This window comes from Collinsella sp. TF06-26, assembly GCF_002232035.1.
Taxonomy (GTDB): Bacteria; Actinomycetota; Coriobacteriia; order Coriobacteriales; family Coriobacteriaceae; genus Collinsella.
The window spans coordinates 1-57,339 of sequence record NZ_NKXR01000004.1 but is presented as its reverse complement, the minus strand read 5'-3'; the positions used below and the strand labels follow the sequence as shown (position 1 = coordinate 57,339).

General features: G+C 61.0%; 54 protein-coding genes and 2 pseudogenes (1 of these 56 only partly in view). 47 read left to right on the top strand and 9 right to left on the bottom strand.

All coding sequences use genetic code 11. The features are described 5' to 3' along the window. Together fusA and rpsJ are read left to right on the top strand one after the other, a co-directional pair. Positions 1-1,586 carry the 3' portion of an elongation factor G gene (gene fusA, locus CHY22_RS03730; protein WP_022094183.1) on the top strand. 514 nt of this gene lie to the left of the window's left edge, so only the last 1,586 of its 2,100 coding nucleotides appear in the window; its start codon lies beyond the left edge, outside the window; the stop codon is at positions 1,584-1,586. 60 nt (positions 1,587-1,646) lie between these two features. Continuing rightward, entirely contained in the window at positions 1,647-1,955 is a 309-nt protein-coding gene (gene rpsJ, locus CHY22_RS03725) for a 30S ribosomal protein S10 (protein ID WP_022094184.1), read from the top strand. A 116-nt stretch (positions 1,956-2,071) separates the two neighbouring features. Here the strand turns inward: rpsJ and CHY22_RS03720 are convergent, their stop codons facing one another. Further along, positions 2,072-2,848, bottom strand: a complete 777-nt coding sequence (locus CHY22_RS03720) for a biotin--[acetyl-CoA-carboxylase] ligase (RefSeq protein ID WP_158551149.1) — start codon at positions 2,846-2,848, stop codon at positions 2,072-2,074. Positions 2,849-3,024: 176 nt separating this feature from the next. Here CHY22_RS03720 and CHY22_RS03715 point away from each other — a divergent pair, with 176 nt between their 5' ends. The 25 genes and pseudogenes from CHY22_RS03715 (at position 3,025) to rplX (ending at position 21,665) form a co-directional block, all read left to right on the top strand. Then, positions 3,025-3,984: a beta-ketoacyl-ACP synthase III gene (locus tag CHY22_RS03715; RefSeq protein WP_089572493.1), complete on the top strand. Its 960-nt coding sequence runs from the start codon at positions 3,025-3,027 to the stop codon at positions 3,982-3,984. A 52-nt stretch (positions 3,985-4,036) separates the two neighbouring features. Continuing rightward, complete coding sequence (locus CHY22_RS03710) at positions 4,037-4,273, top strand: acyl carrier protein (RefSeq protein ID WP_006235019.1); 237 nt, start codon at positions 4,037-4,039, stop codon at positions 4,271-4,273. A 2-nt stretch (positions 4,274-4,275) separates the two neighbouring features. Continuing rightward, positions 4,276-5,220 carry an enoyl-[acyl-carrier-protein] reductase FabK gene (gene fabK / locus CHY22_RS03705; RefSeq protein WP_089572492.1) on the top strand — a complete coding sequence of 315 codons (945 nt, stop codon included), beginning with the start codon at positions 4,276-4,278 and terminating at the stop codon, positions 5,218-5,220. Continuing rightward, a complete protein-coding gene (locus tag CHY22_RS03700) occupies positions 5,208-6,134 on the top strand; it encodes an ACP S-malonyltransferase (protein ID WP_089572491.1) in 927 nt (308 codons plus the stop codon). The genes fabK and CHY22_RS03700 overlap by 13 nt, the downstream gene beginning before the upstream one ends. A gap of 30 nt (positions 6,135-6,164) precedes the next feature. Continuing rightward, positions 6,165-6,938 carry a 3-oxoacyl-[acyl-carrier-protein] reductase gene (gene fabG, locus CHY22_RS03695; protein ID WP_089572490.1) on the top strand — a complete coding sequence of 258 codons (774 nt, stop codon included), beginning with the start codon at positions 6,165-6,167 and terminating at the stop codon, positions 6,936-6,938. A 39-nt stretch (positions 6,939-6,977) separates the two neighbouring features. After that, the gene (gene fabF, locus CHY22_RS03690; protein WP_089572489.1) at positions 6,978-8,225 is read left to right on the top strand and encodes a beta-ketoacyl-ACP synthase II; all 1,248 of its coding nucleotides are present in this window, start codon (positions 6,978-6,980) and stop codon (positions 8,223-8,225) included. Between the two features lie 3 nt (positions 8,226-8,228). Further along, positions 8,229-8,702: an acetyl-CoA carboxylase biotin carboxyl carrier protein gene (accB, locus tag CHY22_RS03685; RefSeq protein ID WP_089572488.1), complete on the top strand. Its 474-nt coding sequence runs from the start codon at positions 8,229-8,231 to the stop codon at positions 8,700-8,702. Positions 8,703-8,711: 9 nt separating this feature from the next. Next, on the top strand, positions 8,712-9,134 hold the full coding sequence (fabZ, locus tag CHY22_RS03680) for a 3-hydroxyacyl-ACP dehydratase FabZ (RefSeq protein WP_089572487.1): 423 nt from the start codon (positions 8,712-8,714) through the stop codon (positions 9,132-9,134). Positions 9,135-9,144: 10 nt separating this feature from the next. Then, positions 9,145-10,488: an acetyl-CoA carboxylase biotin carboxylase subunit gene (locus tag CHY22_RS03675; RefSeq protein WP_089572486.1), complete on the top strand. Its 1,344-nt coding sequence runs from the start codon at positions 9,145-9,147 to the stop codon at positions 10,486-10,488. Beyond that, complete coding sequence (accD, locus tag CHY22_RS03670) at positions 10,475-12,199, top strand: acetyl-CoA carboxylase, carboxyltransferase subunit beta (protein WP_089572485.1); 1,725 nt, start codon at positions 10,475-10,477, stop codon at positions 12,197-12,199. The genes CHY22_RS03675 and accD overlap by 14 nt, the downstream gene beginning before the upstream one ends. A gap of 40 nt (positions 12,200-12,239) precedes the next feature. Then, entirely contained in the window at positions 12,240-13,454 is a 1,215-nt protein-coding gene (locus CHY22_RS03665; protein WP_143759208.1) for a PTS fructose transporter subunit IIB, read from the top strand. A 151-nt stretch (positions 13,455-13,605) separates the two neighbouring features. Next, positions 13,606-14,760, top strand: a complete 1,155-nt coding sequence (locus tag CHY22_RS03660; RefSeq protein WP_233502802.1) for a cation diffusion facilitator family transporter — start codon at positions 13,606-13,608, stop codon at positions 14,758-14,760. Positions 14,761-14,799: 39 nt separating this feature from the next. Beyond that, a complete protein-coding gene (locus CHY22_RS03655) occupies positions 14,800-15,426 on the top strand; it encodes a histidine phosphatase family protein (protein ID WP_089572482.1) in 627 nt (208 codons plus the stop codon). Between the two features lie 450 nt (positions 15,427-15,876). After that, positions 15,877-16,497, top strand: a complete 621-nt coding sequence (gene rplC / locus CHY22_RS03650) for a 50S ribosomal protein L3 (protein ID WP_089572481.1) — start codon at positions 15,877-15,879, stop codon at positions 16,495-16,497. 46 nt (positions 16,498-16,543) lie between these two features. Continuing rightward, complete coding sequence (rplD, locus tag CHY22_RS03645) at positions 16,544-17,170, top strand: 50S ribosomal protein L4 (protein ID WP_006235032.1); 627 nt, start codon at positions 16,544-16,546, stop codon at positions 17,168-17,170. Next, the gene (gene rplW, locus CHY22_RS03640) at positions 17,171-17,458 is read left to right on the top strand and encodes a 50S ribosomal protein L23 (protein WP_022094197.1); all 288 of its coding nucleotides are present in this window, start codon (positions 17,171-17,173) and stop codon (positions 17,456-17,458) included. Positions 17,459-17,637: 179 nt separating this feature from the next. After that, complete coding sequence (rplB, locus tag CHY22_RS03635) at positions 17,638-18,468, top strand: 50S ribosomal protein L2 (RefSeq protein ID WP_055250219.1); 831 nt, start codon at positions 17,638-17,640, stop codon at positions 18,466-18,468. Between the two features lie 32 nt (positions 18,469-18,500). Then, positions 18,501-18,761: a 30S ribosomal protein S19 gene (rpsS, locus tag CHY22_RS03630; protein WP_006235035.1), complete on the top strand. Its 261-nt coding sequence runs from the start codon at positions 18,501-18,503 to the stop codon at positions 18,759-18,761. A gap of 14 nt (positions 18,762-18,775) precedes the next feature. Continuing rightward, a complete protein-coding gene (gene rplV, locus CHY22_RS03625; protein ID WP_006235036.1) occupies positions 18,776-19,147 on the top strand; it encodes a 50S ribosomal protein L22 in 372 nt (123 codons plus the stop codon). A gap of 6 nt (positions 19,148-19,153) precedes the next feature. Continuing rightward, positions 19,154-19,864: a 30S ribosomal protein S3 gene (rpsC, locus tag CHY22_RS03620; protein ID WP_006235037.1), complete on the top strand. Its 711-nt coding sequence runs from the start codon at positions 19,154-19,156 to the stop codon at positions 19,862-19,864. Next, a pseudogene (rplP, locus tag CHY22_RS03615) lies at positions 19,864-20,259 on the top strand (50S ribosomal protein L16); the annotation flags it as partial. The gene rpsC and the pseudogene rplP, both read left to right, overlap by 1 nt. Positions 20,260-20,366: 107 nt before the next feature. After that, on the top strand, positions 20,367-20,582 hold the full coding sequence (gene rpmC, locus CHY22_RS03610; RefSeq protein ID WP_006235039.1) for a 50S ribosomal protein L29: 216 nt from the start codon (positions 20,367-20,369) through the stop codon (positions 20,580-20,582). Positions 20,583-20,598: 16 nt separating this feature from the next. Then, positions 20,599-20,859 carry a 30S ribosomal protein S17 gene (gene rpsQ, locus CHY22_RS03605; protein ID WP_006235040.1) on the top strand — a complete coding sequence of 87 codons (261 nt, stop codon included), beginning with the start codon at positions 20,599-20,601 and terminating at the stop codon, positions 20,857-20,859. Positions 20,860-20,977: 118 nt separating this feature from the next. After that, on the top strand, positions 20,978-21,346 hold the full coding sequence (gene rplN / locus CHY22_RS03600; RefSeq protein ID WP_006235041.1) for a 50S ribosomal protein L14: 369 nt from the start codon (positions 20,978-20,980) through the stop codon (positions 21,344-21,346). Between the two features lie 13 nt (positions 21,347-21,359). Next, entirely contained in the window at positions 21,360-21,665 is a 306-nt protein-coding gene (rplX, locus tag CHY22_RS03595) for a 50S ribosomal protein L24 (RefSeq protein ID WP_006235043.1), read from the top strand. A 767-nt stretch (positions 21,666-22,432) separates the two neighbouring features. Here rplX and CHY22_RS10185 read toward each other — a convergent pair. Together CHY22_RS10185 and CHY22_RS10180 are read right to left on the bottom strand one after the other, a co-directional pair. Then, on the bottom strand, positions 22,433-22,534 hold the full coding sequence (locus CHY22_RS10185) for an IS3 family transposase (protein WP_231501554.1): 102 nt from the start codon (positions 22,532-22,534) through the stop codon (positions 22,433-22,435). A 292-nt stretch (positions 22,535-22,826) separates the two neighbouring features. Next, a pseudogene (locus tag CHY22_RS10180) lies at positions 22,827-22,934 on the bottom strand (hypothetical protein); the annotation flags it as partial. Between CHY22_RS10180 and CHY22_RS03585 the strand changes: the two are divergent. The 8 genes from CHY22_RS03585 (at position 22,891) to CHY22_RS03550 (ending at position 30,897) form a co-directional block, all read left to right on the top strand. Beyond that, entirely contained in the window at positions 22,891-23,208 is a 318-nt protein-coding gene (locus tag CHY22_RS03585) for a hypothetical protein (protein ID WP_158548906.1), read from the top strand. The pseudogene CHY22_RS10180 and the gene CHY22_RS03585 overlap by 44 nt on opposite strands. A gap of 193 nt (positions 23,209-23,401) precedes the next feature. Further along, positions 23,402-26,143 carry a PRD domain-containing protein gene (locus CHY22_RS03580; RefSeq protein ID WP_089572479.1) on the top strand — a complete coding sequence of 914 codons (2,742 nt, stop codon included), beginning with the start codon at positions 23,402-23,404 and terminating at the stop codon, positions 26,141-26,143. Positions 26,144-26,266: 123 nt separating this feature from the next. After that, positions 26,267-26,740, top strand: a complete 474-nt coding sequence (locus tag CHY22_RS03575) for a PTS sugar transporter subunit IIB (RefSeq protein WP_089572478.1) — start codon at positions 26,267-26,269, stop codon at positions 26,738-26,740. A 9-nt stretch (positions 26,741-26,749) separates the two neighbouring features. Continuing rightward, on the top strand, positions 26,750-27,535 hold the full coding sequence (locus CHY22_RS03570; protein ID WP_089572477.1) for a PTS sugar transporter subunit IIC: 786 nt from the start codon (positions 26,750-26,752) through the stop codon (positions 27,533-27,535). A 2-nt stretch (positions 27,536-27,537) separates the two neighbouring features. Beyond that, complete coding sequence (locus CHY22_RS03565) at positions 27,538-28,371, top strand: PTS system mannose/fructose/sorbose family transporter subunit IID (RefSeq protein WP_089572476.1); 834 nt, start codon at positions 27,538-27,540, stop codon at positions 28,369-28,371. 26 nt (positions 28,372-28,397) lie between these two features. Next, positions 28,398-28,796 carry a PTS fructose transporter subunit IIA gene (locus CHY22_RS03560; RefSeq protein WP_089572475.1) on the top strand — a complete coding sequence of 133 codons (399 nt, stop codon included), beginning with the start codon at positions 28,398-28,400 and terminating at the stop codon, positions 28,794-28,796. Between the two features lie 12 nt (positions 28,797-28,808). Further along, a complete protein-coding gene (locus tag CHY22_RS03555; RefSeq protein WP_199408720.1) occupies positions 28,809-29,933 on the top strand; it encodes a glycoside hydrolase family 172 protein in 1,125 nt (374 codons plus the stop codon). Positions 29,934-30,012: 79 nt separating this feature from the next. Next, a complete protein-coding gene (locus CHY22_RS03550) occupies positions 30,013-30,897 on the top strand; it encodes an ROK family protein (RefSeq protein WP_199408721.1) in 885 nt (294 codons plus the stop codon). A 115-nt stretch (positions 30,898-31,012) separates the two neighbouring features. On the opposite strand, the gene CHY22_RS03545 is transcribed toward CHY22_RS03550, so the two are convergent. Further along, entirely contained in the window at positions 31,013-31,249 is a 237-nt protein-coding gene (locus tag CHY22_RS03545; RefSeq protein ID WP_089572473.1) for a hypothetical protein, read from the bottom strand. Between the two features lie 639 nt (positions 31,250-31,888). On the opposite strand from CHY22_RS03545, the gene CHY22_RS03540 reads away from it, so the two are divergent. Further along, positions 31,889-32,968 carry a Gfo/Idh/MocA family oxidoreductase gene (locus tag CHY22_RS03540; RefSeq protein WP_089572549.1) on the top strand — a complete coding sequence of 360 codons (1,080 nt, stop codon included), beginning with the start codon at positions 31,889-31,891 and terminating at the stop codon, positions 32,966-32,968. A gap of 3 nt (positions 32,969-32,971) precedes the next feature. Next, on the top strand, positions 32,972-33,718 hold the full coding sequence (locus CHY22_RS03535; protein ID WP_089572472.1) for a DeoR/GlpR family DNA-binding transcription regulator: 747 nt from the start codon (positions 32,972-32,974) through the stop codon (positions 33,716-33,718). A 407-nt stretch (positions 33,719-34,125) separates the two neighbouring features. Here CHY22_RS03535 and CHY22_RS03530 read toward each other — a convergent pair whose 3' ends face one another. Next, a complete protein-coding gene (locus tag CHY22_RS03530; protein ID WP_233502803.1) occupies positions 34,126-34,785 on the bottom strand; it encodes an RluA family pseudouridine synthase in 660 nt (219 codons plus the stop codon). A 15-nt stretch (positions 34,786-34,800) separates the two neighbouring features. Next, complete coding sequence (locus CHY22_RS03525; protein WP_089572470.1) at positions 34,801-37,296, bottom strand: U32 family peptidase; 2,496 nt, start codon at positions 37,294-37,296, stop codon at positions 34,801-34,803. A 286-nt stretch (positions 37,297-37,582) separates the two neighbouring features. Here CHY22_RS03525 and CHY22_RS03520 point away from each other — a divergent pair, with 286 nt between their 5' ends. Beyond that, positions 37,583-37,960, top strand: coding sequence for a RidA family protein (locus CHY22_RS03520; RefSeq protein WP_089572469.1), 378 nt, complete (start codon positions 37,583-37,585; stop codon positions 37,958-37,960). 122 nt (positions 37,961-38,082) lie between these two features. Here the strand turns inward: CHY22_RS03520 and CHY22_RS03515 are convergent, their stop codons facing one another. Next, a complete protein-coding gene (locus CHY22_RS03515; protein WP_022094300.1) occupies positions 38,083-38,739 on the bottom strand; it encodes a PAS domain-containing protein in 657 nt (218 codons plus the stop codon). A gap of 352 nt (positions 38,740-39,091) precedes the next feature. Between CHY22_RS03515 and CHY22_RS03510 the strand changes: the two genes are divergently transcribed. The 5 genes from CHY22_RS03510 to xdh all read left to right on the top strand — a co-directional run bounded on the left by CHY22_RS03510 (position 39,092) and on the right by xdh (position 48,468). After that, the gene (locus CHY22_RS03510) at positions 39,092-40,486 is read left to right on the top strand and encodes a solute carrier family 23 protein (RefSeq protein ID WP_089572468.1); all 1,395 of its coding nucleotides are present in this window, start codon (positions 39,092-39,094) and stop codon (positions 40,484-40,486) included. Between the two features lie 195 nt (positions 40,487-40,681). Next, complete coding sequence (gene ssnA, locus CHY22_RS03505) at positions 40,682-42,037, top strand: putative aminohydrolase SsnA (RefSeq protein WP_089572467.1); 1,356 nt, start codon at positions 40,682-40,684, stop codon at positions 42,035-42,037. Positions 42,038-42,187: 150 nt separating this feature from the next. Then, entirely contained in the window at positions 42,188-45,187 is a 3,000-nt protein-coding gene (gene ygfK / locus CHY22_RS03500; protein WP_089572466.1) for a putative selenate reductase subunit YgfK, read from the top strand. A gap of 11 nt (positions 45,188-45,198) precedes the next feature. Continuing rightward, entirely contained in the window at positions 45,199-45,678 is a 480-nt protein-coding gene (locus CHY22_RS03495; protein WP_089572465.1) for a 4Fe-4S binding protein, read from the top strand. Between the two features lie 12 nt (positions 45,679-45,690). Next, entirely contained in the window at positions 45,691-48,468 is a 2,778-nt protein-coding gene (xdh, locus tag CHY22_RS03490) for a selenium-dependent xanthine dehydrogenase (RefSeq protein ID WP_089572464.1), read from the top strand. 665 nt (positions 48,469-49,133) lie between these two features. On the opposite strand, the gene CHY22_RS09950 is transcribed toward xdh, so the two are convergent. Next, entirely contained in the window at positions 49,134-50,132 is a 999-nt protein-coding gene (locus tag CHY22_RS09950; protein WP_143759207.1) for a hypothetical protein, read from the bottom strand. An 892-nt stretch (positions 50,133-51,024) separates the two neighbouring features. On the opposite strand from CHY22_RS09950, the gene CHY22_RS03475 reads away from it, so the two are divergent. From CHY22_RS03475 to CHY22_RS03465, 3 genes are all read left to right on the top strand, one after another. Beyond that, positions 51,025-51,759 carry a 3'-5' exonuclease gene (locus tag CHY22_RS03475; protein WP_089572461.1) on the top strand — a complete coding sequence of 245 codons (735 nt, stop codon included), beginning with the start codon at positions 51,025-51,027 and terminating at the stop codon, positions 51,757-51,759. 360 nt (positions 51,760-52,119) lie between these two features. After that, complete coding sequence (locus tag CHY22_RS03470) at positions 52,120-55,317, top strand: HsdR family type I site-specific deoxyribonuclease (RefSeq protein ID WP_089572460.1); 3,198 nt, start codon at positions 52,120-52,122, stop codon at positions 55,315-55,317. A 57-nt stretch (positions 55,318-55,374) separates the two neighbouring features. Further along, complete coding sequence (locus CHY22_RS03465; protein ID WP_089572459.1) at positions 55,375-56,304, top strand: site-specific integrase; 930 nt, start codon at positions 55,375-55,377, stop codon at positions 56,302-56,304. Here the strand turns inward: CHY22_RS03465 and CHY22_RS03460 are convergent. Next, on the bottom strand, positions 56,244-56,822 hold the full coding sequence (locus CHY22_RS03460; RefSeq protein WP_246824567.1) for a restriction endonuclease subunit S: 579 nt from the start codon (positions 56,820-56,822) through the stop codon (positions 56,244-56,246). The two genes, CHY22_RS03465 and CHY22_RS03460, sit on opposite strands and share 61 nt — an antisense overlap. 24 nt (positions 56,823-56,846) lie before the next feature. Between CHY22_RS03460 and CHY22_RS03455 the strand changes: the two genes are divergently transcribed. Then, positions 56,847-57,339, top strand: a 493-nt coding sequence (locus CHY22_RS03455) for a restriction endonuclease subunit S (protein WP_210401396.1), incomplete at its 3' end; no start/stop codon positions are given.

The following is a 57,339-nucleotide window of genomic DNA, read 5'->3' as shown; positions in this document are numbered from 1 at the left end:
GCGCCGAGGACAACTTCTGGGGCGTCATCGACCTGGTCACCATGACCGCATGGGACTTCAAGGCCGACGAGAAGGGTATGACCTACCCCGAGCCGATGGACGAGATCCCGGCTGAGTTTGCCGACATCGCTGCCACCAAGCGCGAGGAGCTCCTTGACGCTGCTGCCAGCTTTGACGACGAGCTCATGGAGAAGATCCTCATGGAGGAGGACTTCACCGTCGAGGAGCTCAAGGCTGCTCTGCGCAAGGGCGTTCTGGCCAACGAGCTCAACCTCGTCTTCGTGGGTTCCGCCTACAAGAACAAGGGCGTTCAGGAGCTGCTCGACGCTGTCGTCGACTACCTGCCCAGCCCGCTTGACGTCGAGGCCGTCACCGGTACCGATCCGGACACCGGCGAGGAGATCCAGCGTCATCCTTCCTTCGACGAGCCCTTCTCCGGCCTGGTCTTCAAGATCATGACCGACCCGTTCGTCGGTAAGCTCACCTACGTCCGCGTTTACTCCGGCCGCGCCGAGTCTGGCTCCTACGTTGTCAACGCTTCCAACGGTCAGCGCGAGCGCCTCGGCCGCATCCTCGAGATGAACGCCGCCGAGCGTATCGACCGTGACGACGCTGCCGCCGGCGACATCGTCGCTTGCGTCGGCTTCAAGAACTCCACCACTGGTGACACCCTGTGCGCCGAGGGCAAGGAGATCGTCCTCGAGAAGATCGAGTTCGCTAAGCCCGTTATCGACGTTGCCATCGAGCCCAAGACCAAGGCCGAGCAGGACAAGATGTCCCTGGCTCTGACCAAGCTCGCCGAGGAGGACCCGACCTTCCAGGTGTCCACTAACCACGAGACCGGTCAGACCATCATCGCCGGCATGGGCGAGCTGCACCTCGAGATCATCGTCGACCGTCTGCTCCGCGAGTTCAAGGTTGACGCTAACGTCGGTAAGCCCCAGGTTGCCTACCGCGAGACCGCTGGTCACGACGTCGAGAAGGCTGAGGGCAAGTTCGTCCGTCAGTCCGGCGGTCGCGGTCAGTACGGCCACGCCGTCATCAAGCTCGAGAAGATGGAGGAGGGCTTCGGCTACGAGTTCGTCAACGCTATCGTCGGCGGCGTCGTGCCCAAGGAGTACATCCCGTCCATCGACAAGGGCATCCAGGAGGCCCTGAACACCGGTGTTATCGCCGGCTTCCCGGTCCTCGACGTTAAGGTCACCCTGTTCGACGGTTCTTACCACGAGGTCGACTCCTCCGAGGCCGCCTTCAAGATCGCCGGTTCCATGGCTATCAAGGACGCTCTCAAGAAGTCCGATCCGCAGCTGCTCGAGCCGATCATGGCTGTCGAGGTCGAGACCCCCGAGCAGTACATGGGCGACGTTATGGGCAACCTCTCCGGTCGCCGCGGCAAGATCGAGGGCATGGAGGATCGCAAGAACAGCAAGCTCATCCGTGCCAAGGTGCCGCTGGGCGAGATGTTCGGTTACGCTACCGACCTTCGCTCCCAGACCCAGGGCCGTGCATCCTACACGATGCAGTTCGACTCTTATGAGCCCGCGCCCAAGTCCATCGTGGACGAGGTCATGAGCAAGAACGCCTAAGTTCGAGCTCCCTGTTACGTAATCCGCGAGAACATCTCTCGCACTCTTTGGAGGTTTAAGTTGGCTACCCAGAAGATCCGCATTCGCCTCAAGGGCTATGATCACGAGGTCGTCGATCAGTCCGCGAAGCTCATCGTCGAGACCGCTCAGAAGACCGGTGCTCGCGTTTCCGGTCCTGTCCCCCTGCCCACCGAGCGCAACCTGTACACGGTTATCCGCTCGCCGCACGTGAACAAGGACTCCCGTGAGCAGTTCGAGATGCGCACCCACAAGCGCCTTATCGACATCCTCGACCCCACCTCGGGCACCGTTGATTCGCTCATGCGTCTCGACCTCCCCGCTGGCGTCGACATCGACATCAAGCTCTAAGCGATATTCCTCATAGCTTAAAGGGCCCCGCTGCCATTACGGTAGCGGGGCCCTTTTGTTTTGCATGATGGGTTTGGATCGCCGGGTAAGGCTGCCGAGCGGCTGGCTGTGGCGACCTACTCACTCAAGGGGCGCAATGACGCTTCCTCAAAATGGAAGGATCGCAAGCCGTCTTCTGTTTCGATGCACGCACGACCAAAGCCATCGACGGTTTTAAAGATGCCTCGCGCCAGCTCGTCACCGGCAGGGGAGCGGGCGATAACGTGCTTTCCAATCCAATTGAGGTGAGCGACATATTCGCCGTGGACGGGCGCGAGCGGTCCGGCGTTTTCTTCCATGGCGTTGAGCAGATCTGCCCACGCGTCTACAGCGTTTACGACGGTGTGATAGACCTCATCGAGGAGCATATCGACGGCGGGAACGTTCTCGTTGAGGTCCGAGAGACCGATTGCCGGCAGGCCACCATCGGGCACCTCCGCGGGCACATAGTTCACGTTGACGCCGATGCCACAGACCGCAAAGGGGTTGCCTTCGTTATCGCGTGCGGCTTCGACCAGAATGCCGCCGAGCTTGCGTCCTCGCGCGACCAGGTCGTTGGGCCATTTGAGGCCAATCTCGTTTGCAAGACCCTGCTTTTCGAGCGCCTCGAGTACCGCTAGGCCGCTGACGGCGGCAAGGCCAGAGTACTTGGCGGGATCAACACGAGGACGTAGGGCAATCGAGAGTAACAGATTGCCGGCGGTTGAATCCCACTTGTGGCCGCGTCGGCCGCGTCCTGCTGTCTGAGTCCGGGCGGCAAGTCCTGTGCCGTGCGGCGCTCCCTGTTTTCCTGCTTCGAGCAGGTCATCGTTGGTCGATCCGGTTACGTCGACTATCGTTAATTGGGCATCCATAGCGGCTGCTACCTCCCTAATGAATAAGTGAATGACGCAATGGTGTCGATAGATAGACACAATGTGAAGCCTTTGTCGCATTTGGACAATTTAATGTTAACACGTCAACAAGGTGAAGAATGCGCTATCCTCTCTTGGTCGATGTAAACACGTCAACAACTTAAAGGAGGTTAGTGATGGGTTTCACGATTCTTGGAACAGGCTCGGCGCTTCCCAAGCGCAGTGTTTCTAATGACGAGCTGTCCGAGTTCCTCGATACCTCGGATGAGTGGATTTTTACCCGCACAGGCATCAAGAGCCGTCATGTGTGCACCACCGAGTCGCTCGACGACCTTGCCGTGGCAGCGAGCGAGCAAGCGCTCCAGACGTCCGAAATCGATGCGAGCCAGCTGGATCTTATCGTCTGTTCGACGACGACGGGCGATCATCTCGTTCCTGCCGAAGCGTGCGCCATTGCTGAGCGCCTGGGTGCCACATGTCCTGCTTTCGACGTTTCGGCGGCCTGTGCCGGCTTCGTATTTGCGCTCGATGTCGCCGAGGGCTATATCACCCGCGGTCGTGCCGAGCGTGTGTTGGTCATTGCTGCCGAGCAGATGACGCGCGCGCTCGACTGGACCGACCGCGCCACCTGTGTGCTCTTTGGCGATGGGGCAGGCGCCGCGGTGATTGAGGCTGGGGGAGACAGCCCCCTTGCCGTTGAGCTTTCGACGGCGCCCGACGTCGAGACGCTGTGCGTTCCCGGTCTGGTCGGCACCTCGCCGTTTAAGGCCTCCGCAGATAGCGAGAGCGTGCTGTCCATGAATGGCCGCCGCGTGTTCAAGTTCGGCGTCAACGCCATCTGCGACACGGTCCATAAGCTTGCGAGCGATGCGGGCATTTCGGTCGAGGGCATCGACCATTTTGTATTCCATCAGGCTAACGAACGAATCCTGAGTCAGGCGGTCAAGCGCCTCGGCGTGCCAGGCGAGCGCGTGGTTCGAACGCTGCGCGAGACCGGCAACATTTCGAGCGCCTGCATTCCCTTTGCGCTTGACCGGCTGGCACGCACCGACGCACTGAATGCGGGCGATACCATCGCCCTCGTTGGATTTGGCGCCGGTCTGGATATAGGTGGCTATCTACTTCGTTGGAAGTAGTCGCACATAGGAAATAAAAACGCCCCTAGGGCACAAACAAAGGAGAACTACCATGGCAGATCAGAAGACCTTCGAGCGCGTTTGCGATGTTATCCGCGAGACCGCCGGTCTTGACGACGTCGAGATGAAGCCCGAGTCCACGCTCGAGGAGATTGGTCTCGACAGTCTGGGCACCGTCGAGATCCTCGTCGCCGTTGAGGACGAGTTTGGCATCCAGCTCGATACCGAGGAGAACCCCAAGACGGTCGGCGAGTTCGCCGATACGGTCGAGGCGGCATTGGAGAAGTAGAGATGCTCAAGACTCCTCTCTGCGATCTGCTCGGCATCGAAAAGCCCGTGTTCCAGGGCGGTATGGCCTGGATCGCCGACGCCTCGCTGGCGTCCGCAGTGTCCGAGGCGGGCGGCTTAGGGATTATCGCGGCCATGAACGCCGACGCCAACTGGCTGCGCGACCAGATTCATGAGCTGCGCGCCAGGACGGATAAGCCCTTTGGCGTCAACGTCATGCTCATGAGCCCGTTTGCCGACGAGGTCGCGCGGGTCGTGATTGACGAGCGGGTGCCGGTCGTCGTGACGGGTGCCGGCAATCCCACCAAGTACATGAAGGCGTGGAACGAGGCGGGCATCAAGGTCATCCCGGTCGTTGCCTCGGTGGCGCTGGCGCGCCTCGTGGCGCGTCGTGGAGCCACTGCCGTGGTTGCCGAGGGTACCGAATCAGGCGGCCATATTGGCGAGACCTCGACGATGGCACTGGTGCCGCAGGTTGTCGATGCGGTCGATATTCCCGTGGTTGCGGCTGGCGGTATCGCCGATGGCCGCGGCGTGGCGGCCGCCTTTATGCTGGGCGCCGCCGGCGTGCAGGTGGGTACGCGCTTTCTGATCGCAGATGAGTGCACCGTATCGGAGCAGTACAAGGAGATGGTCCTGAAGGCCAACGACACCTCGACGCGTGCGACCGGCCGCTCGACGGGACACCCGGTGCGTGCCCTCAAGAGCCCCTTCACCAACGCCTACGCCAAGAGCGAGGCGGCGGGCGTAAGCGTCGAGGAGCTCGGGGCCATGGGCACGGGCGCCCTTCGCAAGGCCGCCAAGGACGGCGATTACGAAGAGGGCTCGTTTTTGTGTGGACAGATTGCCGGCATGGTCAACGAGCGCCAAAGTGCACGTGAAATCGTTGACGACCTGGTCGATGGCGCCGAGCACGTCCTGAAGGGTGCGTGCGCATGGGTGGCGTAGCGTTTCTGTTTGCCGGCCAGGGCGCCCAGCACCCCGCGATGGGCGTCGACCTGATCGAGGCATCGCCGGCCGCCGCCGAGGTGCTCGCCATTGCCGACGAGGTGCGCCCGGGGACCAGTGAGCAGTGCCGAAGCGCCTCCAAGGAGGAACTCTCGCAGACCGAGAACACGCAGCCGTGCGTGTTCGTTCACGATCTGGCAGCGGCTGCCGCCCTGCGTGAGCGCGGCGTGGTACCTGCCGCCTGTGCGGGTTTTTCGCTTGGCGAGGTCGCCGCGCTCACCTTTGCGGGGGCGTTCGATACGCGAGCGGGCTTTGAGCTCGTGTGCGAGCGCGCGGCGCTGATGGCCGCGGCTGCCGAGCGCCATCCGGGCGGCATGCGCGCCGTCATCAAGCTCGATGCGGCGCAAGTCGAGAACCTGGCAAAACAGGCCGGCGAGGACTGCTGGCCGGTCAACTACAACAGTCCGCAGCAGACGGTTGTTGCCGGAGCGCCCGAGGCGCTGCAGGAGCTCGACGTCCTAGTAAAAGAGGCTGGCGGCCGCGCTATGAAAGTCGCGGTGTCGGGCGCATTTCATAGCCCCTATATGGCCGAGGCGACTGAGGGGCTGGCGACGTATATCCAAGCCGGCCACGCGCCGTCACCGCTGCTGATTCCGGTCATGGCAAACATGACGGCGGCGCCCTATCCGGCGGACCCGCGAGCGGCATCGGATGTCTTGGCCAATCAGGTGAGTCATGCCGTTCGCTGGGTCGACACGCTGCATGCTCTGCAGAATCAGGGCATCGACACGTTTATTGAGGTCGGCCCTGGCAAAACGCTGTCGGGCCTGGCCAAGCGTACGCTGAGCGACGTTCGCGTGTATTCGTGCGAAACGGCCGAGCAGGTCGCAGCTATTGCCGACGAGCTCGCATAGTCCACAGGGCTGTAACCCGAAAGGAATGACATGGGCAACTTGAACAACGGCGCGCTCGAGCGCAACGACTCACGTCGCGTGGCACTGGTCACGGGCGGCTCGCGGGGTATCGGCCGCGCCTGCGCTGTCGGTCTGGCGGAGGACGGCTTTGATATCGCCGTCGTCTATGCCGGCAGCGTCGATGCGGCGCGCAAGACGTGCGAAGCCTGTGAGGCGGTTGGCGCCACGGCACGCGCATATCAATGCGACGTGGCCGATCCCGCTGCTGTCAACGCGTGCGTGGAAGCGGTCCTCAACGACTTTGGTTCCATTTGGGCGCTCGTCAACAACGCCGGCATCACCCGCGATGGCCTGCTCATGCGCATGGGCGATGACGCATTCGATCGCGTGCTCGATGTCAATCTCAAGGGAACATTCAACATGACGCGCGCGCTCACCAAGACCTTTATGCGCCAGCGCGGCGGTTGCGTCGTCAACATGAGCTCGGTCGTGGGCCTGATGGGCAATGCCGGGCAAGCCAACTACGCTGCTTCCAAGGCGGGCGTGATAGGGCTTACCAAGGCGGTGGCGCGCGAGCTTGCGCCTCGTGGCGTACGAGCGAACGCGGTCGCCCCCGGGTTTGTCGAGACAGATATGACGGCAAAGCTCTCGGAGAAGGTGCGTACGGCAACCGAGGAACAGATTCCCCTTAAGCGCATGGCACGTCCCGAGGAAGTGGCCGGCGTGGTGCGCTTTTTAGCGAGCGATGCGGCTGCTTACATTACGGGCGAGGTCGTGCGCGTCGACGGCGGAATGGCGATGTAGAAACCAAGGCCGAAGAACGGCTTGGATGAGGAGACCATGATGGAACAGAGAGTTGCAATCACCGGCATCGGTGCCGTATCGCCGCTCGGCAACACCGCACTTGCCACCTGGGCGGCCATGTGCGCCGGGACCTGTGGCATCGGCCCGATCACGCACTTCGATACCGATGCGTTTACCGTCAAGGTGGCGGCCGAAGTCAAGGGCTTTGACGGCAACGAGTACTTTGGCAAGCGTGACGCCAAGCATCTCGACCCCTGCGTTCAGTTTGCGATGGCGGCTTCGGACGAGGCAATGCACGATGCGGGCTTTGATGTCGAAGGCGCCATCGATCGTGAGCGTCTGGGCGTCTACGTGGGCTCGGGCGTGGGCGGCATGACGACGCTCGTCGACAACGTCCACACGATCGCCGATCGTGGACCTCGCCGCGCATCGCCCTATATGATTGCGATGATGATCCCCAACATGGCTTCGGGCAATATCGCGATCCGCCACAAGGCAAAGGGACCGACCCTGCCAGTCGTGACTGCTTGCGCGACCTCGGCCCATGCGGTGGGCGAGGCGTTCCGCGCCATCAAGCACGGCTATGCCGACGCGATCCTCGCGGGCGGCGCCGAGGCGGCCATTATCCCCGATGCCGTTGCAGGCTTTACGTCCTGCCGCGCATTGACCACCAACCCCGATCCTGCGACGGCTTGCCGCCCGTTCGATGCAGACCGCGACGGCTTTGTGATGGGCGAGGGCGCTTGCGTGCTGGTACTCGAGAGCATGGAACATGCGCAGGCACGCGGTGCGCACATTTATGCCGAGGTCGTGGGCTACGGCAACACCGATGATGCTTATCACATCACGAGTCCCGATCCCGAGGCTGCCGGCATTGCCCGCGCGATATCGCTGGCGGTGGCCGAGGGCGACGTCAAGCCTTCCGAGGGCCTCTACATCAATGCCCACGGCACCTCGACCAAGCTTAATGATTCGTCCGAGACGGCGGGCATTAAGCGAGCGCTCGGCGAGGACGCGGCGCGCGCCGCACATGTCTCGTCGACCAAGTCGATGACCGGGCACATGATCGGTGCCACGGGGGCCATTGAGGTCATGGCCTGCGCCATGGCACTCGAGCAGGGCGTGGTGCCGCCGACCATTAACTACCACACGCCCGATCCCGCCTGCGATCTTGATTACACGCCCAATCGCGCGGTTCGCGCCGACCTTACCTGGGCGCTTTCGACCAACCTGGGCTTTGGCGGGCACAACGCCGCCATCGCGCTGCGTAGATATACGAGGAGCTAGAGCATGGATTCCAAAAGACTTGCCGAGATAGCCGATGTGATGGAGGACCGCGGCCTTACGCGCGTACGTGTTGAGGAGCCCGATGGCACCGCGGTCGAACTCGAGCGTGCGAGTGTGGCGCAGCCGGTTGCCGTGCCCATGCCTATGCCGAGCGCCATGGCCGCTCAAGTTGCAGCTCCCACAGTCGCGCCTGCCGCACCGGAACCCGCCACGCAGACACCTGCCGCCGCGCCGGAGCCCAAGGGCACCGAGGTGACTGCTCCCATGGTGGGCGTCTTCTATGCTGCCCCTGCGCCGGGCGACGAGCCGTTTGTGCGCGTGGGCTCCAAGGTCAAGGCCGGCGAGACCCTCTGCATCATCGAGGCCATGAAGGTTCTCAACGAGGTGACGGCCGAGGCAGACGGTGAGGTGCTCGAGATCTGCGTGGCCGACGGCGACCTCGTGGAGTTTGACAGCTGCCTCATGAGGATCGGATAGGTGATATCCATGAACAAAGAAGAGCTCAAGAAGCTGTTACCGCATCGCGAGCCGATGCTTTTGCTCGACGAAGCCGAGCTGGTGGGCGACGAGGCCCACGGCAAGATCACGATTACGGGCGACGAGTACTTTTTGCAGGGACATTTTCCGGGAAACCCGGTCGTTCCCGGCGTGATTCAGTGCGAGATGCTCGCCCAGAACTGCTGCGTGCTGCTGATGGGCGATGAGGAGGCGCGCGGCGCGACGCCGTTCTACACGAGTCTGGACGAGGTGCGCTTTAAGCGTCCGGTGCGCCCGGGCGACACGGTGGATCTAGTGTGCTCCATCACGCGTGCGCGCGGGCCGTTCCGCTTTGCGACGGGTACTGCGAGCGTCAACGGTGAGGTTTGCTGCCGCGCCGATATGTCTTTTGCACTCATGCACGAAAGTTAAGGAAGGCTCCATGTTCGACAAAGTGCTCATCGCCAACCGCGGCGAAGTCGCGGTCCGTGTTATCCGCGCGTGCCGCGATATGGGCATCAAGACCGTCGCCGTTTATTCCACGGCCGATGCGGACGCGCTACACGTGCAGCTTGCCGACGAGGCGTATTGCATCGGCGGCCCGCGTCTTGCCGAGAGCTACCTCAACGACGATGCCGTGCTCACCTGTGCCGTAAAGTCGGGAGCTAAGGCAATTCATCCCGGCTATGGCTTCTTTTCCGAGAAGGCGAGCTTCGTGCGCGACTGCGACAAGTTCGGTCTGGCGTTTGTCGGTCCTTCGGCCGAGGTGATCGACAGCATGGGCGACAAGGACGCCGCACGCCGAACGGCCGCCGCCGCGGGCGTGCCCATCGTGCCGGGCTGCGATTTGCTCAAAAGCCCCGAGGAGGCGACGGCCGAGGCCGAGCGCATCGGCTGTCCCGTGCTCATCAAGGCGCGTGCCGGCGGTGGCGGTCGCGGTATTCGCAAGGTCGAGCGCGTGGAAGACGCGGCAAAGGCGTTCATCGAGGCGCGTGCCGAGGGCGAGGCCGTTTTTGGCGACGGCGAGTGCTACATGGAGAAGTTCGTCGCGCCGGCGCATCACGTTGAGGTACAGATTATGGCCGATAAGCAGGGCCATGTGTTTTCGCTCGGTGAGCGCGAGTGCTCGGTGCAGCGCCGCAACCAAAAGCTGATCGAGGAGAGCCCCGCGCCGTGCCTCGACGGACGCGACGATATTCGTGCCCGTATGCACAAGGCGGCGCGCGACTTGGCTCGTGCCGTCGGTTATGAGGGCGCTGGCACCATCGAGTTTTTGTACTCAGATGACGGCAATTTCTACTTTATGGAAATGAACACGCGCTTGCAGGTGGAGCATCCGGTTACGGAGTTTGTGACCGATACCGACCTGGTTAAGTGGCAGCTGCGCGTGGCTGCCGGCCAGCCTCTGCCCTTTGAGCAGGAGGACCTACCGGTCCGCAACCACGCCATGGAGTGCCGCATCAATGCCGAAACGCCGGACTTTCTACCGTCATGTGGAACGGTCACCGCGTTGCGTGTGCCGGGTGGTCCGCGCGTGCGCTGGGATTCCGCCATGTTTACCGGAGCGAAAGTTCCGCCGTACTACGACTCCATGCTCGGCAAGCTCATCGTGTGCGCGCCCACGCGTGACGGTGCCATTCGCAAGATGCGCTCGGCCCTGGGCGAGCTCGTGATTGAGGGCGTGAGCGAAAATAGCGAGCTTCAGCTCGACGTGCTGGCAAACGACGAGTTTTTGTCGGGCATGTATCACACCGATCTGATGGGGCATCTCTATGCTGATGAATAGAAAAGCGAAGACGGTCAATGTCCTTGAGGGGCCGATAACCGAGTCGTGCGCCGAGTTCCCCGCGCGCCACGTGTTTGTCAAATGCCCGGAGTGCCGCCGTGTGATTGATGAGGCGCGCCTGCACGACAACCTCGAGGTCTGCCCTCGTTGCGGCAAACACTTTCGCGTGAGCGGTCGCGCGCGCATGCGCATGACGGTCGACGCGGGTACCTTTGAGGAATGGGATGCCAATCTGGCGTCGAAGGACTTCCTCTCGTTTCCCGGTTATGCCGACAAGCTTAAGAGCGTGAGCGAGCGTTCGGGCGAGCGCGATGCCGTTGTGTGCGGCAGGGGCAAAATCTGCGGCTGCGATACCGCGCTCTTCTTTATGGATGCCAACTTTATGATGGGCTCAATGGGCTCCGTGGTGGGCGAGAAGATCTGTCGTGTCTTTGAGCGCGCGGCCGAGTTGGGGCTGCCGGTCGTTGGCTTTACCGTATCGGGCGGCGCCCGCATGCAGGAGGGCGTGACCTCACTCATGCAGATGGCCAAGATTTCTGCGGCGGTTAGGCGCCACAGCGAGGCGGGCGGCCTGTATATCACGGTGCTCACCGATCCCACGACCGGAGGTGTAACCGCGAGCTTTGCCATGGAGGGCGACATTATCCTGGCCGAGCCCGATGCCCTGACGGCATTTGCCGGCCCGCGCGTGATCGAGCAGAACATGCACAAGCGTCTGCCCAAGGGATTCCAGCGTTCCGAGTTTTTGCTGGAGCACGGCTTTTGCGATGCCGTTGTTCCGCGTGGTGAGATTGCGCTCACGGTAGGCGAGCTGCTGGCGCTGCACGAAGGGCACGCGCCCGGCCTGGGGGCACCGCATGAGATCGTGCATACGGGTCGTCGCGACAAAAAGCTGGGACACTTGTTTAAGCGCTCGGCCGCACCAAAAAGCGCGCTCGAAATCGTCAAACAGACTCGCTCGGCGAACCGCGCCACGGCAGGCGAGATGATCTCGTTGGGTCTCGACGGATTCGTAGAGCTGCACGGCGACCGCTACTTTGGCGACGATGCTGCCGTGGTGGGCGGCATCGGCTGGAAAGACGGGCGACCCGTGACGGTTATCGCCATCGAGCGCGGTACCACGACCAAAGAGCGCATGCGTCGCAACTTTGGTATGGCACATCCCGAGGGCTACCGCAAGGCACGTCGCCTGATGCACCAAGCCGAGAAATTTGGTCGGCCGGTTCTGTGCCTGGTTGATACTTCGGGCGCGTTTTGCGGCATCGGTGCCGAGGAGCGCGGCCAGGGCGAGGCGATTGCCCAGAATCTCATGGAGATGAGCGGCCTTAAGACGCCGATTGTCTCGGTGGTGACAGGCGAGGGCGGCTCTGGTGGCGCGCTGGCGCTGTCCGTGGCCGACCGCATCCTGATGCTCTCGAGCTCGGCCTATTCGGTCGTGAGCCCCGAGGCCTGTGCGTCGATCCTGTGGAAGGATACCGAGCGCGCGAATGAGGCCGCTGAGGCGCTTAAGCTCACGGCCCCCGATCTGTTGGCGCTCGGCATCATCGACGGCATTGTTGACGATAGGGGCCTGTCGCATGAGGAGATTGCCGGTGTCGTCATGTCCTCGGCATTTGATGCCTTCGATACGCTTGGGCAGCTCGACGACGCGACCCTCACAAACCTCCGCTACGAAAAGTACCGCGCAATCGGTCAGTACCGCACGATGTGACAAAGGGACAGTCCGCATGTCACATTGGGAAAGGCGTTCCATGTCACAAGTTTCTAACACCTCGTTTACAACGACGGTTTCATCAAACGCCATGGCCGTGGTGGACTATCTGTCCAAAAGCATGATGTCGGCGTTGCCGTTTATTGTCTGCGCGGCGCTGTTCCGCACCGTTGCCGCCATTATGGGCGAAGGCATGCTTGGTCTATGGCCTGCCGATTCCGAAATCTATCGCCTGTTTTACAGCTGGCTGTATAACGCTGGCTATTACTTTTTGCCCATCTATCTTGGTTGGGCCGCTGCCCGCCAGCTCGGTTGCTCGGAGCAGCTGGGCATGATGCTGGGCGGCGTATTGATTGTGCCCGATCTGCTTAAGCTCGTTGATGCCGCATCGACGACGGGGGCATCGATGACTTTCGTGTATGGTCTACTTCCCGCGCCGGTCAACGATTACACGACGACTGTTATTCCGGTTCTCATCTCGGTGCCCGTGCTATGGCAGGTGGAGCGTTTCTTTAAGCGCACTATCCCTCAGGCTGTGGCGTTTTCTTTTGTACCGTTTGCAACCATGCTTGTCATGGTTCCGGTGTCGCTGTGTGTTACGGCGCCGGCAGGCAGCTATCTGGGCATGCTGTTGGGACAGCTTATGTTTATGCTTGGCAATTCCGGTGGCATCGTGTCGCTGCTCACGCTCATGGGGCTTGCCGCGGGCTGGGAGTTTCTTAAGATCGCGGGTGTCAGCAACGTTGTCCTATCGCTCGCCTATGCGCAGTTTATGAGTGTGGGAACGGATTCGTGCATCCTGATCGCCGCGACGATGGCAACGTTCGCCGTTTGGGGTATGCCCTTTGGCGCGTCGCTCCGCGTTGCGGATAAGGACGAGAAGGCGCTCATGCTGGGCTATTCAATCTCGGGTATTCTTGGCGGCGTAAGCGAGCCAGCGCTGTACGGATGCGGCTTTAAATATGGCAGGTGTCTGACGTGCATGGCCGTTGGCGGCGCCGTCGGAGGACTTGTTGCGGCCGTAGGCCACGTTACGGCTTATACCATCGGTATGACGAATGTTCTTATGGTCATTGGCTTTGCCACGGGCGGCATCTCGAATCTGCTGTGGTGCTGCGCTGCCGGCGGCGCAGCATTTGCGGTGTCTGCGGCGCTGAGCTGCTGTTTTGGCGTGGTGCCGACAAAGGTGCAGGCGGCAGAAGGCGAAGCTGATTCGCCCGAAACAGTGGCGAGCGCTGCTGAAGCAAGCGCATAAATCTGTGCGACAAAGGGACGGTCCCGCATGTCGCATTCCAAGGCTGCGGCCCGTGTGGGCTGCGGCCTTTTTGTATCTGGAGGACAAAGTGGCTACACTACAATCCGTTTGAGCAATAGATATATAGGTAGTACCGTGGGGACTGATGAGGATGGTCGAGTGGATTGTTCGTCGTGCGCAGGGCGACCGTGCGCGCGTGGGAACGTTGACGGGCATAGTGTGTATTCTCGCCAATGTTGCGCTTTGCGCTGCGAAGGGTGCAATTGGCGTGCTGTCGGGATCGGTTTCGATTGTGGCGGACGCCATGAACAACCTGTCCGATGCCAGCTCGAACATCGTGAGCGTGCTTGGCTTTAAGCTGGCGGGCAAGCCGGCCGACCCCGAGCATCCTTACGGACATGGCCGCTACGAGTATCTCTCGGGTCTGGTCGTGGCGGCGCTCGTGCTGCTGATTGGCGTTGAGCTGGTGAAGTCCTCGGTTGAGCGCATCATCCACCCCGAACCTGTCGAGTTCTCGCTTGCCCTGGTGGCAGTCTTGGTGCTTTCGATGATTGTTAAGCTCTGGATGGCGGCCCTCAACCAAAAGCTCGGCGATCGCATTGAGTCCGAGACGCTGCATGCGACCGCTCAGGACTCAAAGAACGATGTCCTAGCTACGGGTGCTGTGCTGGCGTGCGCAATTGTTTCGCAGGTGACGCACATCAATCTTGACGCATGGGTCGGCCTTGCCGTTGGCGCCTATATTGGCTGGAGCGGCTTTGAGCTCATCCAGGATACGGTGAGCCCGCTTTTGGGCCAGGCACCCGATCCAAAGCTGGTCAAGCACATTCGAGACAAGATCATGAGCTACCCCGGCGTTTTGGGCGTTCACGATTTGATGGTTCACGACTACGGCCCGGGCAGGAAGTTCGCAAGCGCTCACGCCGAGATGGCAGCCGAGGCCAGCCCGCTGGAAAGTCACGACACGCTCGACAACATTGAACAGGCATTTAGGAACGAAGACGGCATGATTGTCACGCTCCATTACGACCCCATCGTGACCGACGATCCAAAGGTGGCGAGCATGCGTCTGCGCATCAACGCTATGGCTCAAGAGATTGATAGCTGCCTCTCGATCCACGACCTACGCTGTGTTCCGGGCCCCACGCACACCAACGTGATCTTTGACTGCGTGCGTCCCTCGGATCTGCAGATGAGTGCCGAAGACTTAAAGCACGCGCTGGCACAACGGGTCGAATCGGAATATCCCAAGTCGATTGCCAAGATCACGATCGACGAAGACTACGTAGGGCATACCCACGAGTAAGGCTGTGCCGGCAAAGCAGGTTATGCAGAAGGGGAGAGCATGAAGAAGCTGTATCTACTCCGCCACGGTCAGACGGAGTTTAACGTCAAAAAGCTGGTCCAGGGCCGCTGCGATTCACCGCTGACCGACCTGGGTCGTCAGCAAGCCGGGATGGCAGCCGCGTGGCTCAAAGCCCACAACGTCGTTCCCGACAAAGTGGTCTCTTCGCCCTTAGGCCGAGCCATGGACACGGCAAGTCTCGTCGCAACCGAACTCCTCGGCCGGGATGCAGCAGTCGAGCCCTGCGAAGGCATCATCGAGCGCAGCTACGGCACCTTCGAAGAAGGCCCCCACGACGCCCTACCCACCGACGTCTGGGACCCCGGCGAGGACCTGATCCCATTTGGCGGAGAAGGAAGCCATGCCCTGCAGGAGCGCATGGTGGGCACCCTCACCAATCTCATGGGCGCCGAGGGCATCGAAACCCTCCTAGCAGTAAGCCACGGCAGCGCCAGCCGCCAATTCATCAAGGCTGCAGCCCCAGAGGGCTTCGAGCTCCCAACAAAACTCCCCAACTGCGCCATTATGATTTTCGATTTTGATGAGGCGGAGCCACAAGTAGAGGGCGAGCCAATGCAATGCAAGTTCACCCTCCAGCAAATAGTGGACCCCCAACAAAGTCATTAGCCTGAGCGAGCAGAGTTAAGCAGACATCAACGTGTCGTCTCCCGAGCACGGCGGAGGGCCGGAGAAATATATTAAGGTCATCGCGAGTTCCGCACGCAAAGGAGAGCACTTAATGTGCTCTCCGTCTTGCGCAGGACTGTAGAGCAGGGACCTTAATATATTTCTCCGGCCCTCCGCCGTGCTCGGGAGCCATCCACGCACTTTACCTGCGTAAACAATGTGAGTGAAATATGAATCTCGATGGATACGCCCGCAGCCGTGTATACTAAACAGCTGTGTGAAACCAGGGGAGTATTCTGGCTGGACAAAATGCCTGCTTAATAGGGTTGTCAGGTAGTCCGGGCGAAATACAAGGCTGGGGAGCACGTCGTGTAAGTAGTGGTCCTCTAGGGGCGTACGCTCGGTGGTGTACGCATTGTCCCAAGACCACGCGAGAGTTGGGATCATATCTTGATCAGCATGATTCTCGGCCGCAAGATTGGCATGACCCAGGTTTGGGACGAGAACGACAACGTCGTCCCCGTCACGGTCATCCAGGCTGGCCCCTGCGCTGTCTCGCAGGTTAAAACTCAGGCAACCGACGGCTATGACGCCGTCCAGATCGGTTTCGGCGACATCAAGGCCAAGAACGTGAACAAGCCCATGGCTGGTCACTTCGCTAAGGCTGGCGTCGAGCCTGTCCGCTTCCTTCGTGAGGTCCGCGTCGAGAACGGCGAGGAGCACAAGGTCGGCGAGGTCGTCACCGTCGCTGATTTCGCTGATGTCGAGAAGGTCGACGTCATCGGTACCTCCAAGGGTAAGGGCTTCCAGGGTCGCATCAAGCGCTGGGGTCAGCGCCGCGGTCCTATGACGCATGGTTCTCACTTCCAGCGTCACCCCGGTTCTATCGGTCAGTGCGCCTATCCTGCGCGCGTCCTCAAGGGCGTTAAGATGGCCGGTCACATGGGTAACGAGCGCGTTACCGTCAAGAACCTTTCCGTTGTCCGCATCGATGCCGAGCAGAACCTCATCTTGGTCAAGGGCGCTGTCCCGGGTGCCAAGAATGGTCTCGTCGCCATCCGTATGGCCTAAGGGCCCAGCCCATTTAGCCCAGCGTCATACCAAGGAGAACACTTAAATGGCAAAGTTTGAAGTAAAGAACAGCGAGGGCAAGAAGGTCGCCGAGGCCGAGCTCGCCGCTGAGGTGTACGGCATCGAGCCGAACATCCACGTTATGCACCACATCGTCAAGTGCCAGATGGCCTCTTGGCGTCAGGGCACCCAGTCCGCTAAGGGCCGCTCTGAGGTTTCCGGTGGCGGCAAGAAGCCTTGGCGTCAGAAGGGCACCGGCCGTGCCCGCCAGGGTTCCATCCGTGCTGCCCAGTGGCGTCACGGTGGCGTTGTCTTCGCCCCCAAGCCCCGTTCCTACGCTAAGCGTATGAACAACAAGGAGGTCAAGCTGGCTATGCGCTCTGCGCTGTCCGCCAAGCTGGCCGATGGCGAGCTCGTGCTCGTCGACGACTACGGCTTCGAGAAGCCTTCCACCAAGGCTGCCGTCGCCATGCTCAAGGCTCTCGGCCTTGAGGGCAAGCGTCTGACCATCATCGTTCGCGATGAGGACGTCAACGCCTACCTGTCGTTCCGCAACATTCCCAAGACGTTCATCATCACTGCCGACGAGGCCAACACCTACGATCTCGTCAACAACAACGCCGTGCTGATGCCCGCCGACATCGCCGCTCACTTCGGGGAGGTGCTTGCATAAATGACCGCCCACGAGATCATCATCCGTCCGATCGTGTCCGAGCGTTCCTTCTCCGGTATGGAGCTGAACAAGTACACGTTCGAGGTCGCCAAGGATGCTAACAAGTATCAGATCAAGGACGCTGTCGAGGAGATCTTCGGCGTCAAGGTCGTTCGCGTGAACACCCTGACGGTCAAGCCCAAGACCAAGCGCGTGCGCTATGTCGCCGGCAAGACCCGTTCTTGGAAGAAGGCCATCGTCACGCTGGCCGAGGGCGACACCATCGAGGTCTTTGGCAACCAGGCCTAAGACTCGCTGCTGTTGAGTGAGCTCATGCCTCCCAAATAGGGGAGGCGAGAGCTCAAGGTTTTGGGCGTATAAAATGGACACGCCCGGAACCGTGTATACGTCCGGTGTCATCGCACCCGAGGCAGAACCTCGAATCCCTGTCTGCGATGGCTAACGGATTCCTATTGAAAGGGATTGTAATGGCTGTAAAGCACCTTAAGCCGACCTCCGCTGGTAGGCGTTGGCAGACGATCTCCGACTTCTCCGAGATCACCTGCACCAAGCCCGAGAAGTCTCTTCTCGAGCCCCTGCCCAAGAAGGCCGGTCGTAACAACAACGGCCGCATCACCACCCGCCACCAGGGCGGCGGCGTGAAGCGTCGTTACCGCGTGATCGACTTCAAGCGCAACAAGGACGGCGTGCCCGCCAAGGTTGCCACGATCGAGTACGATCCGAACCGTTCCGCTCGCATCGCTCTGCTGCACTACGCTGACGGTGAGAAGCGCTACATCCTGGCCCCCAAGGGCCTCGAGGTCGGTCAGACCATCATGTCCGGTTCTGACGCCGACATCAAGCCGGGCAACGCTCTGCCCCTCGCCGACATCCCCGTCGGTACGCTCATCCACGCCGTCGAATTCCAGCCGGGCAAGGGCGCTGCTATCGCCCGTTCCGCCGGTAACTCCTGCCAGCTGATGGGTAAGGAGGGCAAGTACGCCATCGTCCGTATGCCTTCCTCCGAGATGCGCCGCATCCTCGTTACCTGCCGCGCCACCGTCGGTGAGGTCGGCAACGCCGATCACGCCAACATCGTCATCGGCAAGGCCGGCCGTAAGCGTCACATGAACGTGCGCCCGACCGTCCGCGGTACCGTCATGAACCCTGTCGACCACCCGCACGGCGGTGGCGAGGGCAAGAACCACACCTCTGGTCGTCCCTCCGTTACCCCCTGGGGTAAGCCGACGAAGGGCCTTCGTACGCGCAAGAAGAAGAAGGTCTCGAACCAGCACATTATTCGTCGCCGTAAGAAGTAATTTCGGATACCGAGTTTTAGGAGAAAGCACTTATGAGCAGAAGTCTCAAAAAGGGCCCGTTCGTGGAGACTCGCCTTCTCTCGCGTATCACCGCGATGAACGAGGCTGGCAAGAAGGACGTCGTGAAGACCTGGTCCCGCGCGTCTACCATCTTCCCCGAGATGGTTGGTCACACCATCGCCGTCCACGACGGCCGCAAGCATGTGCCCGTGTATGTTACCGAGTCCATGGTTGGTCACAAGCTCGGCGAGTTCGCGCCGACTCGTACGTTCCGTGGCCACAAGGCCAAATAGGGGGTTAACCGTAAATGGCAACTAAGTCTATTGAAACTGAGGCCACCGAGGTTCGCGCCGTCGCTAAGTACGTGCGTGTTTCCCCCAGCAAGGCCCGCCTGGTGGTCGATCTGATCCGCCGCAAGCCTGTCGCTCAGGCCTTCGACATCCTCCACTTCTGCGACCGCGCCGTCGCCGTGGATGTCGAGAAGGTTCTCCGTTCCGCCGTTGCGAACGCCGAGAACAACAACGGTCTGCGTGCCGACAACCTGGTTGTCGCCGCTGCCTATGTTGACGAGGGTCCGACGCTTAAGCGCATCCGTCCCCGCGCCAAGGGTTCCGCTTCTCGCATTCTGAAGCGTACTTCCCACATCACCGTCGTCGTTGCTCCTCGAAAGGAGGCGTAAAGCTGTATGGGTCAGAAAGTCTACCCCACCGGCTTCCGTCTTGGCATCACCGAGAACTGGCGCTCCCGCTGGTTCGCAGAGAAGGATTACGCTAAGACCCTCGGTAACGATCTCGAGATCCGCAAGTACCTCGAGAAGCGTCTTTCCCGCGCAGCTGTCTCCCGCGTCGAGATCGAGCGCGCTGGCGACAAGGTGAAGGTCATCATCCTCACCGCTCGCCCCGGCGTTGTCATCGGTAAGAAGGGTGCCGAGATCGATACCCTCCGCACCGAGCTCGAGAAGGTCGCTGGCGTCTCCAAGGGCCAGCTCTCCGTCGACGTTGTCGAGATTAAGCGCCCCGAGCTCGACGCCAACCTCGTTGCTCAGTCTATCGCCGAGCAGCTCGAGGGCCGCGTTGCCTTCCGTCGCGCTATGCGCAAGGCTGTCCAGTCTGCCCGCAAGGCCGGCGCTAAGGGCATCCGTATCCAGTGCTCCGGTCGTCTCGGCGGTGCCGAGATGGGCCGTCGTGAGTGGTACCGCGAGGGTCGCGTGCCTCTGCATACCCTCCGTGCCAAGATCGACTACGGCACGGCTGTCGCCAGCACCACCATGGGCGCTTGCGGCGTGAAGGTCTGGATCTACCTGGGCGAGAAGCTCCCGGGCCAGCCTGTTCCCAACCCTGCACTCGAGGGCTCTTCCCGTCCTCGTCGTCGTAACTCCGAGAGGAGGGGTCAGTAGTGCTTGCCCCTAAGCGTATTCTTCACCGCAAGGTGCAGCGTGGCTCCATGAAGGGCCAGGCCAAGGGTAATACCGAGCTGCATTTCGGCGAGTTTGGTATCCAGGCTCTCGAGGCCCATTGGATCACCAACCGTCAGATCGAGGCCGCTCGTATTGCCATGACCCGCTACATGAAGCGTGGCGGTCGTGTCTACATCACGATCTTCCCCGATAAGCCCATCACCAAGAAGCCTGCCGAGACTCGCATGGGTTCTGGTAAGGGTAACCCCGAGGAGTGGGTGGCCGTCGTCAAGCCCGGCCGCATCATGTTCGAGGTCAAGGGCGTGCCCGAGGAGGTCGCTCGCGAGGCTCTGCGTCTTGCACAGCACAAGCTTCCCATCAAGACCAAGATTGTTGCTGCCAAGAACGCTGAGCAGCGCATCGAGAAGGAGATGGCTGAGGAGGCCGCTCTCGAGGCCAAGTGGGCTGCTGAGGACGCCGCCGCCGCCAAGGAGGAGAACTAATGAAGCCCGCAGAGATTCGTGAGCTCTCGGACGCTCAGCTCGTTGAGAAGCTGAAGGAAATGCGCGCCGAGCTCTTTAACCTTCGTTTCCAGATGGCCACCAGCCAGCTGGACAACACCGCTCGCGTCAACACCGTGAAGAAGGACATCGCTCGCGTCCTCACGGAGCAGCGCGCCCGCGAGATCGCAGCGGAGAAGTCCGCTGTCGCCGAGTAGGACCTAAGGAGAGAACATGACTGATTCGCGTAACTCGCGTAAGGTCCGTACGGGTGTCGTTACCTCCGTCTCCGGTGCCAAGACCATTGTTGTCACCATCACCGAGCGCAAGCGTCACCCCAAGTACGGCAAGATGATGACCAGCTCCAAGAAGCTGCACGCTCACGACGAGGAGTGCACGGCTGGCGTGGGCGACACCGTCCGCGTTATGGAGACCCGTCCTATGTCCAAGATGAAGCGTTGGCGCCTCATCGAGGTCGTCGAGCGCGCTAAATAAGCAGTCGCTCTTACGACTTGTACGTTTCCGAAGATGTGCGTATGCCTGGCTTGCATACCACGGGCCGTATAAAGGCTGCGCACCTCTCTTCGGTTCTTAGTTCGGAGGAACATCTACCATGATTCAGATGCAAACCATGCTGAACGTCGCCGACAACTCCGGCGCTCGCAAGATTCGCTGCATCAAGGTGCTTGGCGGTTCCAAGCGTCGTTATGCAGGCATCGGCGATGTGTTCATCGGTGCTGTCCAGGAGGCTACCCCTGGCGCCAACGTCAAGAAGAAGGACGTTGTCCGTTGCGTCGTCGTTCGCACCGTTAAGGAGATCCGCCGCAAGGATGGCTCCTACATTCGCTTTGATGAGAACGCCTGCGTTGTCATCAACAACGATGGTTCGCCCGTCGGCACCCGTATCTTCGGGCCCGTCGCTCGCGAGCTTCGTGACAAGAAGTACATGAAGATCGTCTCGCTCGCTCCCGAGACCCTGTAGTTAGGGGAGATATATGTATATCAAGAAGGGCGATAAGGTCCAGGTTCTCTCTGGTAAGGATCGCGGCAAGCAGGGCGTTGTCCTGCGTGCTCTCCCCGCCGAGAACAAGGTCGTTGTCGAGGGCGTTTCGGTCGTCAAGAAGGCCGTCAAGCCCAACGCTGCCAACCAGCAGGGCGGCATCGTTTCGCAGGAGGCTCCCATCGACGCCTCCAACGTCAATCTCGTCTGCCCCGAGTGCGGTAAGGTTACCCGCGTCGGTCACGAGAAGGACGGCAAGAACAAGCTGCGCGTCTGCAAGAAGTGCGGCCACAAGTTCTAAGCTGCCCGCAACATCAAGTTGCTAGCAAAGGCCCGGATGCCACGGCACCCGGGCCTTTTTCTATCCCCACTCGATGGCTTCGGTTCTGCCGTCCCGTCATTCCGGTTGCATCCAGTTTTCGGTGCCGTCTCGAATCGAGTGCCGCCAGGTGATACCCTGTCGCGTTTCGTCGGCTTCGGGGACAAAAGTCGGGACAACTCCAAAAACTATTTTCGAACTCAGGGCTTTGAGTTTTTGTTTTTGTCCCAAAGGGCGCGGCGGGATGCCTTTGGAGGCTCGATAGCGCCGAAAACGCCCGTTTTGAAACTTAAATGCCTTTTCGCGTGCAAGCCGCCAGCTGCAATAGGAAGTGAATCAACGCAGGTGGCTTTCAAGCAGTTTGCAAAACTGCAGGTCGCAGGTCTTCATTGCCAGTAGGAGAAATGAGTAGTCTCAGGTGGCTTGCCCATGAGTTGACGAACGGGATTTGAGATTACGCTGACGTCCGGAAACGCTTCGAGCACGGCGTTACGTTTTTGGGGTTTGGGCGTAGCCCCTGCACCCGCGAGCGCGGGCCTTAAGCCCGCCGAGAGGGTGACGCGTCGAAAACGAAGGGGAAAGAGAGAAGGGGCCGTCCCTATCATTCAGGTTGCGACCGAAGAAGACAAGGAGACCCCCTGAGCCTGAATGATGCCCCACAGACCGCGTCCGACCGAGCTCAAGCCGAGCTTTTCCTGACGTCCGCCTTCGCGAAGATGATGGCTGGATTGGCTATGGATTGGCAACACTTATTTGGACGATTCCGGGAGGGACGGCCCCGCCTCCCTGAACTCGACCGGCGACATGTAGCCCAGCGTCGAGTGGATCCTGAAGTTGTTGTACCAGTGCACGTAATCCAAGAGCTTGGCTCGGAGCTCGCGCGTCCCTCCTCGGTCCTTCGGAGTGGCCGACGATCTCCCCGTTGCAGAGGTCGACGAGCAGGCAGACGTAGTTCCACGACGCCCCGACGTGCACGCAGGCCAAGTCGCTGCATATATGGGTGCACGGCGCCCTGCCGCCGAAGCCGCGCGCGACGACGTTCGACACGTCGGCCTCGTTGACCGCCCCGGGGTGCACCTTGAACCTCTTCCTGCCGTATGCGCCGGCCAGGCCGTTCTCCCTCATGATGCGGCAGACGCGGCGCCGGCTGACGGTAACGCCCGACCTCCCGGGCGACGCCTTGATCTTGCGCGATCCGTTCCGGCCCTTGCTGGCGGCGTGCGCCGCCGCGGCCGCCGTCGCCCCCGACATTAAGGTCCTCAAGGGCCGCGTCGTCTCCGGCGACCAGTTCGTCTCGCCCGCGGAACAGAAGGAGCGAATCCTCGCGGCCTTCGGCGACCTGTGCTGCGAGATGGAGGGCTGCACCATCGCGCAGGCCTCCTATCTCAACGGCGTGCCCCTCGTCGTCGTGCGCGCCATCAGCGACAAGCCCTGCGCCGAGGGCCGGGTCGTCGACTACAACACCTTCGAGAAGAAGGCCGCCTGCGACTGCGCCCGCATCGCCGCGCGCATGGTTAAGCTTTAGGCCCGGCGCGCCGGGGCCCTTTCCAAAGCGAAGTGTCGAGCCGAAGTGTTGAGCGTCGGCCCTGAATGTTCAATGGCCGTTGTTTTCTGCCCCTCAAGTGGTGGACTTTTCCTCGGAGCTGTTGATTCCCCCACGCGCCCCCTTCCGTTCTCTGTTCTCCCCTTATACTCCTTGTACGAGGAGGTAAGAAGTCATGGACAAGACCACACAGGACAGCTTGGCAAAGAAACCCGTCGACATGAGGGACAGGATTCTCGAGCATCTCGAGGCCCTCACCTCTGCCGTCTCGCTCGACGACCTTGCCCGTCTGTCCACCTCCGACATCGCCGAGACGCTCATCATCTCCAGGAGCCTGGCGAGCCAGTACCTCAACGACCTTGTTCGCGCCGGTCTTGTGGTTAAGGTGGCGGGCAGGCCTGTCCGTTATTTTCATCGCCGCGCGTTCCAGAAGCGTTTTCAGGTAAAGCTCTCTGCAAGCGAGTACGCCTCGCTCGCCGACCTCATCCAGGCGACGGGAATCGCCGATCACCGCGACTTCGCGCGTGCCGTGGGCTTCGACATGAGCCTCAGCTCCGTTGTCGAGCAGTGCAAGGCTGCGGTTCAGTACCCTCCGTTTGGCCTGCCCATCCTCTTGAGCGGCGGCGTGGGTGTCGGTAAGTCTTTCCTTTCTCGCCTTGTATACGAGTACGGCAAGAACCAGGGCTTGCTGTCCCGCGACTCCTCCTATGTGCGCATCGACTGCGCCGGGGTCCCGGACGCCGCCTCGTTCAACGGGCTTCTTGACGAGTCGATCGCGAAAGCGCGCGGGGGTGTGGTCTTTGTCAACGGCATCGAGGCACTCTCTCCCTCTGCGATGGAGCACTGCCTTGCGACGGCCCTCGGGCTCGATGCCTCCCAGGATGCGCCGCGCGCTCGCCTCGTTCTTTCGACGACGCTTTCCGCCGATGACCTGAAGGTTTCCTCGGCCTACAGCAAAATGCCCATCTGTGCCCGCGTCCCCTCACTCAAGGAGCGGACCCCCGAGGAGCGCGAGGATCTCATCTTGAGCTTCCTGCGCAGCGAGGGGTGCCGAATCGGTTCTGATGTGAAGATCAGCCGCGGCGCATACCGTTGCCTCGTGAACGCGGACTTTTCCGATAACATCGCCGGCTTGCGCGCCTGCGTGACGAACTGCTGTGCCAAAGCGTTCCTCAATCGCGAGGGCGACTACGTCGTCGTTCGCCCGTATCTTCTTCCCAGCGGGCTCCTCTCCTCCGCGCAGATCGATCAACAGCCCGACGATGGCGTTCTGATCGACGCGTCTCTGGATGCCGCCGAGAGCACAGGGCCGGTCGAGCAGGCGCTCGATGCCCTGTGCTCCCTCGATGAGCGATTCTGCGCCGGGGAGCTCTCTGTCTCCGAGCTTGTCTCGCAAGCTGTCTCCGCTGTGCGCGGCGTTGAGGATCACTTGATCTTCGACCACGGCGTCGCCTCCTCGAGGTCGCGCGCCTTCGAGCGCGTCGTGGGCGCGGTCCTTGCCGACGCAGGCTCTTCTTATGGCATCGAGCTTTCGAGGAAGGTCGCTTTTCTACTGGCCCAGGAGATTTGCCTGCAGTTGTGGCCGGGTATCGGCCTGGCTAAGCGAAAGTCTGCCTGTGCGGAGCAAATCTCCCATCTCCTCGGTGCCGTGACCTCCGAATTGCCGTTTGCCTCGAGTGTCTCCGATCAGGTCGCCGCAGACGTGGAAGGGGCGCTGGGAATCTCGCTCGATCACTTCACGAAGGCGCTTCTGACGCTGTGCGTCGCATCGGAGTCTCGCGATGCGAAGGCCCTTCGGACGCTCTGCGTCATCTTGTCCCACGGCTACTCAACGGCGACGAGCATCGCCGACGCGGCGAACCGTATGCTCGGCATGCATGTGTACGAGGCTGTCGACATGCCCTACGACCAGCAGCTGAAGGACATCGTCGGTCCGCTCCAGCGCCTCGTCGACCGCCATTCCTACTGCACCGGGGTCGTGTTCCTCGTCGACATGGGCTCCTTGGAGGAGGCCTATAAGGCCCTCGAGAACGTTACCGACTCCACTATCGGCGTGGTGAACAACGTCTCTACCGGTCTTGCGCTCGAGATCGGGGTCGGGCTGCTCGGCGGCAAGTCCATCGCCGAGGTTCTTGGCGATGCGACCGCCGCGTGCGTGACGCACTGCAAGGTGATCGAGCGCGTCAACCGTGAGGACGCCATCGTCTTCTGCTCCGAGTCCGGGGTCGACGCCGCGGAGAGGATACGCCAGCTCGTCTCGCAGAGCCTCCCGCGCACCATAGGCGCGCGCCTGCTCACGAGGCCCTTCAAGCAGCTCGTCGCGAACGGGTCGAACGACGCCGTTTTCTCCGAGCACCGCGTCTGCGCCGTCATCGGCACGGGAGACCCCGGGGTCGCCTCCGTCCCCTTCGTCGCCCTCGAGGACATCATGTCGACGGCGTCCGCCTCTAAGGTTGATGCCGTGTTCGGCAGGTGGCTTGACGCTTCCGAGCTCTCTTCTTTCCACGAGAAGCTGCTCTCGAACATGACGCTGCAGAACGTCATCCGCTCCATCACCATCCTCGACCCGGAGCGGCTATTCCATGAGATCGAGAGCGCCGTGCACGAGCTTCAGCGCAGGACAGGCGAGAAGATCGGCAGCAACGCCATCATTGGGCTCTACGTTCACCTCTGCTGTCTCGTCGAGCGCCTTGTTACCAGAAACCCCATTGAGACCTACGTTGGCCAGGACCGCTTCGAGGAGGAACGCGCCGATTTCATCGAGTCCTTCAGGCAGAGCTTCTCGAGCATCTCGACGCGCTATCGCGTAGAGGTTCCCGTAAGCGAGATCGCATATGTCTTCGACTACATAAGCGTGAGCGCCGCCCCGGCGCGAGAAGAGCGCCTCGGCTCCTCGGACCTCCTGCTCGACGAGTGACCTTCCCCGCGCCGCCGCAAGCTGACCGCGCGTCCTCAATAATCCGATAACCCCTTGCCCGGCGCGAATCCGGATAGCGCCGAGGCAGTACCGAACGCAAAACTTCATTTGATAGGAGCAAACATGAGTGTTGTTATGGCACGAATCGACAATCGCCTGCTTCACGGCATCATCGTGACGCAGTGGGCCCCGGTGTCGGGCGCGACCCGAGTCATGGTCATCGACGACAAGGTCGCCGGCGACGAGGTCCTGAAGTCCACCATGAGGATGGCGCGCCCCGCGGGCATGGCCGTTTCGATCATCTCCGAGCAGACCGCGCTCAAGAACTTCGCCGCGGGCAAGTACGACCGCGAGAAGGTCTTCGTCATCGCCAAGGAGCCCGAGACGATGCTTCGCCTGGTCGAGTCGGGCGTCGAGCTCCCGTCGCTGGTCGTCGGCGGCTCGCTCGTCAAGGAGGACGGCATCCAGCTCACCCAACGCGCCTACGCCTCCGCCGAGAACGTCCAGAGCTACAAGGCGCTCATCGCCCGCGGCGTCAAGGTGACGGCACAGTTCGTGCCCGCCGACAAGCCCGTCTCCGTCGCCGACCTCATCTAAGGAGGGATCATGGTCAACTTCACTATCCTGCAGGTCGTCCTTTTGACCCTGCTGGCCTTCATCAAGCACGTGGACTACTACGGCATCCCGATGATCTTCGTCAATTACGCCGTTTTCTGGGGCCTCATCACCGGAGTCGTCATGGGCGACTGGAAGACCGGCCTTGTCATCGGCGGCACCATTCAGCTCATGCAGCTCGGCGTCGCGGGCTTCGGCGGCTCCTCCATTCCCGACTACGGCACGATGGCCATCATCGCCACCGCCTACGGCGTGACCCTGGGCTCCGACACGGGCCTCGCCATCGGCCTGCCGGTCGGCATGCTCGGCATCCAGCTCGACGTCGTCGCCAAGATCCTCAACGGCTTTGTCGTCGAGAAGTCCCAGAAGTTCTGCAACGAGGGTAAGTTCAATCAGATGAACGCCATCCTGTGGGTCTGCCCCGCGCTCTTCGGCCTGTGCGCCGCCCTGCCCGTCTTTGTCTCCGTGACGCTCGGCCAGCCCGCCGTCAACTGGCTCCTCGAGGTCATGCCCCAGTGGTTCCTCTCCGGCCTCACCCTCGCCGGCAAGATGCTCCCGGCCGTCGGTATCGCCATGCTGCTCCGCTACATGCCAACCGCCAAGTACTTCCAGTACCTGCTCGCCGGCTTCTTCCTCTCGGCCTTCCTGAACGTGCCCATCATCGGCGCCGCCATCGTCGGCGTTGCCCTCGCGATTGCGTTCTACCAGCGTGCCGAGAGGGACACCGAGCTCGCCGCCCACGCTTCCGCAGACGCCTTCATCGGAGAGGATGAGTAACCATGGAAAACGAGAACATCACCGCCGTCGCCGAGGGCAAGCCCTCCGGCTACAAGGTCACCAAGAAGGACCTGCGCAACGCGAACTGGCGCTGGCTCATGAGCGTGTGCACCTTCAACTACCAGACCCAGCAGGGCGCCTCAGTCGCCTACGCCCTCTCGCCGGTCCTGAGGAAGATCTACACGAACGACGAGGACTATAAGCAAGCGCTCAACAACCACTTCCGCTACTACAACACCCAGCCTTGGCTCGCCGCCATCATCCTTGGCGCCTGCGTGGCCATGGAGGAGCGCGACGGCCTAGCGGCGGCGGACGCCGTCCAAGACCTGAAGATCGGCACCATGGGACCGCTCGCCGGCGTTGGCGACTCCCTGCTCATGACCATGATCCCGACCATCATGGGCTCCATCGCCGCCTACATGGCCATCGAGGGCAACCCCGTGGGAGCCGGCATCTGGTTCGCGCTCATCCTGGCCATCTTCTGGGTCCGCATGCACGCCCTCGAGTTCGGCTACAAGCAGGGCGTGAAGCTCGTCACCGACTTCAGCGAGAAGCTTCCCAACCTCACTGCCGCCGCCTCCGTGCTCGGCCTCACCGTGGTCGGCTGCCTCATCGCCTCGGTCATCGGCGTCACCTGCCCGATTAGCTTCAGCTTCGGCGACGTCGCGATGGAGATTCAGCCGCTGCTCGACAAGATCCTGCCTGCCATGATCCCCGCCGCCATCACGGGAAGCGCGTATTACCTTCTTACCAAGAAGAACGCGAGCATGACGGCCCTCATCCTCGTGGTGATCGTCCTCGCGATGGTCGCCTCCGCCGCCGGCATCCTCGCCTAGCTTCGACCCAAGAGATTGGTGAATCAATGAGAAAGATAGTTGTGGCGAGCCATTCCCTTCTCGCCCAGGGCTTCAAGGACACCCTCGAGTTCCTTACGGGTAAGGGCGACGCCGTCAACGCCGTGTGCGCCTACGTGAACGACAACGGCGAGGGGCTCGACGCGGCGGTCGAGGCGGCTCTTTCGGGCACTGACGAGGTCGTCGTCCTCACCGACGCGTACGGCGGCAGCGTGAACCAGCGCTTTTCCCGCTTCGCCTCCGACCGGATCCACGTGATCGCGGGTGTCAACCTCCCGCTCGCCATGACGGTCGCGCTCGCGCGCCCCGACGAGAAACTCGACTTCGACGCCCTCGTCAACGAGGCGCGCCAGCAGATCATCTACGTGAACGGTGCCAGTTCCGCCGAGTGCGACGACGACGAATAGAGGAGGTCGACGATGAGAGAGTTCCTTAAGGACGTGTGGATGCACGGCGGTGAGGAAAGCCGCGCCATCACCCCCGAGAACATCACGGGCGAGAAGGGCCGCGCCGCCATGTCGGCCAGCCACCTCGGCGTCGGCCGCAAGGGCTCGTGCTGCGTGCCCCTTGAGTCCGGCGAGACCATCACGCTCGCGGACATCGAGGGCCCCGGCATCATCCGCCACATCTGGATGACCGTCCCCGACAAGACCGCCGCTGGCAGCTTCGTCATGCGTGACCTCGTGCTGCGCTTCTACTGGGACGACGAGGAGACCCCCTCGGTCGAGTGCCCTGTCGGCGACTTCTTCTGCAACGGCTTCGGTGAGCGCGCCATCGTCAACTCGATGCCCATCTGCGTGAACCCGACGGGCGGCATGAACTGCTACTTCGAGATGCCCTTCAGGAAGCACGCCAAGGTCACGCTTACGAGCGAGCACCCCGGGTTCATTAAGTACATCTTCTACACGTTCAACTACGCGCTCACCGACGTGCCGGACGACGCCATGTACTTCCACGCCCGCTTTAACCGCGAGCGCAGCACCCGCAGGGGCGTCGACTACACCGTGCTCGACGGCGTGCGCGGCAAGGGCTACTACGTCGGCACCTACATGGCCCTGTGCGCCCTGGAGCGCTATTGGTGGGGCGAGGGCGAGATGAAGTTCTTCCTCGACGGCGACGAGGAGTTCCCCACGGTCACCTCGACGGGAGCCGAGGACTACTTCGGCGGTGCCTGGGCCTTCCTCGACAGGCCGCCCCACGCGCTGCCCGAGGCGCAGTGCTTCAACACGCTGTTCGCCGGCTACCCGTACCGCTCGACGCGCGACGCCACGCGCGACCGCTTCAGCGCGGGCAAGCCGAACCCGAATCCGATGCTCGCGACTAACGACGACGCGCTGCCCAGGCACGGCCTCTACAGGTGGCACCTTCCCGACCCGATCTCGTTCAAGGAGGACCTGCGCGTGACGTTCCAGGACCTCGGCAACGACGACATCAAGCTCTACGAGCGCGAGGACGACATCTCCACCGTCGCCTACTGGTACCAAAGCGAGCCGCACGCCGTGCTCGCCCCGTTTGCCGCGAGGCGGGACCGCGTGCCCAGGTAGGGTCGCCTCGAAACAAGCCAACGTTATGGGCGCCCGCGGTTGACCATGACTGCGGGCGTCCCTTTGTAAGGAGGATCACATGAGCGAAAAGCAAATGAGGCTCGGCGCCCTCGAAGCCGGCGGGACCAAGATGGTCTGTGCCGTGGTGTCCGGCGACGGCGAGGTCCTCGACCGTATGGAGACCCCGACGCTTACGCCCGCCGAGACCGTCCCGCAGATGATCGAGTGGTTCACCGCCCGCGATGTGGACGCGTTGGGCATCGGCGCCTTCGGCCCGACCTGCGTCGACCCCAACGACGAGCGCTACGGCTCCATCCTCCAGACGCCCAAGCTCGCGTGGCGAGGCCATGGTCTTCGCGCCGCGTTCGCCGACGACCTCGGGATTCCGGTGGCCTACGACACGGACGTTAACGTTGCCTGCCTCGGCGAAGTGGTCTTCGGCTGCTGCAAGGGGCTCGAGGACGCCGTCTACGTGACCATCGGCACCGGCGTGGGCGCGGGCGTCATGTGCGCGGGCAGACTCCTTCACGGTATGCTGCACCCCGAGGCCGGTCACATGCTGGTAAGGACCCGTCCCACCGAGGAGGGACGCTGCGTCTGCCCGAGCCACGCGAGCTGTCTCGAGGGGCTCGCCTCCGGCCCCGCCATCGCCGCGCGCTGGGGAAAGCCCGCGGCCGAGCTCGCGGACAACGATGAGGTGTGGGCGCTCGAGGGGGATTATCTGGGGCAGATGTGCGCGAACCTCGTGCTCATGTACTCGCCTCGCCGCATCGTCCTCGGCGGCGGCGTGATGCACCAGGAGCAGCTCTACGGCATCGTCCGCAAGAAGACCCTCGAATATCTGGGTGGCTACATCCAGACCGCCGAGCTTAAGGACATGGAGAGCTACATCTGCGCCCCGGGCTGCGGCGGCGACCAAGGAATCCTCGGCGCGGCCGAGCTGGCAAGAAGGGCGCTCGCGTAACTTGCGCTCTCTCCGCCATACAACGCGTTAAGAAAAGACGAGCGCTTCTTGCCAATTGAGCGGCAAGAAGTGCTCGTCTTTTGCATTTGTTTTTGGGCAGGACGCCCCGCCTCCGCTAGAGTCCCTGGACCGCCACACCCACGAGGTTTGGACCGGTGTGGACAAGAAGCGCGGGGCTGATGTCGGAGCGGACGACCTCCACCGCGTTGGCCACGCGCTCGCACAGGGCCTGCTCCATACGGTCGTAGAGGTCGGCGTGGGCCGAGGTGCGGCTCGCGGCAAAGCGCACCTTGGGGTGCTTCTCGACGATGGCGGCGATGAGCTTGACCTCGGTGCGATGCGGTGCTTGCACAGCCATTTCGTGTGCGCGAGGCTGTTGGCTTTCTGGGCCACAGCAATCACCTTCCCCCTAGTATGATGACCTGAACAATCCTCATGCTAGGGGGAAGGTTTTTGTCGCGTAGCGGAAATTGGCCTCCACCCGCTGAGCGGGTGGCTTTCTATGCCGCGCGTGCCGCGCGGCACGGACTAAAGTCCATGAATAAAAACGAGGAAGGCCACGTCCGGCCTCCCTCGCAAAGGGTCTCTGATTACTCCCACTCATTGGGGACAGACTTAAATGAGTGATTGCACTCATTGGGGACAGACTTAAATGAGTGTTCTTGAAATGCCGGCGCCTGGGGACGTTCTTTTTCTGTCTGCAGTTTGGGACGGTCCTTAGAGCTGCAGCGCGCCATGAGTGACGAGGCTAAGCGGATCATCCTGTCTTTTGAGTTCTAAGCATAAGCCCCTGTCTCTGAGCAATGACCAGTGCGCATTTGTGCGTATTTGGGTGCGTCGGATTGCGTGAATATGCGTATAGAAGCGCCGTTTACGGGGCAAATATGACCGTTTAGCGGTGAGGTACGCAGAAACACGCACAGACGCGCGCGTCTGTGCGAATATAGAGCTGTCCGAAATGCAAGACGTTCTATGACACAGGAGGCACATGATGGCAGATTCCAAGCGGGTTCCACTCGACTCCGCGGCAGCAGCAAAGGCAGCGTTCGCTTCGGTCCAGGACAAGCCGTTCCCCGACGACATCTTTACGGCTCCCGAGCTCCATTGGGCCGTGATCGGGTGCGGCGTTATCGCCAACCAGATGGCCCAGTCCCTCGCTCTTGCCGGCCGCAAGCTCGCGGGCGTCGCCAACCGCACGCTGTCCAAGGCTCAGACTTTTGCCGAGCAGTATGGCATCGAGAAGGTCTATGACACGGTCGAAGACCTCTACGCCGATCCGGACATCGACGCTGTCTATATCACCACGCCGCACAACACGCATATCACCTATCTGCGTGCCGCGCTGGCCGCCGGCAAGCACGTGCTCTGCGAGAAGGCCATTACCCTCAACTCTGCCGAGCTCGACGAGGCCCGCGCCATCGCCGACGAGCACAACGTGGTCCTTATGGACGCCACCACGGTGCTCCATATGCCGCTGTATCAGGAGCTGCGCCGCCGTATGGATGCGGGTGACTTTGGCCACATGAACCTCGTCCAGCTCAACTTTGGCAGCTATAAGGAGTACGGCGACCTGACTAACCGTTTCTACAACCGTAGTCTTGCCGGTGGTGCCATGCTCGATATCGGCGTGTATGCGCTCTCCGTCATGCGCCTGTTTATGGCCAGCCAACCCGCCGAGGTCGTGTCTCTGGGCAATACCTGCGAGACTGGCGTTGACGTCGCGGGTGGCATTGTCTGCCGTAATGCCGAGCAACAGCTGGGCGTCGTGAGCCTTACGCTCCACTCCAAGCAGCCCAAGCGCTCGGTCATCAGCTTCGATAAGTGCTATATCGAGGTCAACGAGTATCCGCGTGCAGACCATGCGACCGTCGTGTGGACTGCGGACGGTCACCGTGAGGAGGTCCACGCTGGCACCGAGGCCTACGCGCTGTGCTACGAGATGGCCGACCTGGAGAAGGCCGTTGCTGGCGATGATTCGAAGCGCGAACTTCTGGGCTATGCTTCTGATGTTATGGAGCTGATGACCAAGCTCCGCGCCGATTGGGGAGTCGTGTACCCCGAGGAGGAGTAAGCGATGCTTGCGGAAGATAGGCTCAACGCGATCGTGTCGATGGTGCAGCAGACCGGCTCGGTTACCGTGCCGGAGCTTGCCGAGGCCCTGGGCGTGACACCGTCCACCATTCGCCGTGACTTGCAAACGCTCGACCGCGCGCACCGTATCGCCAAGGTGCACGGAGGCGCGACGAGTCTGGAGCGCGCGCACGTGACGCGCGACCTGACGATCAGCGAGCGCAGTGATCTCCATAACGATGACAAGGAGCGCATCTGCGCCCGCGCCGCGGCCCTGGTGGAGCCCGATAGCTTTGTGTATATCGATTCGGGCTCCACGACCCTCAAGCTCATCGAGCATCTTCCGCATCTCGACGGCGTCACCTATGTGACCGATTCTGTGCTCCATGCCCAGCATCTCGCCCTGCGCGGTATGCGCGCCGTTGTGCTGGGTGGCGAGCTCAAGCCCGAGACCGAGGCGCTCGTCGGTCCCGATGCCTTGGCAACCCTGGACCGCTATAACTTCAACTGCGGCTTTTGGGGTTCCAATGGCATCGCCGCCGAGCAAGGTCTCACCACGCCGGATATCGAGGAAGCGCAGGTCAAGCGTATCTCGATGCGTCATACCGCCAAACGCTTCGTAATCTCGGACGCCAGTAAATTTGGCATGGTGGCGCCCGTCAAGTTCGCAGACTTCCGCGATGCAACGATTATTACCGCAGGCGAGGTGCCCGCCAAGTACCAGTCGATGGACAACGTCATCACGGTCTAGCGAGCGGGGGTAGGCTAAGGCCAATGCCATTTAGTTTTCTCAGTAGAAAAGTGGCAACGTCCATTACGGGCGTTGCCGCTTTTGTTGTCTACCGGTTTTGTCTAAGTCTGCAACAACTAGACCATTAAAAGTGGGCTAGATGTTACAGACTGAGATACTTCCGAACCGCGCCGTCCCTTTGTCTCGATCTGTAACAGCTGGGACCGATTTTGCCGAGTTATTGTTACAGATTGAGATTTTCTCTTGCGGGGGATTCGAATGTCTCGATCTGTAACAGATAGACCGGAAAATGGGTTCTAACTGTTACAGATCGAGACGTTTTGGCGCCACGGCTGAGCCATCGTGGTGGCTTTGACGTTTGTCCAGATAAAACCTGCCAAAATAAACCTGTCCCTTTTTGGCAGGTTTTAGGGCTCCCAGGGGCAGGGGGCTTCGATGTGGATGTGCTCGCCGGTTACGGGATGCGTAAAGGACACGCTGTGGGCGTGGAGCATCAATCCACAGGGGCGCGGCGTGCCGTACAGGTCGTCGCCTACCAGGGGATGACGCTCGCTGGCCAGATGCACGCGGATCTGGTGCTTGCGGCCGGTGAGCAGCTCGACATCGATATACGAACGCGTGGGCAGGCCGCGGCGGCTCTTAAGGCGCTTGAGCACCTTGACGCGCGTCTGAGAGGGCTTTCCGCTGGCGCCGACACGCATCTTGCGGCTATCGTGGCGGTCGCGCGCGATGGGCTTGTCGATGAGCTTTTCGTTCCAGTCGATCTTGCCCTCGGCGAGCGCCAGGTAGTGCTTTTCGAACGCGTGGTCGATGATCATCTGGTCAAAGGCGGGCTGCGTTTGCTTGTCGAGCGAGAACAGCACCACGCCGGTGGTGTCGCGGTCCAAGCGGTTGAGCGGCTGCATGTCGGTCGCGGCAAAGCCGTCGCCCATCGCCAGCAAAAGGTCGCTGGCGTAGTCGGTAAATGTGCGCTCGCCGGTGCCGTCACCGTGGACGATCATGCCGGCGGGCTTGTCGATGGCCATGAGCCAGGCGTCGCAATAGAGGACTTGAGGTTCTTCGTTCACGTGTAAACCTTTCGGTTAGCTAATTCCCACAAACATGCAGCCCGAGGTGGCGCCGCGCAGGCGGGCGGCCGGCTTGCGGCCGGCTTGAGCCGCCTCGACAGCGCGACGGACGCGAGCGACGGCACGGCCAATCTCATCGGCCTCGAGCAGCGTTCCGTCCACCATGAGACGACGGACGCCGGCGTCGAGCAGCTGTGGTACCTGGGGCGTAAGGTCGATGGGGTAGGCGTCGTACAGGCGTGAGCGGCCGTGGATGTCGGTGCGCACCGGCATGACCTTGCCGTCGATATTCTTGAGCGACAGCTTGCGGGCGCGCAGGCGGCAGTTGGCACAATCGTGGATGCAGCCGTTGGCAACCTGCAGAATGCAATGCTCGCTTGTCATGACGCGCGGGCGGCCAAAGACGGTGATGCCCAGAGCCGCGGGCGCGGCGGCGCCGAGCGAGACGATCTCGTCGAGCGTGATCTCGGGCGAGAGCCAAAACGCGCCGGCTCCGCGCTCGGCAAGTGCCTCCATGCAAGGCGTGTTGTGCACAGGCAGGCAAGAGCGAATCTCGGCCGTGGCGCCGGCACGCGCGGCTACGGCGAGCTCGGAGATATTGCCGACGGCGACGGTGGCTCCGGCATTGATCCAGGGATCGACGCGGACGTGGTCAACGGCGCGGCAGACCTCGTCGAGTACGGGCACGATACCCTGCTCAAATGCGTCGGTGGGGGAGAGCCCGGACGCGTCGAGTACGTCGGTGGTCATGTAGATGCGCGTTGCGCCCTCCGCGCGGGCTGCCTCAGCGGCCTCGAGCGAGGTGACGGTGGCGCAGATCTGCGGCTCGTCGCGGTAGTGCTCGGGCGCGGGGCGGGAATCACTGGTGACAATCGCCGGCAGCTCGAGCGTTTTCGCGCGCTCCGCGTACGGCGCCAGAATGGCCTCTTCCAGCGCCTTGCAAGCGGCGGCGCGCACCTTATGTACGGCGGAGAAACCCATGCCACAGCCCTCATCGAGTGCCACCTCAAAGCTTGCAGCCTCAAAGGGAGAGGAACCCATGCGGCCGACGTGTTCAACCAGATCGGACGCCTCGACCGCACGGGTCTTGGCGGCTTCGACGGTAAAGCCCGTGGCCGTGGCCGTAAGCGAAGGGTCGTCGCAGCAGGTGAGCGTAACGGTAAACGGCTCGCCCAGACGCGCCACGACGGACACATCAACAGCTCGGCGGTGCAGCACATCACGCTTGAGCGCGGCGCCGGCGGCGTCGATGGCACGCTGACTGCGAATCACGCGGACGCGGCAGCCCTCGGGCATGCTGCGGGGTACGCGACATTCGATGACTTCACCGGCTGCGGCATCATCGGCGGCAATGGTGGTCAGGAACTGGTCAAACTCGTTATCGTGGCGAAGCTCCAGCAGGTCGCCCTTGCCCACGGGCTCAAACAGCTCAATGCGGGCGATGGCGGCGCGGCGACGGCGGTCGTCGGGCTTGAGACCGCGCACGTCGCGGTTGGCCAGACGGCTGCCCAGCACCGTGCCCACAATCTGGCCGCGGTTGTTGGAGCGCTCGTAGCTCATCATCTCGTCGCCCGAGGTGCCGTCCTGATAGGCGTGCGTAAAGTCGCGGTTGAAGCAGCGCTTGAGCTGGCGCTGGCGAGCGGCGTCCTCGTCCTTATCTACGGCGAACCCGGCCAGCATGTCATCGATCTGATGACGATATACATCAACGATGGAGTACACGTAATCGGGCGCCTTCATGCGGCCCTCGAGCTTAAGCGACGCGGCGCCGGCGTCATACAGACGGCGAACAAGCTGTGAGGTGTTGGTGTCACGCGGGCATAGCGCGCGCTCGCGGCCGGCGGGGGAGAGCGCGCGACCGTTCTCGTCGATCAGCTCGTAGGGCAGGCGGCAGGGCTGGGCGCACATGCCACGGTTGGCCGATCGTCCCGCCATGGCAAAGCTCGAAAGCAGGCACAGGCCCGAGTAGCAAAAGCAGATGGCGCCGTGGCTAAAGACCTCGAGGTCCACATCGGGCGCGGCATCGTGAATGGTGGCAATCTCGTCGATGGAAAGCTCGCGCGAGAGGGTCACGCGGTCGGCGCCCTGCTCGCGGCACCAAAGGGTCCCGCGGTCATCATGGATGTTCGCCTGGGTCGAGATATGCGTCTCGATGCCGGGCATCGTGCGCTTGACCTCAAAGAACAGGCCCCAGTCCTGGATGATGAAGGCGTCGGCGCCCAACGTGGAGCAGCGATGGATGAGTTGCAACGCATCGCCCATCTCGGACTGCTTGATGACGATGTTGACCGTGACGTAGACGCGCGACCCGGCTAGATGTGCGGCGCGGCAGGCTTGCTCAAAGGCCTCGTCGGTAAAGTTCGTTGCCTTGCGGCGGGCGTTGAAGCTGCCCATGCCGCAGTAGATGGCGTCTGCCCCGGCAGCGAGCGCGGCGGCAAAGGGCTCCGGGCCTCCGGCGGGGGCTAAAAGCTCGGGTCTGCGGTTGGTGGTTCGACTGGCGGTTGCGGTCATATCCTGCCTTTCAAAATGCTCAGATACTCAAAAGTATAGTGGTGCCGTCGCGATGGACGATGCCCGCAGTCTAAGCAGGACAAAGTTTTCAGGTGGGTCGCCAGTCACGCCGCTCATCGGCCCGTACGCGCCGTTGGGCGATAAAATATTCTCGCAACGTGATAATAATCTTGCATCGCGCGGAAACCTTGAGTACTATCCCAATCAAGCGCGGTGTTCAGACCGAACTGTGCCTCCCGGTGTGAACGCCGCGCTCCCGTTCCCTTTTACTTGTAAGGAGAAAAACATGAGCAAGACCGTCGTGTCTTCCGATAACGCACCCGCAGCCATCGGCCCGTATTCCCCCGGTATCCAGACTGGCAACATGGTGTTCCTGTCCGGCCAGCTGGGCATCGATCCCGCGACCGGCAAGCTGCCCGAGGGTGTCGAGGCCCAGGCCAAGCAGTCCCTCGCCAACGTCGAGGCTCTGCTGACCGCTGCCGGCGCCACGTTTGCCGATGTCGTCAAGACCACGGTCTACCTGGCCGACATCGCCGACTTTGCCGCCGTGAACGAGATTTACGCCTCCAAGTTCGAGGCTCCGTTCCCCGCGCGCAGCGCTTTCCAGGTTGCCGCCCTTCCGGCTGGCGGTCTGGTCGAGATCGAGGTTGTCGCCGCTCTCTAAGGTGTTGGTAACAACTAAACATGACATGCAAAAAGACCCTGCAGCGCGTGCGAGCTGCAGGGTCTTTTGTCAAGCGATGCGACAAAAATGATCCGTTTCCCTTCGTCCCCAAGGGATCACGTTTAGCCCTCCTTGCGGACTTTTTGCAGGTAGCGGTAGACGCTGGGCTCCGAAATGCCCAGCGCGGTGGCGGCGCAGGCCACTGCGCCCTTGAGCATGAACACCCCGTTGCCGTTGAGATGGCGAATGACGTCCACGCGGTCGCTCTGACCAAGCGACGCTACATCCAGCCCGCGCGCGCTCAGCAACTCGGCAATGCTGCGGTCGATGAGCTCCTGCGTGGACTCCGAAAGGCTTTCGACCTCGATAGGGGCGGGCTCCGTGCGCGTCGGCGCCGCGTCGAAGCATGCCATGAGTTGCTGCGCCATGGTGTTGATGGAGCGCACGGTCGAGAGGTCGGTGTTGACGCAGAGCATACCGACGATCTCGTCATTCTCGCGGATAAAGTACGTCGCTGACTCCAACGTCTTGCCGCCGGCACCGCGCCCCTCGTAGCCCGTAATAAACGGCAGGTCGCGATACTTGGCGTCGTGCATGATCTTGAGCGCCAGATCGGTGGCGGGACCGCCGACCTTGCGGCCGCTCACGATGCCGTTGCGAATATCGACGATGGCGTGGTCGGGATCCGAGAAATCGTGCAGCACGATTTCGCTGTTTTTGCCGAGTATCTGCTCCAGAAAATCGACCATCGGCAAAAAGCGACGTACGGTCTCGTTCACGGGCAACTCCTTTGGGTGAAATCGGAAATGTTCATAACAATTTTTTCTCATGGTAACACGCTGCCCATCATCTCGTATATCCGCAGGTACATGACGTAATGCAGACGAACGGTATGATTTTGGCGGTAAACGGTTGACCAAAAGAAAAGTTAGATGTTATTTTGACCAGACACTTTCCTGACCTGCGGAAATGCATTATCTCAGCTGAAGAATAGTCTGATAACAAAAAATTATTATTGAGAATGAGAATCATCTTTAATACGATATGCAACGAAGGCACAACCTCAACCCCGCACTGCGTCACAATAGAGCGTTAGATGCGAAAACAACTATTTCGAGGATTGGTGGTCAAATGACCCAGGAGACGGTTAAGAACGGCACTGAAGCCCTGTTCACTCGTGAAGGCATGCCTCCCGTTAAGGAAATGATCCCGTGTGCCCTTCAGCACGTGCTGGCTTCGTTTGCCGGTATCATCACCCCGGCTGTCATCATGGCCGGCGTCTACGGCTTTAATAGCCAGCAGAGCACCGACATCATTCAGGTTGCGCTCATTCTTTCGGCGATCGATACGGCCCTTCAGGCCTTCGCTCCCTTCCGTCGCATCGGCGGCGGCCTGCCCATCGTCATGGGCGTTTCGTTCGCGTTCCTGCCGGCCCTGCAGGCCATGGGTGCCTCGGGCTTTAGCTTTGGTGCTCTGCTGGGCGGCGAGATCGTCGGCGGCGCCGTCGCGGTCCTCTTTGGTCTGGCCTACAGCAAGATTAAGTGGCTGTTCCCGCCCGTCGTGACCGGTACGGTCATCTTCTCCATCGGCGTTTCGCTGTATCCCACGGCCGTCAAGTATATGGCCGGCGGTATGGGCACGCCGCTGTGGGGCACTCCGCAGGCCTGGTGCGTCGCTCTTATCACCTTCGCCGTGGTCTTTGCGCTCGCCAACTTTGGCAAGGGCACGCTCAAGCTGGGATCCGTGTTCTTTGGCATGATCGTTGGCATGATCGTTTCGATCCCCTTTGGCATGATCGACTTCTCCAGCGTCGCCACCGCTCAAGTCTTTGCCCTTCCCAAGCTCATGCCCTACGCGCTCGAGTTTGATCCCGAGGTCTGCATTACCCTCGCCGTCGTGTTCCCCATGGTTGCCATCCAGGTTATCGGTGACGTCTCCGCCGCCTGCCTGGGCTCCATCGACCGTATGCCCACCGAGCGCGAGCTCTCCGGCGCTATCGTGTCCCAGGGCCTCACCTCTATGGTCGGCGGCCTGCTGGGCGGTCTTCCCACCAGCGCCCTTGGCCAGAACGTGGGCATCATCTGCTCCAACAAGGTCGTCAACAAGTGGGTCTTTGTGATCATTGCGGCCGTCTTTGCCATCGCCGGTCTGTTCCCGCAGCTTTCTGCCGTCCTTTCCGCTATCCCGCAGCCCGTCATCGGCGGCGCGACCGTCGGCGTCTTTGGCACCATCACCATGAACGGCGTGCGCATGTTCACCCGCGAGGGCCTCACGCAGCGCACTACCACCATCGTCGGTACCTCCGTCGTCTTTGGCCTGGGTATCTGGATGGCCAGCGGTTGCCTTGCCGGCGAGGGTATGCCCGCCTGGGTGTCCACCGTCATCGGCTCCAATGCCGTAACCCCCACCGCCATCATGGCCATTGTCCTTAACCTGATCCTTCCGCAGACGCCGGTCGTGGCTCAGCACATCGATGCCGCCAAGGACGCTGCCGTGGATCTGGTCTTGCCCGAGAGCAAGAAGTAACCAATTCGGTGCTATTCGTCGGCGGACGCATCGCCTCGTCCGCCGACGTCATGCGGCGCCAAGCCGCACTTCAAAGGGTTTGTCCCTTTGGTGAAGCGTTGACGGGAGAGGGCCCGTTTCCGGTGTAGGCCGGCGCTTCGCACTCCGCCATGTCAGAGGTGTCAAACCCCGCCTCTGATGTCGAAGGGAGCATCCATGCTTCTGGTCGCTAACGGTTCCGTCTTTACCCGCAACGCTCAGGCCCCGTTCATTCCCAACGGTGCGGTCGCCATTGACGGAGATACGATCGTCGAAGTGGGCCCCGAGTGCGAGCTCAAGGCCAAGTACCCGGATGCCGAGTACGTCGATGCCCAGGGCAACCTCATCATGCCCGGACTCATCAACTGCCACACCCACATCTACTCGGGTCTGGCTCGCGGCCTTGCCATTAAGGGCTGCAACCCCACCAACTTTCTGGAGAATCTTGAGCAGCAGTGGTGGAAGATCGATGACAACCTGACGCTCGACGGCACCAAGGCCAGCGCCTATGCCACGATTTTGGACTCCATACGCGATGGCGTCACCACGATCTTCGATCACCATGCGAGCTTCTGCGAAATCCCGGGAAGCCTCTTTACCATTAAGGATGCAGCTCAGGAGCTGGGCATGCGTTCATGCCTGTGCTACGAGGTCTCCGATCGCCGCGGCCAGGAAAAATGCGACCAGGCCATTGCCGAGAACGCCGAATTTGCCCAGTGGGCCGCCAAGGAGCGTCGCGATAACCACAACCACATGATCGCCGCCATGTTTGGCGGACATGCCACCTTTACGCTTTCGGACGAGACCATGGATAAGATGGCCGAGGCCAATAACGGCCTGACCGGCTTCCACATCCATGTGTGTGAGGGCATGAACGACGTGTGGGATTCCCGCCTCAACCGCGGTGGCATCAGCCCCGTCGAGCGCCTGCTGCAGCACAATCTGCTGGGTCCCGACACCATGCTGGGCCACTGCATCCACGTGACGCCCGCCGAGATGGACATCGTCAAAGAGTCCGGCACCTGGCTCGTCAACAACCCCGAATCCAATATGGGCAACGCCGTGGGCTGCGCCCCCGTGCTCGAGTTCTTCCGCCGCGGCATCCCCGTGTGCATGGGCACCGACGCCTACACCCACGATATGCTCGAGAGCCTTAAGGTCTTCCTGATCATTCAGCGCCACAACGCCGCCATGCCCAACGTGGGCTGGTGCGAGGCCATGACCATGCTGTTCGAGAACAACGCCAAGATGGCGAGCAAGTACTTCGATCGCAAGCTCGGCGTGCTTGAGCCCGGCGCTGCCGCCGACGTCATCGTCATGGACTACAAGCCCTTTACGCCGCTGAGCGAGGAGAATATCGACGGCCACATGCTCTTTGGCATGATGGGCAAAAACTGCCGCACTACCATCATCAACGGCCGCGTCCTGTACAAGGATCGTGAGTTCGTTGAGATTGATGAGGAAAAGATCAACGCGTGGACCATGGCCGAGTCCAAGAAGCTCTGGAGCACGCTCAACGATCGCGTGTACTAATTCCAATTGGAGATTCGCGCGCGTCGGATGTTTCGCCGCATCCGACGCGCGCATAGGCGGCCTCCGCGGGGTCGCCGGCGCTGTGCTAGCGCTACACCGTATTTGCGCCCGCCGCGCGGTCTCGCCGGGCGTTACAGAGAGGAGCTCACTATGAGCGACATCATGAGGCCGATCCCGTTTTCGCAGCTGATGAACTGGATCATCGAGGAGCACAAGACCCAGGACGCCATCTTTGGCGTGCGCAAGATGGCCACGACCAACCAGGAGGGCGCGCTTCCCATTTTTGACGAGCGCATCGAGACTCCGTTTGGCCCGGCCGCCGGTCCCAATACGCAGCTTGCCCAGAACATCGTGGCATCCTATGTGGCTGGTTCCCGCTTCTTTGAGCTCAAGACCGTCCAGGTTATGGACGGCGAGGAGCTCTCCAAGTGCGTCAACAAGCCCTGCATCGTGGCTCAGGACGAGTGCTACAACTGCGAGTGGTCGACCGAGCTCGAGGTTCCGCAGGCATTTGCCGAGTACGTGAAGGCATGGTTTGCCTGCCACCTGATCGCTCGCGAGTACGGTCTGGGCAGCCCGGACGGCTTTGTCTTCAACATGTCGGTGGGCTATGACCTGGAGGGCATTAAGAGCCCCAAGGTCGATGCGTACATTGAGGGCATGAAGGACGCCAGCGGCTCCGACGTCTGGAACGAGTGTCGTGCCTGGGCTCTCGCTAACCTGGACAAGTTTGAGCATGTCGACGCCGCGTTTGTCGAGTCCATCCCGGCGCGCGTCTCCAACTCCATCACCGAGTCTACCCTGCACGGCTGCCCGCCTGCCGAGATTGAGCGCATCGCGACCTATCTGATCACCGAGAAGGGCCTCAACACCTACATCAAGTGTAACCCCACGCTGTTGGGCTATGAGTTTGCCCGCCAGCGCCTCAACGATCTGGGCTTTGACTACATCGTCTTTGATGACACGCACTTCCGCGAGGACCTGCAGTGGGCCGACGCCGTGCCCATGTTCGAGCGCCTGATTGCCCTGTGCGCCGATCGCGGCCTGGAGTTTGGCGTCAAGCTGACCAACACGTTCCCCGTCGACGTGACGAGGAACGAGCTGCCCTCCACCGAGATGTACATGTCCGGCCGTTCGCTGTTCTCGCTGACCATCGAGGCCGCCCGTCGCATTACCGAGCAGTTCGATGGCAAGCTGCGCATCAGCTACTCCGGCGGCGCCACGGTCTACAACATCCGCGCCCTGTATGACGCCGGTATTTGGCCCGTCACCCTGGCGACCGACGTACTCAAGCCCGGTGGCTACGAGCGCTTTAGCCAGATGGCCGGCGAGTTTGCCAACCTGGATGGCAAGCCGTTCACGGGCGTCACTCTCGAGGCCGTGACCGCGATCCAGACCGACTCGCTCACCAACCCGCTCTACAAGAAGCCGCTGCGCCCGCTGCCCGACCGCAAGGTCGCCGGCAAGAGCCCGCTTTCCGACTGCTTTACCACGCCGTGCCGCACGAGCTGCCCCATCCAGCAGGATATTCCCGCCTACCTGGCGGCTGTTGACGAGGGCCGCTACGAGGACGCGCTCAACATCATCATCGAGCGCAACGCCCTGCCGTTCATTACCGGTACCATCTGCCCGCATCCCTGCGGCCGTGCCTGCGAGCGTGCATTCTACGAGCCCGAGGGCGCCCAGATTCGCGCCAGCAAGCTCAAGGCCGCCCGCGAGGCCATGACCGCCGTGCTGCCCAAGCTGCGCGCCCAGGCCATTGCCAACGACGCCGAGCGCAACGTTGCCGTTATCGGCGGCGGCCCGGCCGGTCTGGCGACGGCGTTCTTCCTGACGCGCGCCGGCGTGCCCGTCACTATCTTCGAGGCCCGCGACTCTCTCGGCGGCGTGGTCCGTCACGTGATCCCCGAGTTCCGTATCGCGAGCGACGATATCTCCCACGATGCCGAGCTCTGTCTGGCCTTTGGCGCCAAGGTGCAGCTCAACGCCCGCGTGGAGTCCATTGACGAGCTCAAGGCCCAGGGCTTTACCGACGTAGTCGTGGCCACTGGTGCCTGGATGCCCGGCTCTGCGGGCCTGGGCGAGGGTGCCGAGCTCGACGTGCTGGAGTTCCTCGAGGCCGCCAAGAAGGGCGAGAAGCTCGAGCTGGGCGAGGACGTCGTGGTCATCGGCGCCGGCAACACCGCCATGGACGCGGCCCGCGTGGCCAAGCGCCTTGCTGGCGTGAAGAACGTGCGCCTGGTGTATCGCCGCACCAAGAAGCAGATGCCCGCCGACGAGGAAGAGCTCGATCTTGCTCTTGCCGACGGCGTTGAGTTCTGCGAGCTGCTGGCGCCCAAGGCGCTCAACGGCGCCGTGCTGACCTGCGACGTCATGGAACTTGGCGAGCCGGATGCAAGCGGCCGTCGCAGCCCCGTCGCCACGGGCGAGACCGTCGAGCTTTCCGCCACCACGGTGATCTGCGCCGTGGGCGAGGGCATCGATGCCAGCCTGTACGACGCCGCGGGCGTCGAGCACGACCGTCGCGGCCGCCTTGCCGCCACCTCCACCGGCGTCGAGGGCGTCTGGGCTGCCGGTGACTGCCGCCGCGGTCCCGCTACCGTGGTCGAGGCTATCGCCGACGCCGCCGAGGTCGCCCGTGCCATTGCCGGCGTGGACTTTAACAAGTACGCCGACTGCAACGAGCAGGCCGGCCGCGAGGACACCTGCTACGAGCGCAAGGGATTGCTGTGCCGCGACAAGCGCAACTGCACCAAGACCCGCTGCCTGGGCTGCGGTTCGGTGTGCGAGGTCTGCTGCGATGTGTGCCCCAACCGCGCCAACGTTGCCATTAAGGTGCCGGGCCTGGCCAAGCATCAGGTCGTCCATGTCGACGGCATGTGCAACGAGTGCGGCAACTGCGCCGTGTTCTGCCCCTACCAGGAGGGTCGTCCCTACAAGGACAAGCTCACCCTGTTCTGGAGCGATCAGGACATGGAGAACTCCGAGAACGAGGGCTTCCTGGCCGTGGACGAGGACCACTTTAAGGTCCGCGTCGCCGGCACGGTCCGCACCGTCTCGGTCGATGCCGTCAACACCGGTCTGCCCGAGGCCGTCCGCCTGACCATCAAGGCCGTGCGCGACAGCTATCCGTATCTCCTTAAGAAATAGGCGAGTCTCTTATGGCCAAATCCATTCAACATAACGTGGCCTACGTTGCCTGCGGAAGCGGTTGCGCCTCCGCAGGCGGCGACGCCCGCTGCAGCGAAGGCTGCATTGGCTGTGGCGCCTGTGTCACGGCCTGTCCCCACGGCGCCATTGCACTGATTGATGGCATCGCCCGCGTGGACCGCTCCAAGTGCACGGGCTGTGGCCTGTGCGGCATGGTGTGCCCGCAGCGCGTGATTGCCTTTGTTCCCGGCTACCAGAACATCCTGGTGCGCTGCAACAACACCGATAAGGGCGCCATCGCCCGCAAGATTTGCGACACGAGCTGCATCGGTTGCGGCATGTGCGCCAAAAAATGCCCTGCCGGCGCTATCCGCATCGAGGACAACTGTGCCCACATCGACGGTGCGGACTGCCTGTCGTGCGGCATGTGCGCCGTCGTTTGCCCGCATGGCGCCATCCACGACCGCACCGGCATCGCCGCCGGCGTGTAGAAGGGAATCACCATGGCACAGGAATTCACTTTTACCGTTAACGGCGTCGAGCACACGACGACCCAAAACAAACCGCTGCTGCGCTACCTGCGCGACGACCTGCACATCCATTCCGCCAAGGACGGCTGCTCCGAGGGTGCTTGCGGCACCTGCACCATTCATGTGGACGGTGCGGCCGTCAAGGCCTGCGTGCTGACCACCGCCCTTGCCGCCGGCCGCAACATCGTGACTGTCGAGGGCCTGCCCCAGGACGTTCGCGAGGCCTTTGTGTACGCCTTTGGCGCCGTGGGCGCCGTGCAGTGCGGTTTTTGCATCCCGGGTATGGTCATGGCGGGTGCAGCGCTCATCGCCGAGGATCCCGAACCCACCGAGGAGCAGATCAAGTACGCCATTCGCGGCAACATCTGCCGCTGCACCGGCTACAAGAAGATCATCGAGGGCATCTCGCTGGCCGCTGCGGTGCTCCGCGGCGAAAAGCAGATCGACGAGGATCTGGAGCGCGGCGACAACTACGGCGTGGGCAAGCGCGCCTTCCGCATCGACGTGCGCAAGAAGGTGCTCGGCGAGGGCAAGTATCCCGACGACATCGACGAGCTTGACCAGCCGGGCCTGACCTATGCCAGCGCCGTGCGCTCCAAGTACCCGCGCGCCCGCGTGCTCTCCATTGACACCTCCAAGGCCGAGGCCCTGCCCGGTGTGGTGGGCATCTTGCGCGCCGAGGACGTGCCGGTCAACCAGGTCGGCCACCTTATCCAGGACTGGGACGTCATGATCGCGGCGGGCGATATCACCCGCTGCGTGGGCGACGCCATCGTGCTGGTGGTTGCCGAGGACGAGGCGACGCTCGAGAAGGCCAAGAAGCTCGTCAGGATCGATTACGAGCCGCTGGAGCCCGTGCGTAACATTGTCGAGGCCAGGGCTGCCGACGCCCCGCGCCTGCACGACAGCTTCTTTGCCTTTGGCAACACGGTGGAGCTCAAGGACAACGTGTGTCAGAGCCGCCATGTGACGCGCGGCGACGCCGCCAAGGCGCTGGCAGAGAGCGCGTTTACCGTGACGCAGCGCTTTACCACGCCCTTTACCGAGCATGCCTTCTTGGAGCCCGAGTGCGCCGTTGCCTTCCCGTACAAGAGCGGCGTCAAGGTGCAGTCGACCGACCAGGGTGCCTACGACACGCGCAAAGAGTGTGCCCACATGTTTGGCTGGGACAACGAGCCCGAGCGCGTGGTCGTCGAGACCATGCTCGTGGGCGGCGGCTTTGGCGGTAAGGAGGACGTTTCGGTCCAGCACCTGGCCGCGCTCGCCGCATATAAGTTCCAGCGTCCTGTGAAGTGCAAGCTCACGCGTGCCGAGTCGCTCGCGTTCCATCCCAAGCGCCACGCCATGGCCGGCACCTTTACGCTGGGCTGCGACGCCGAGGGCAACTTTACCGGTCTGGACTGCGAGATCAACTTTGATACCGGCGCCTACGCTTCGCTGTGCGGCCCGGTGCTCGAGCGCGCCTGCACGCATGCCGTTGGCCCCTATAAGTACCAGAACACTGACATCCGCGGTTTTGGCTACTACACCAACAACCCGCCCGCCGGCGCGTACCGCGGCTTTGGCGTTTGTCAGTCCGAGTTTGCGCTCGAGAGCCTTATCGACCTGCTGGCAGAGAAGGTCGGCCTGGACCCGTGGGAGATCCGCTACCGTAACGCCATCGAGCCGGGCGAGGTTTTGCCCAACGGCCAGATTGCCGACTGTTCCACGGCGCTTAAGGAGACGCTGCTCGAGGTCAAGGATGCCTACTACGCGCATCCCGGACACGCTGGCATTGCCTGCGCCATGAAGAACGCCGGCGTGGGCGTGGGTCTGCCCGATGCCGGCCGCTGCAAGATTCGCGTCGAGGATGGCCGCGCCGTGGTCTATGCCGCCACGTCCGACATCGGCCAGGGCTGCAACACGGTCTTTTTGCAGGACGTTGCCGAGGCCTGCGGTCTGCCGCTTCGCTGCATTGCCAACGGCGAGTGCTCCACCGAGAACGCTCCCGACTCCGGCACCACGTCTGGTTCGCGTCAGACGGTCGTGACCGGCGAGGCCGTGCGCGGTGCCGCCTTCCTGCTGCGCGACGCCATGGTTGGCATCGAGGCCGGCAAGCCTGCGCCCGCCGCTCCGGTGAGCGCGCATGGCGACGGCGTCAAGATCGAGTACGACGACGGTCGCGCCTACCAGCTGCGCACACAGGAACTCGTCGCCGGCCAGGGTATGCATCCTCAGGACCCTGCGGCCACCATCAAGGCGCTCGAGGGATGCGAGTTTGGCTACGTGTATCTGGAGCCGACCGACAAGCTGGGCGCCGATGTTCCCAACCCCAAGAGCCACATCTGCTACGGTTTTGCCACACATGTGGTCATTCTGGATGATGACGGCCGCGTGAGCGAGGTCTATGCCGCACACGATTCCGGCAAGGTGGTCAACCCCATCTCCATCCAGGGTCAGATCGAAGGCGGCGTGCTCATGGGTATGGGCTATGCGCTGACCGAGGACTGGCCGCTCAAGGACTGCGTACCCCAGGCAAGGTACGGCACGCTCGGGCTGTTCCGTGCGCCCGAGATTCCGGATATCCACGCCATCTACGTGGAGAAGGACGAGCTGTTGCCCGTGGCATTCGGCGGCAAGGGCATCGGCGAGATCGCCACGATTCCCACGGCGCCCGCCGTACAGAACGCCTACCGCGCGTTTGACGGCAAGCTGCGTCCGGATCTGCCTATGGTGGATACGCCGTACAGCCGCGCCCGTCACCGCGGGTAGGGTAGAGCGCGGACAGCCATTGCTGACGAGCTGTTCGCGCTCAACATCAACTGCATATGCTGCGCTTTTGGCCCCGGCTCCATCGCGAGCCGGGGCCTTTTGTTTGAAGCACCTCCGCATACGGAAACTGCGTCCCAGATTTCGGCTCCAGAATGGGATGCGCTTTCCGGTTGGAGCTTCAAACGGAAAGTGCATCCCGGAATCCGCGCCTGGAATGGGACACACTTTCCGGAACAGCCCTCAACCGGAAACTGCGACCCGGAATCGATGCTCAGAATGGGATGCGCTTTCCGAATCGCCTTCAGGCGGAAATTGCATCCCATTCCGAGTCTTCATTCTGGGACACGCTTTCCGCAAGGAGCTTCGCCGGGAAAGCGCATCCCATTCCGAGCGCCTATTCCGGGATGCGCTTTCCGGCTGTCGTTCACTTGGAAACTGCGGCCCAGTTTGAGCGTCTATTCCGGGATGTAGTTTCCGCTGGGCGTTCAACCGGAAAGCGTGTCCCGTTCTAGGCCTTGATTCCGGGACACGGTTTCCGCTAGGCACGCCATCTGGAAAGCGTATCCCGTTTTGAGCACTCAGTCTGGGACATGGTTTCCGCGGGTGCTGCCAACCGGAAAGTGTGTCCCGGTTTGGCAGGCAGACGGGCATAAGCTCAGCAGTCCCTACAGCTTCACGTCGTTGAGCCATGTCGGCAGCGCGGTCTGCCGGATACCTGCCGTCTGCAGCTTTTTAGAGAGCATTCCTGCCGAGCGGACCTCGTTCATGGTAAAGCGCAGCAGAGGGTGCCCGTAGAGCGATAGGTGCGCCTCGCGCTGTCGTTCGGCAACGAGCGCCTCGGCGGTGGTGCGTCCGGCCAGCATGGTCTGGTCGGTATATTTGATGAGCCCGTCGAGCTCGCCCAGCGTGAGCTCCCGCGCCTGGCGCTCCCAGGCAAAGTCCGTTCGTATGGGCTTGGCCGAATCGAAGGGGTCCGTCAGCTCGTATTGAGGCCAGTCGGGCGCAAAGCCCGTCTCGATCATGATGGCGCGGACGACTGATTCTCCACCGCTCTCGGCGCGGGAGTCGGCATATCGAAGTGTCGTGAGGGCGGTGCGAATCGTGCGACCATTGCGGGCGGTCGCTCGTTGCTCGACGGCCTCCATCAGCTGTTCCCGCGCAAGGCCGAGCTTTAAGATCGTCGAATCGGCAATGGGCATGCCGTCGGCAAAACCGGTCTGCAACAGGCAATCTGTGACCGTTTGGATGGGCGGCGTTACCGATATGCCGGCTCTGCGTATTGCTCCGGCCGGCTCAATTTGGTGCCGCTGAATATGTGCGCCCGGGCGAGCCGACGGCTTTGTCGAGCTGCAGACATGCACGACATTCAGGTGTCGCCACGAGACCTCGAGCCCCAGCAGGCAGGCGGCCGAAAACGAGCAGAACGTCCAATCGGGGTGGATGATCGCAAGGGCGCGGAGGATTTCGCAATGGCGTTGCGCTCGGTTGAGTTCATCCCAGCGCGTTTTTCGCGCAAACAACCCCGGCACGGGCGAGACAACCGTGCCGCCGGTGCGCCGAAGGAGCGCTTTTCGGATCGCCGTGCTCGGGGGAATCAGACAGCGCCCCTCTTGTTCGGCTTGAGTGAGCAGTTGGTCGATGAGCTGGTCATTGCAATGGGTCATGAGCTACCGCCTCCTTTTGGGTAGCAAAAACGTATCAGCTGGAACTTGTCGCTCAGCTGACCAAAAGCTGACCAAAATCTAACCATGCAGGTAGATGACCTGCTTTTGGCGACATATTTCTTGTTTGAATCGGTGGGCGGTAATCGGCGACCGTGAACGGTACCGAGTTATGAAGACTGGGTAAGTTTCAGGACGTGTACTTTTTAGAAAAATGGTTGTTTATCTGCTATTTTGCAGCTCTGGATTGCGCGTTTGAGGACGTGTGATGTGAGCGGTTGATCGGATTTCAACCGGAAACTGCGTCCCAGAATTCGGCTCCAGAGTGGGAGGCCGTTTCCGAATCGGCCCTCAAACGGAAACTGCGTCCCGGATTCGACGCTCAGAACGGGATGCCGTTTCCGGCTGAGTCTTCGAGTGAAAAGCGCGCCTCAGAATTCGGGGCCTGCGATATCGGTATAGTCCATTTACCGATGCTTGTCTCAGTTTAATTGGGCGGATAGAATAAAGTCGACGGCAGCCCAAGTAGTGAAGAGCTGGGCAGCGCCGTTGCTTGGTCAAGAGGTCAGTGCCTTAATGGCAGCGACTTGTTAGGCTTCGAATGCTGCTTGAGTGCCTCGGAAAGTTCGATAAGCGCCGTGAAGAGCGAGACCAAAGCAACCAAGAGCTCTACGAGCTCTGATGGGCCCGGGATGACCGCTGATTCAAGTCACCGGGCCTCAATCTTTTTCATGCATTTGAATAGAGCGGGCGGCTCTCTTGGGGTCGACTGTATGACGTGTGCCTTGCGCGCGTGGCATTGCGTCCCGCCTTCATGTCCGCACGGGCGCCTATCCTTACGGCAATGTAGCCGCTTATGTAACCAAGCGGCAGTTGACGGAGAAAGGCCCTAACCGTGTCAGCTGAAAAGACGCCAGGTATCTCGGCTATCGATACGACGAACTTTGCGCGCCAGATTGTGCTGGACTTTGAGTTTGCGCCGGTGCCAAAGCAGCGCCATCGCCGTGGGCTGCGCAATGAGATTATCGAGGTCGGCGCCGTCAAGCTCGATTACCACGGCAACGTTATGGGCGAGTTCTCGCAGTTTGTGCAGACGGAATTTACCGAAGGCGTTGCGTTTCCCGTCCGCGAGCTTACGGGGATATCGGCTGTGGACACCGCGATGGCCGATCCGCTCTATGTGGTGATCAAAAGGCTCAGCGATTGGATCGGTCGCTACTCCGCCCAGATAGTTTGCTGGAGCGGGACGGACCGTCGACAGCTTTTGACCGAGTGCCAGGCAAAACACATCGACCTTGCCGCATTTCCTACGGACTGGGCCGACCTGCAGGCGTTTTATACCTCGATTATGGACGTGGGCAGCCACGGGTGCGTCTCTTTGAGTGATGCGGCAATGTGGTTTGGCATCGAGTTTGACGAGTCGACGGGCCACGCCCACAGCGCCTTAGCCGATGCGCGCGTGACCGCCAAGCTGCTCAAGCAGGTGATGGACGGGGACTACCGCGTGAGCCCGCACGCCCAGGAAGTCCGCCAGCGGTGGGGGATGGGCGAGCGAACCCAGACGCGCCTTTCCAAGAAGTGCCCCGAGCTGGGTGACCTGCTGCTGAAGCTGAAGGCGGAGGGGAGGTAGGGGGCGACTATAACTGATGGGCGAGGTGCGCGGGGCGGTCGCTGCTATCAATGTCAATTTGATAGAACCAACGCATACAGATCGACTGCCTACGGCGCCCCTGGAATGACCTCAAATTCAAGTCATCGGGGCTCAATTTGTCGCATGGGTTTAGGCGTAAACGTGCGTTTGCTTTATACATTCCATTGAGGTGGGCTACTCCATTGACTTTGATCGGTGTCCGGAGCGGCAGAAGCGGCTCCAAAAAGCCCTGTCAGTCAATTTAGAGGGCCCGGGCAATCCCGGGGAAATGGCTGCGGGACCTATAATGTTTGAAATAAGTAAAAAACGCTTTTTGCAATTACGCAGATAGGTTTTGCCATGGTTTTCGATAAAGAAGCTTCGTTCGAAGAAGCGGTTATCGCTGTGTTGAAGCAGCACGGTTGGGACGATGCGGAAGGTGTTCTTTGCTACCCTACCGAACAGGACCTTATCTGCAACTGGGCGAAGATCCTGTTTAACAACAATGCCGGCATAGACCGCCTGAATGGCTGTCCACTCACGCAGGGTGAAATGGCACAGGTCATCGAACAGATCGAAACGCTTAAGACCCCGCTGGCGCTCAACGGGTTCATCAACGGCAAAACCATTGCCATCACCCGCGACAACCCTGATGACGTCCTTCACCTGGGCAAGGAAGTCAGCCTGAAAATCTACGACCGTCAAGAGATTGCTGCAGGTCAAAGCCGGTACCAAATCGCCCAACAGCCAATCTATCCCGCAAAAAGCAAAATCCTTAACGATCGTCGCGGTGATCTATGCCTGCTCATCAACGGCATGCCCGTCATCCATATCGAGCTTAAGCGCAGCGGCGTGCCCGTAAGCCAGGCAACCGGCCAGATTGAAAAATACGCGCACGAAGGTGTGTTCACGGGACTCTTCCGCCTGGTGCAGATCTTCGTGGGAATGACCCCTGACGAGGCGCGGTACTTCGCCAACCCCGGAACGGGTGCGTTTAACCCCAACTTCTTCTTCCACTGGGAAGACTTCAACAACGAGCCCGTCTGCGCGGGCGACAAGCCCGGTACTGACGAGTGGAAGCGCTTCACCTCGACGCTGCTCTCCATTCCCATGGCACATCAGCTCATTGGGTTCTATACCGTGGCCGACAGCTCGGATGGCTGCCTAAAAGTCATGCGTAGCTACCAGTACTATGCCGCCGCGGCCATCTCGGATAAGGTTCGCAGATGCAAATGGGACGAGCCGCGGCACAGCAGCACGCCCGGTCGTCCCGGCGGCTATATCTGGCACACCACCGGCTCCGGTAAAACCATGACCAGCTTTAAATCGGCCCAACTTGTCGCTGACTCCCATGATGCCGACAAGGTCGTGTTCCTAATGGACCGCATCGAGTTGGGCACGCAGTCGCTCTTGGAGTACCGCTCCTTCGCTGACGACGCCGACGACGTGCAGGGCACTGAGAATACGCAGGTCCTCAAGTCCAAGCTCGCTAGTGACGACCCCAAGAATCGCCTTATCGTCACCTCTATCCAAAAGATGAGCAACTTGAAGGCCGGCGAGACGGGGATCACCCAAGCCGAGCTCGACCGCCTGGCTGGCAAACGTATCGTATTTATCATTGACGAGTGCCACCGATCTACCTTCGGTGACATGCTCCAGGACATACGCCGCGCCTTCTCCAATGCCCTCTTCTTCGGTTTCACGGGAACGCCAATCCTCGACGAGAATCAGAAGAAGGGATCGACCACAGCCATGGTGTTTGGCGAATGCCTGCACCGATACAGCATCGCCGACGGCATCCGCGACGGCAACGTGCTGGGCTTCGACCCCTACATGGTGACGACGTTCGATGACTATGACGTGCGCGAAGCGGTTGCCCTAGAGCAGGCGAAAGCCGCAACCGTCGCCGAAGCCATTTCCGACGACCGAAAGAGCAAAGTTTTCTACTACTATAAGGACTCGGCAAAGGTTCCCATGGGGCCGATGGTCGATGGCGCCGGTAACCATATCAAGGGAATCGAGGATTTCCTTACTCGCGCCCAATACTGGCCCGACACCCCGCATCACGGAAAGGTTGTCGAGGACATCCTGCGCCGCTTTCCGGTGCTCTCCCACGGCAACAAGTTCCATGCAATCCTGGCGACGAGCTCCATCCCAGAGGCGATCGACTACTACCGAGCCTTCAAGGAGCGCGCCCCGCAGATGAGGGTGACTGCTCTTTTCGACCCGAGCGTCGACAACAACGCCGGCTCCACGGTAAAGGAAGACGCTCTGGTTGAGCTCATAGAAGACTATAACAAGGCATACAGTCAGGAATTCACTATTCCCACATGGCCCGCCATGAAGAAGGATATCTCGGCTCGTCTGTCCCACAAGAAACCTTACGTCAACGTCGACACCAACCGTGATTCCCGCATCGACCTGCTCATCGTGGTTGATCAGATGCTCACGGGCTTCGACTCCAAATGGCTTAACACGCTCTATCTCGACAAGGTAATCGACTACGAGAGCATCATCCAGGCGTTCAGCCGCACGAACCGCCTGTTTGGGCCCGACAAGCCTTTCGGCACGATTCGCTATTACCGTCGACCCCATACTATGAAGGGCTATATCGAAGCGGCGGTGAAGCTGTATTCGGGAGACCGCCCGCTCGATATGTTCGTCCAGAAGCTGCCGGAGAATATTGCGTTGATGGATACGCGCCTCCAGGAAATACTCATGGTTTTCGAGGCCGCTGGCGTGGGAGATCTCTCGAAGCTTCCCGCATCGCAGGAGGCCAGGCGCAAGTTCGCGAAGGAATTCGTCGAGCTTAACGAGTTCCTTGAGGCCGCGAAGGTACAGGGCTTCACATGGGAACAGGATACCTACGAGTTCAGGGAAGAACCGAAAGAGGGCTCGCAACTCAGCGAGTCCGTTCTCGTCCAACCCGTCATCGACGAGCGAACCTATCTTGTCCTCGTGCAGCGCTACAAAGAGCTCTTCTCTGGCGGTACCTCGGGCGATGCTCCCGATGCACCCTACGAGTTGGACGGGCACATTACGGAAATCGACACAGGCCTCATTGACAGCGATTACATGAACTCGAACTTTGAGAAATGGCTAAAGTGCCTAGAACAGGATGATGAGGGCCTCGCGGCGGCGCGCGAGGAGCTCCACCGTTCTTTTGCGTCTTTGAGCCAAGACGACCAGCGCTTCGCGGAGCTGTTTCTGCACGACGTGGAGCGCGGCGATGCAACCCTTGAGGAGGGCATGACGCTGAGGGACTACATTACGTCATATGCCTGCAAGGCCAAAAATGCTCAGGTCCAGCGCGTTGTCGAAGCTCTCGGCATAGATGGCGACCTTCTCACCGCCATGGTGGCACTTGACTTGACTGAATCGAACATAAACGAATTCGGACGCTTCGACGACCTGAAAGACTCGGTTGACAAAGTCCGCGCCAAAGCTTTCTTCGAGCAGAAGGAAGGCAAGAGCCTGCCGCCATTCAAGGTGAACACCCGGGCTGCGGCGCTTCTCAAGAGATTTATCCTGAAAGGCGGCTTCGACATCGACGAGTGAGCGGCATCATCATCCTTCATCAGCGTGAGCCGCCACACATGATGAAGGAGGCAAATAATGCTCATTGCCATCACCGAAGACTCTCTTTTTTGCGATTACTACTCGCAATGGGTTAGCGTCTATAAAGAAGGGGCCATCCGCGAAGTCACGATGGGGAAATATCGGCTCACCCAATCTTGGCTAGCCAAGCTTGTTCCTAACCTCAGGATCAAGGATTTGGACCGAACCTCGTACCAGCGGCTCATAAATGGCTATGCTGAGCATCACGAGCGGCAAACGACCATGGATTTTCACCATCAGCTGAAAGGAGCGATCCTAGACGCTGTCGACGAGGGACTCATTCCGCGCGATCCTACGCGAAAGGCAATCATCAAGGGTAAGCAACCGCGGGCAAAGAAGATTAAATACCTCAACCAGTTCGAACTCCATGCCATGCTCGGCGATCTTGACTTGTCAACAAGCGAGCCAAGTTGGGACTGGCTCATCCTTATCGTCGCCAAAACAGGCCTGCGCTTCTCCGAGGCGCTAGGCCTTACCCCCGAGGATTTCGATTTCGCCCATCAAACGCTTTCCGTAAACAAAACCTGGGACTACAAGAATGGCGGCGGCTTTGTCCCCACAAAAAACGCCTCGTCAGTGCGGAAAGTTCAGCTCGATTGGCAACTAATCATGCAACTCTCCGGTCTACTGAGGAACCTCCCCCCGTCTGAGCCAATATTCGTTAAGGGCAAGGTATATAACTCAACAGCAAACAGTGTTCTAGCGCGTCACTGCAAAAACGTCGGGGTACCAGTTATATCCGTCCATGGCTTGCGCCACACACATGCATCACTTCTCTTGTTTGCTGGCGTATCCATAGCGAGCGTATCAAGAAGGCTCGGCCATGCAAGCATGACTACCACCCAGGAAACTTATCTTCACGTCATTCAAGAGCTTGAAAACAAGGACATCGACATTGTTATGAGAGCCCTTTCTACTCTCATATAACCCATATCAGTAAATTGTGGCTCACGCTGATGAAGGGTGATGAGGGAGTCAAGCTCGGCTAAGCTCTTCGCAATTGCTTTCTGCTCGGCGTGATCGGCAGGCACGGCGAAGAACGATTGCGAAATCAGTTTCCAATCTGCACGAGGCATCTTAGAGCCCGAAGATACATTTGCGAGCCTTTGGAAGCTATTCGTTTGAATCAGCCGATACAAAAATGAACTGTCACACTCTGTAGCCCTAAGGACCCAAAAATCACCAACAGCTACACCATTGAACTGCGGGTATAGCCAATTCATCAAATAAGGACGAAGCTTCCCGTACAGAACATCTCCGGCGTAGAACTTAATTCCTGTTTTGCCGCCATCTTTGTCGCGCAAATCTTTGTTCAGCGTGCCCTCACCGGGAATGATGTCCTCGTATTCAACCTGAGGCAAATCGGAATCGCTTGACTGAATGGAAACCCTATCGGTCAGATCGGAGAACTTACGCTGTTCCCAAGATGAAGTTGGCTGGCTCAAATTACCGCTTGGGAACAGCGTAAGTTGGGAGATGTCGCCACTATTGTGGGCGGCGGCACGCCGAGCACCAATAACGATGCGTACTGGGATGGCGATATAGACTGGTATTCGCCCGCCGAATTAGGCGAGCAGGTGTACGCCGACAGGAGTGTTCGAAGGATAACCCAGGCTGGTTACGATAGCTGCTCGGCAACATTGCTTCCAGCTGGTAAAACAATTCTCTTTACAAGCCCTGCGGGCATTGGCAATACAGCGATCCTTCGCAGGTCAGCATGTACAAACCAAGGCTTCCAGTCTTTAGTCGTGAACGATGATACCGATGTGTATTTCGTCTACTCCATGACCGATCGAATCAAGAAGTTCGCTGAACAAAAAGCTTCTGGATCAACCTTCCTAGAGATATCTGGAAAGGGTCTGGCGGCCGGAGAATTCGCCTTTCCTTCAAAGGATGAGCAGACTGCAATAGGGTCCATGTTCAAGCAACTTGACCATCTCATCACCCTTCATCAGCGTAAGC

Excerpts from the sequence above, each read along its gene's own strand:
- CHY22_RS03720 (WP_158551149.1), bottom strand. The coding sequence starts at position 2,848 with ATGGATGCCCAATTAACGATAGTCGACGTAACCGGATCGACCAACGAT.
- CHY22_RS03715 (WP_089572493.1), top strand. The coding sequence starts at position 3,025 with ATGGGTTTCACGATTCTTGGAACAGGCTCGGCGCTTCCCAAGCGCAGT.
- CHY22_RS03710 (WP_006235019.1), top strand. The coding sequence starts at position 4,037 with ATGGCAGATCAGAAGACCTTCGAGCGCGTTTGCGATGTTATCCGCGAG.
- fabK (WP_089572492.1), top strand. The coding sequence starts at position 4,276 with ATGCTCAAGACTCCTCTCTGCGATCTGCTCGGCATCGAAAAGCCCGTG.
- CHY22_RS03700 (WP_089572491.1), top strand. The coding sequence starts at position 5,208 with ATGGGTGGCGTAGCGTTTCTGTTTGCCGGCCAGGGCGCCCAGCACCCC.
- fabG (WP_089572490.1), top strand. The coding sequence starts at position 6,165 with ATGGGCAACTTGAACAACGGCGCGCTCGAGCGCAACGACTCACGTCGC.
- fabF (WP_089572489.1), top strand. The coding sequence starts at position 6,978 with ATGGAACAGAGAGTTGCAATCACCGGCATCGGTGCCGTATCGCCGCTC.
- accB (WP_089572488.1), top strand. The coding sequence starts at position 8,229 with ATGGATTCCAAAAGACTTGCCGAGATAGCCGATGTGATGGAGGACCGC.
- fabZ (WP_089572487.1), top strand. The coding sequence starts at position 8,712 with ATGAACAAAGAAGAGCTCAAGAAGCTGTTACCGCATCGCGAGCCGATG.
- CHY22_RS03675 (WP_089572486.1), top strand. The coding sequence starts at position 9,145 with ATGTTCGACAAAGTGCTCATCGCCAACCGCGGCGAAGTCGCGGTCCGT.
- accD (WP_089572485.1), top strand. The coding sequence starts at position 10,475 with ATGCTGATGAATAGAAAAGCGAAGACGGTCAATGTCCTTGAGGGGCCG.
- CHY22_RS03665 (WP_143759208.1), top strand. The coding sequence starts at position 12,240 with ATGTCACAAGTTTCTAACACCTCGTTTACAACGACGGTTTCATCAAAC.
- CHY22_RS03660 (WP_233502802.1), top strand. The coding sequence starts at position 13,606 with ATGGTCGAGTGGATTGTTCGTCGTGCGCAGGGCGACCGTGCGCGCGTG.
- CHY22_RS03655 (WP_089572482.1), top strand. The coding sequence starts at position 14,800 with ATGAAGAAGCTGTATCTACTCCGCCACGGTCAGACGGAGTTTAACGTC.
- rplD (WP_006235032.1), top strand. The coding sequence starts at position 16,544 with ATGGCAAAGTTTGAAGTAAAGAACAGCGAGGGCAAGAAGGTCGCCGAG.
- rplW (WP_022094197.1), top strand. The coding sequence starts at position 17,171 with ATGACCGCCCACGAGATCATCATCCGTCCGATCGTGTCCGAGCGTTCC.
- rplB (WP_055250219.1), top strand. The coding sequence starts at position 17,638 with ATGGCTGTAAAGCACCTTAAGCCGACCTCCGCTGGTAGGCGTTGGCAG.
- rpsS (WP_006235035.1), top strand. The coding sequence starts at position 18,501 with ATGAGCAGAAGTCTCAAAAAGGGCCCGTTCGTGGAGACTCGCCTTCTC.
- rplV (WP_006235036.1), top strand. The coding sequence starts at position 18,776 with ATGGCAACTAAGTCTATTGAAACTGAGGCCACCGAGGTTCGCGCCGTC.
- rpsC (WP_006235037.1), top strand. The coding sequence starts at position 19,154 with ATGGGTCAGAAAGTCTACCCCACCGGCTTCCGTCTTGGCATCACCGAG.
- rpmC (WP_006235039.1), top strand. The coding sequence starts at position 20,367 with ATGAAGCCCGCAGAGATTCGTGAGCTCTCGGACGCTCAGCTCGTTGAG.
- rpsQ (WP_006235040.1), top strand. The coding sequence starts at position 20,599 with ATGACTGATTCGCGTAACTCGCGTAAGGTCCGTACGGGTGTCGTTACC.
- rplN (WP_006235041.1), top strand. The coding sequence starts at position 20,978 with ATGATTCAGATGCAAACCATGCTGAACGTCGCCGACAACTCCGGCGCT.
- rplX (WP_006235043.1), top strand. The coding sequence starts at position 21,360 with ATGTATATCAAGAAGGGCGATAAGGTCCAGGTTCTCTCTGGTAAGGAT.
- CHY22_RS03580 (WP_089572479.1), top strand. The coding sequence starts at position 23,402 with ATGGACAAGACCACACAGGACAGCTTGGCAAAGAAACCCGTCGACATG.
- CHY22_RS03575 (WP_089572478.1), top strand. The coding sequence starts at position 26,267 with ATGAGTGTTGTTATGGCACGAATCGACAATCGCCTGCTTCACGGCATC.
- CHY22_RS03570 (WP_089572477.1), top strand. The coding sequence starts at position 26,750 with ATGGTCAACTTCACTATCCTGCAGGTCGTCCTTTTGACCCTGCTGGCC.
- CHY22_RS03565 (WP_089572476.1), top strand. The coding sequence starts at position 27,538 with ATGGAAAACGAGAACATCACCGCCGTCGCCGAGGGCAAGCCCTCCGGC.
- CHY22_RS03560 (WP_089572475.1), top strand. The coding sequence starts at position 28,398 with ATGAGAAAGATAGTTGTGGCGAGCCATTCCCTTCTCGCCCAGGGCTTC.
- CHY22_RS03555 (WP_199408720.1), top strand. The coding sequence starts at position 28,809 with ATGAGAGAGTTCCTTAAGGACGTGTGGATGCACGGCGGTGAGGAAAGC.
- CHY22_RS03550 (WP_199408721.1), top strand. The coding sequence starts at position 30,013 with ATGAGCGAAAAGCAAATGAGGCTCGGCGCCCTCGAAGCCGGCGGGACC.
- CHY22_RS03540 (WP_089572549.1), top strand. The coding sequence starts at position 31,889 with ATGGCAGATTCCAAGCGGGTTCCACTCGACTCCGCGGCAGCAGCAAAG.
- CHY22_RS03535 (WP_089572472.1), top strand. The coding sequence starts at position 32,972 with ATGCTTGCGGAAGATAGGCTCAACGCGATCGTGTCGATGGTGCAGCAG.
- CHY22_RS03525 (WP_089572470.1), bottom strand. The coding sequence starts at position 37,296 with ATGACCGCAACCGCCAGTCGAACCACCAACCGCAGACCCGAGCTTTTA.
- CHY22_RS03520 (WP_089572469.1), top strand. The coding sequence starts at position 37,583 with ATGAGCAAGACCGTCGTGTCTTCCGATAACGCACCCGCAGCCATCGGC.
- CHY22_RS03510 (WP_089572468.1), top strand. The coding sequence starts at position 39,092 with ATGACCCAGGAGACGGTTAAGAACGGCACTGAAGCCCTGTTCACTCGT.
- ssnA (WP_089572467.1), top strand. The coding sequence starts at position 40,682 with ATGCTTCTGGTCGCTAACGGTTCCGTCTTTACCCGCAACGCTCAGGCC.
- ygfK (WP_089572466.1), top strand. The coding sequence starts at position 42,188 with ATGAGCGACATCATGAGGCCGATCCCGTTTTCGCAGCTGATGAACTGG.
- CHY22_RS03495 (WP_089572465.1), top strand. The coding sequence starts at position 45,199 with ATGGCCAAATCCATTCAACATAACGTGGCCTACGTTGCCTGCGGAAGC.
- xdh (WP_089572464.1), top strand. The coding sequence starts at position 45,691 with ATGGCACAGGAATTCACTTTTACCGTTAACGGCGTCGAGCACACGACG.
- CHY22_RS09950 (WP_143759207.1), bottom strand. The coding sequence starts at position 50,132 with ATGACCCATTGCAATGACCAGCTCATCGACCAACTGCTCACTCAAGCC.
- CHY22_RS03470 (WP_089572460.1), top strand. The coding sequence starts at position 52,120 with ATGGTTTTCGATAAAGAAGCTTCGTTCGAAGAAGCGGTTATCGCTGTG.
- CHY22_RS03465 (WP_089572459.1), top strand. The coding sequence starts at position 55,375 with ATGCTCATTGCCATCACCGAAGACTCTCTTTTTTGCGATTACTACTCG.